Here is a 57,671-nt window from a genome sequence, read left to right on the forward strand (position 1 = left end):
CCATGGGAGGTTCGTAGTCCATCGGCTGACCCATCCCGATCAGGTAGCGGACAGAATCCGGCTGTTCGTAGGTCGTGTAGTCGAAGATTTCCTGACACCGGATCTGGTCGATTGTCCCCGCGAGCCCGCTGACGAGAATCGGCAGGATGTCGTTGCCCCAGCCTGGGTCGATACCGGAGACGAACAGAGCGCCGCCGCCCGCCTTGGCAGCAGCTTCGACGGGATCACGAAGTTCGGGAGGCGCAGATTTCGGGTCGTACAGCGCATATACGGACGGCGTGACCACCACAGCTCCGGCGGCCAGTACCCGCGTGATGTCGGCAACCGCGTCGTCGGGCCGAATGTCGCCGGACGCCGCGTAGACCACCGCGCCGGGAGACGCTGCGAGCACGGCATCGGCGTCGTCGGTAGCCGCGACGCCCAGGTGCACTCCCAGATCAGCGAGGTCACCGGCGTCTCGCCCGACCTTCTCGGGGTTCGCAACGATGACGCCGACAAGTTCGAGGGCCGGATTGGCTGTCACAGCGCGAATCGATGCACGCCCGACGTTGCCGGTACCCCACACGACAGTCGGAATCTTGGACTCGGCTTCATTCGAAACTGCACCCATCAATCGGACATTACCCAGCTCAGCGCGTCAGGTCAGCAGAACTGCAAGAATTCGTTTCACTTCATCCGGTCAAAAATGCCATTGCCTGCGCAGTCAGTGCGCCGTCACCCCGCCTCCGGTACGTCTCGGCGGGTCGGCCGTTACCTGGTCTGCTCATCTCGCCGGTACTTTCGAGCGCGTCGAACACCTGCCGGCGGAAGCTGTCCTTCTGGAACGGACGATCGAAGATCACCTCGTAGAGTCCCCGAAGTTCGGCGACGGTGAACGTCCCGCCCGACAATCCGTCCGGATCCACGTACGACGCATACCTCGTGCGTAGGTCCGTGACCGCGAGTCGCACCATGTCGGCGTGATCGAATGCGAGTCCGCTCACTGCCTCGTCGTCGTACACATCGACGAGAAGCGCCGAATCGGGCAGTGCCGATTCCGGTAGGCAAGCCGTGTGTGCGACCGACAAAACCCATCCACGGTCGTCGCGGTCCGGTCGGTCGAAGATCGCCAACTGGTGGAAGCTCGTCTGGGCCAACTCTGCCTTGACCGACAGGGCACGATCGGCTGCGGCCGTGAGCAATTCGCGTTCGTGCAGAAATGTTCCCGGTAGCGCCAGCGCACCGAGACGGTGCAGAACCACCAGAACTTTCAGAGATCCACCGCTGTACGTCAGCACCGCGACGTCCACTGCCACAGACGGACGCGGATAGTCCGTCAATCCCTTGCCGCTCGTGTCTGTCCATTTATTCACCCTTGCATGTTATCTCAAACATGATCTATGGTTAGCGCAAAGTTGATCAAACGATCATCGCGAACCGAAGAGGTGGCTATGAAACTCACCGCACAGCAGTCCGATCGAGCGGCCGGCGTTCTGCTCGGCACCGCAGCAGGAGACGCACTCGGCGCCGGCTACGAATTCACCTACCCGAAGGCCGAGGTCACGATCGACATGATCGGTGGCGGCCCGTTCGACTGGGCGCCGGGAGAATGGACCGACGACACCTCGATGGCAGTTGCGATCGCCGAGGTGGCCGCTACCGGAATCGACATCGGAAGCGCTGACGGTCTCGATGCCATTGCAGCACAGTTCATCCGGTGGTACGACTCGAAGCCCGCGGACATCGGCAACCAGACGCGAGCAGTGTTGTCCGTCCGCTCCGAAAGCGCAGCGGCGATGGCGGATCGTGCGCGGGCGATCAGCGGCCGCAAAGCCGGCAACGGCTCGCTCATGCGGACTGCTCCCGTCGCCCTCTCCTACTTGGACGATGCAGAAGGTGCCAGGTCGGCAGCGCACCGGATCAGTTCACTCACGCACGACGACCCGCGTGCCGGACAGGCGTGCGAGTTGTGGACCCATGCCATCCGCCATGCCGTTGTCTCCGGCAACTTCGACGGTGTTCGCGGCTTCCTCTCCGTTGCCGATCAGGACGTCGCCGAATACTGGGGCCCGCTGCTCGATCAGGCCGAAACCGGGAACCCGCAGGACTTCTCCAAGAACGGCTGGGTGGTGCATGCACTTCAGACTGCTTGGTGGGCAATCACTTCCACGGACAATGGCGATGCTCGCCACCTCCAGTACGCATTGGAAGCAGCAGTAAGAGCCGGCGGGGACACCGACACGACGGCGGCCATCGCGGGTGGCCTCCTCGGCGCCCGCTGGGGAGCGTCGGCGGTTCCCGCCCGTTGGCGCCGAATCATGCATGGCTGGCCGGGATACCGTTCCTCCGATCTGATTCGCCTGGCAATAAAGACTGCTCGCGGCGGTACCGACGACAAGAACGGATGGCCGTCGACGGCAGAACTCGACTACTCGAGGTTTCGCGGAACCCACCACCTGACGACGCACCCGCACGACGACGGCGTCATGCTCGGCGGCGTCGATGCGGTGTCCACTGCAGACTACGACGCCGTGGTCAGCCTGTGCCGCATGGGAACACGACAGGTCGCCCCTGATCACGTCGAGTTCTGGTTGGTCGACGACGGTCACGATTCCAACGCCAACCTCGAGTTCGTTCTCGACGACGCAGCGCGCACCGTCCAGGCGTTGCGGGCCGAGGGAAAGCGCGTACTCCTCCATTGCGTTCAGGCGCACAGTCGCACGCCGTCGGTTGCAGCGCGATACTCGATGTTGATCGGACGTGATCCCTACGACGTACGCTCGGCTATGCCGTGGGCTCGCCCGAAGCGTGAACTCTGGAACACGGCAGTCGGAAACGCGTCCGTCGGACACACAGCCGTCGGATACACAGGAGGATCCATGCCCGCTATTACAGTCGTCGAAGGTGACATCACGACGCTGACCGTCGACGCCATCGTCAATGCGGCCAACTCCAGGCTCCTCGGCGGCGGCGGTGTCGACGGCGCGATCCACCGTGCCGGGGGACCGGAGATCCTGAAGGCTTGCGAGGTATTGCGCAACACCAGCCTTCCCGACGGCCTGCCGGTGGGTGCGGCCGTAGCCACCACCGCCGGAAAGCTGCACGCCAAGGCCGTGATTCACACCGTCGGCCCGAGGTATTCGCGCTCCGAGGACCGTTCCGGTCTGCTTCGGTCGGCGTACACCCGCAGCCTCGCCGTGGCCGACTCGATCGGCGCCCGTACCGTCGCCTTTCCGTTGATCTCAGCAGGGGTCTACGGCTGGCCGAAGGAAGATGCCGTCCGACAGGCCGTTTCAGCGATTCGCGCGGCGAAGACCGAGGTCGAGACGGTCACACTGGTCGCATTCAACAAGGAGACGGCAGACCTGATGCGCCGCGCGATCGCCTGACCGTTTACCGGGCCCACTTCACGCCACGTTAAAGCACTGCAGAGCGGTCGGAGAAGTGGAGAAATTTCACCGGTTGGACGTTTGTCCAACAATTTGTCCGAATCGCATATTCTGCGGCTCGCTCTGTGTTCTACTCCTCTCCAGGGTTTGAGCTGGTGGTGAGCAAACGACGAGACGTATTCGATTCTCTGTCAGCTCGAGGCTGGTTCCCGGACCCGGCTTCAAGCCGAGAGCTCGATTTTGTCGAGCGCTACTCAAGGAGAATGTGAATGGTGTCGACGTTGATGCGCCGAGGAGTGGGGGTGGCCGCGTCGTTGACCGGATGCGTTGCCCTCGTGATCGGCGGAGCCGGAGTCTCGTCCGCCGCTGATGTGGACCTTCCGTTCACGGCATCGTGCCACGGGTGGCAGTTCCCCGGACCGATCACGCACAACGAGACGCGTGATTCCGGCGTCACGATCAGTGCGCCGGCCGTGGTCCCGCCGAACTCCACCTTCACATACCGCCTCGCGCCCAATCCGATGACGGTCCCCAAGGACGGTTACGACCTCAGGTCCGTCGTGAACTGGACGCGTCTCAAGTTCGATTTCGACATCCCCGCAGGCACCTCCTACGTGGGGGCGCAGATCGTGGCCGGCACCAGCTCGAATCTGGGTGGGGTCGCCCCGACGATCACGCGGGTGAACGATGCCGGTTCACCCGATCCGAATGGGACGCATCTTCGTATCTCCGGCAACAACATCACGGCGGGCAACGGACCCAACACCGACGACAACGGCGGCGGCGGAATCGAGGTCGGTGGAGGAAAGACGTTCCAGCTCCCGGCAGTCGACGTCACCGTCACGTCAGGGGCTGTCGGCACCCAGATCAAGCCCATGCTGCGCGTGTCCGACTCCAACTCGGGTTCCTACGACAGTGCCGCCAACTACCTGACCTTCCTGCAGCAGGAGACCCTGCTCGGCGGCGTCAAATACTGGCTGACCACCAATTGCTCACCACGCGACAATCGTTCGGCCGGATTGAACGCCGGCGGCCGGCCGCTCGCCGTGATCAACGTCGACTCCAGCCTCGCTCAGACACAGACGCGAATCGACGCACCCGGTAAGGCCGTCGTCGGTGACTCCGTTGAACTGACGGCAACGGTCACTCCGTGGCCGTCGGGAGGAACAGTGCAGTTCCGTGACGGAGGGGTCGACCTCGGCGCTCCGGTGGCCGTCGTCAACGGCGTCGCGAAGGCCAACCGCACGATGACAACAGCGGGCGACCACAACATCACGGCGTACTACACGGGATCGGCCGGTTTCATGGAGTCGATGTCGGGCGCCGTGACGATCAACGTCGTCGAACCGTCCGAGCCCGAGCCTGGCACCGGTAGCCTCGGCAGCCTTGGTACCCCCGGATTCGGGTCGTGAAAACTGTGAACAGAAACCAGGATTCGACGATGAACTCGAAACTCCTACGCGGCTCTGCGATTGCAACCGTCTCGGTACTGGCCGGCGGCTTGTTCTCCATCGTCGGCGGCGGGATCGCCTCGGCTGCCCCCGAGACCAAGAGCGTGGCCTTCACAACTGCATGCCATGTGCGCGAGATGGACGGTGTGGCAAGCCCGATCACGTTCAACGAGACACTCGGCTCGGGAGTCACCATCACCGCGCCGACCACCGCGGCACCAGGTGAGACCGTCACCTACCGCGTGCAGCCGAACGAGATGAAGACAAACAGCGGCGGCCATGCCAGCCGTGGAGTCGTGCATTGGGCCCGGATCAAGTACGACTTCGACATCCCGTCCGGCGTCGAATTCGTGAGTTCCCAGCTTGTGGCGGACAGTGCGTACGGCCTCGGATCCGACAGTGCCACTCCGACAGTCACACGGATCGACGACGGCGGTAATCCATCGGCATCCGGTACGCACCTGCGTATCTCCGGATCGAATCGAACCACCGGAAACGGTCCGTCCTCCGCAGTTCGATCGAGTGACGGCATCATCGTCGGTGCCAACACCAAGTTCCGACTCCCCGCAGTCGACGTCACGGTCAAAGCTGGTGCGGCCGGTACCGAGATCAAGCCTTCGCTGAGGGTTTCCGATCCCGGTTCCGCCAACTACGACGACGACCGAAATGCGCTCACATTCGTCCAGCGCGAAAAGGATGTCTTCACAGTCAACTACTGGGAGCGCTACAACTGCTCCCCGCGGGACAACAGGAACTCCGGCCTCAACGCCGGTGGGCAGGCCCTGACCACCATCTACGTCAGCCAACCGACAACCACCACAATCCAGATGCCCGGCTCGATCCAAGCCAGCACACCGACCGAGCTTGTCGCAAAGGTGGATCCGGCCCCGGTCAACGGAAACGTGCAGTTCAGGGTGGACGGCGCCGACGTCGGTACACCGGTCACGCCCGGTGCCGACGGCACTGCCCGGCTACCGCATACCTTCTTCACCGCCGGAACCGCGCGGGTCTCCGCAACGTTCCAGGGCGTCAACGGATTCCAGAGTTCCAACTCGACCGAGGCGATGGTGACGGTGACTGCCGCACCTGTCGTCAAGCAGACCGACACGGCCGTGAACGTTCCCACCGATGCTAAGACGGGCGTTTCGGTGTCGCTGAGGGCGCAGGTCACGCCGACACCCACCGGTGGCACTCTCCAGTTCAAGGACGGCGCTGCAGATATCGGCGCTCCGGTCCCGGTGGGCACTGACGGCAAAGCCACTCTGGAACATGCCTTCACCTCGGCTGGATCTCATGCCGTCTCGGCCTACTACTCCGGCGCAACAGGATTCATGCCGTCGATGGCACCCGCTCAAACGGTCACCGTGTCTGATCCCGCACCGTCCGATGTCACCACCTCGACCTCACTGGCAGCTCCCGCGACGACCAAGCAGAATGTCGCGGCAGAACTGTCCGCGACGGTCACCCCCAACCCCGGCGGGGGCTCGGTTCAGTTCTACGACGGCGACCAACCCATCGGACAGCCCGTTGTCGTCGGAGTCGATGGAGTGGCGCGACTGACGCACACTTTCGCATCGACGGGCGATCATCGGATCAAGGCGTCATACGCCGGGCGAAGTGGATTCACACAGTCCGCGTCGGACGAATCCGTCGTCAAGGTTTCTGCTGCGCCTGACGACGGCGGGAACGGCGGTTCGGGCAGCCTCGGTTCACTGGGCGGTCTCTTCGGTTCCTGATCGAATTCTTCTCGACACTGTTGCCGCTGCACCGATTCGGAGCAGCGGCAGCAGCCTGTTGCGGCCGTGGTCATAGAACTGATTGATTTAGCGATGGAGCACAAGTGTCCAGGAATTCTCTTTCTCGACGGTCGTTTCTCGCCGCCGGGGTCGGTGCAACTGCAGTCGCCGCTACTTCCCTTCTGCCGCCGTCGCTTCAACGTGTACTGGCGACACCCGCAAACTCCGGCGGGCTCGATTCGATCGAGCATGTAGTCCTCGTCATGCAGGAGAACCGATCTTTCGATCACTACTACGGCGCACTGAGGGGTGTTCGCGGATTCGGGGATCCGAATGCGCTGCGTCTGCGCGGCGGCCACAGCGTCTTCGAACAACCCGGGCCTACCGGTCCTGTGCTCCCCTTCCCTATCCGCGATTCGGCTGCGGCGCAACGCATGGACACCCAGAACGTGACCGGACTCGACCACAGCTGGGCGGGCGGACATGCCGCACTCGCCGACGGCTGGCACGACGGTTGGATCGCGGCAAAAACCGGCACGACGATGGCCTACTACGACCGGCAAGACATTCCCTTTCACTACGAACTGGCGGACGCGTTCACGATCTGCGACGCCTACCACTGCTCCGTTCCGACGTCCACGAGCCCCAACCGGAACTATTGGGTCTCTGGATACACGGGATACGAGCCACTTTCGCCTAATCCGACCGAGTCGGTCCTGCCTTCGGATCCACCCGGTCCCGGGGGACGAGCTGTAACCAATGCGGCCTACAACCCCTGGCACGCCGGCTACGGATGGACGACGGTTCCCGAGCGGTTGCAGTCCGCCGGCATTTCCTGGAAGACCTACCAGGAGTGGGACAACTTCGGAGACAACAACCTCGAATACTTCACTGCCTTCAAGAAAGTGGCGGCAGGGCTGCTTGGTCGGCCAAGCCTGCTCCCCTACGAAATCCAGACCTTGGCCGGGTTCTATCTCGCCCTGCCGTCGATGCCGGCGCCGGTCCAGGACGCAGCGGTACTGGCCCTCGCGAATGCCGCAGACCAACTGTCGCCTGCTGATCGCCAACTCTACGATCGCGCGCTGTACCGATCCCGGCCCGGCACACTGGCTGCCGAGTTCAAGAAAGACGTCGAGTCCGGTCGACTGCCGCAAGTCAGTTATCTCGTTCCGTCCGAGGTGGATTCGGAGCACCCATCGGGTTCGTCACCGGCAGCGAGCGCAACACTGCTCTATCAAGTACTCGACGCCATCGCGTCCGATCCGGATCTGTGGGCGAAGACGGCCGTGATCGTCAACTTCGACGAGAACGACGGGTACTTCGACCATGTACCGCCACCTCGACCACCGCGCTCGGTCGAAACCGAATGGGTCGGCAATCAGCCGCTCGGCCTCGGCCCGAGGGTGCCGATGACGATCATCTCGCCGTGGACTGTTGGCGGTTTCGTTTGTTCACAAGTGTTCGACCACACGTCCGTCACGCAATTCCTGGAAAAGCGGTTCGGAATCACGCAACCGGAAATCGACCCGTGGCGACGCACGGTGAGTGGCGACCTGACGTCGGCGTTCGACTTCGCCAACCCGCGCAGCCGGCCGACGTTGGCGCGCCCGCAACCCACACCACCGCTGGAACCGCGATGGACGCCAACACCTCCCACCGAACAGAGAATGCCCCTGCAGGAAAGCGGCACTCGACCAGCACGGGCCCTTCCCTATCAGCCCGACGCCTACACGACGGTGAACCCGGAAACCGGCTCGTTGGCGGTCCATCTGGCCAATACCGGCGCCGCATCAACGCACCTGGCCTTGTACCCGTACGCAGGTGAGTTCGACGAGCCACGGCATTACGACCTCCTGGGTGAGGTCGATGACACCGTTGCGCTCAGTGATCGCGTCTACAGCCTGACCCTGTTGGGTCCCAACGGTTTCAGGCGCGAGTTCAGCGGAGCTACAGACAGTGCGGCAGCCTCGCTCGACGTCTCGACAACTGTCGACGCAGGGACGCGCACGCTTGTACTGACGGCGACCAATTCCGGAAGTCGTGCACTGACGGTCAATGTGGACGGAAACCGACGCAAACTCGCTGCCGGTGCACACTCTCGGTGGACGGTGCGTTCGGTGGACGGCTGGTATCAGGCCGCCGTGACGGTCGACGAAGATCCCGAATTCAAGCGCGTGCTCGTCGGACACATCGAAAACGGGCGGACCAGCGTAAGCCAACCGACGTGAATCGACACCGAGCGTTCAAGCCCAGGGCCGAATCCCCATTCGGACAAGTCAATCCATCCACACACCCAGAAGGAGTTTCCGTGCGTCGTATCCCGCTCTCAGCACTGATAGTCGCGGGCTCACTGATACTGGGCGGCGGAATTGCCGCGGCTCAGGGCAGCCTGCCCACGTCGGGGAGCGCCGATGGCACGTCGGTGCCACCGTCGTACCTGACCGACGACGCCGGGCGCTCCCTGATCCTGCGAGGCTTCAACACGGCGTCGAGCGCAAAGAGCGCACCCGACGGCATGCCGAAGTTCACCGAAGCCGATCTCGAGCGCGAACATGCCGACATGGGAACAAATTTCGTGCGTTTCTTGATCTCCTGGCGTTCGGTGGAGCCAGCGCCGGGACAGTACGACCAGGAATATCTGGACCGCGTCGAGGACCGGGTCAGCTGGTACGCCGAGCGCGGCTACAAGGTCATGCTCGACATGCATCAGGACGTCTACTCCGGCGCGATCACACCAGAGGGCAACAGCGGCAACGGCGCCGGCAACATCGGCAACGGCGCGCCGGCCTGGGCGACCTACATGGACGGCCTTCCGGTCACCCCTCAAGACCGCTGGGAGCTGTACTACGTCCAACCCGGTGTGATGCGTGCATTCGACAACTTCTGGAACACCACCGGCCAACATCCCGAACTGGTCGAGCACTACGCGAACGCCTGGCAGGCGGTGGCCGAACGTTTTGCAGGCAATGACACCGTCGTGGCATACGACCTGATGAACGAGCCGTGGGGCGGTTCCCTCCAAGGCCCCGCCTTCGAAGGTGGGCCCCTCGCTGCCCTGTATCAGCGAACCACCAACGCCATCAGGGAAGTTGATCAGGACAGCTGGGTGTGTGTGGCCCCGCAGGCCGTCGGCGTCAACCAAGGTGTCCCCAGCGGGCTCACGAAGATCAACGACCCACGAGCCGGCGAACAGCGAATCGCCTACTGCCCACACCTGTACCCGCTGCCCCTCGACCTCGGTGACGGATACTCCGGCCTCTCACGCACACTCACCGACGCGACCATCGACACCTGGCGCGACAGCGTCGAACACATCGCAGGCAACGTACTCGGCGGCGTTCCGATCATTCTCGGCGAATTCGGGCTCGACACAACACTGCCCGGCGCAACCGACTACATCGACCGCGTCTACACGACCGCCCGAGAACTCGGTGCGGGTGTCTCCTACTGGTCCAGTGATCCAGGTCCTTGGGGCCCGTACCTGCCGGACGGATCGCAGACACTCCTCGTCGACACCCTGAACAAGCCATATCCGCGAGCCGTCGCGGGCACACCCACCGAATGGTCCTCGACCGTTGACCGCCTTCAGCTGACGTTCACCCCGAACCCCGCAGTGACGGCACCGACCGAGATCTACCTACCCGAAAGCGGCTTTCCCGGCGGCGTCGACGTCGCGGGCGCCGACATCGTGAACTGGAACCCCCAAAGCCGTCTTCTCACAGTGGAAACCGCGGACGACGCGGGCCCCGTCACAGTCACGGTGACGCCGGCAAGCTGATCGCGAGCGTCGAGATTCCTGGATATTTGTCCAGTTCTTTCGTAACGTTACAAGCGACGGGTGATCGGCCGACGGAAGGCGAGTATGTCCACGGAGAAGATGTCTGTCCAAGATCGTTTTGCGCGGGTGGTGCTCGATGTCGTCGGCGCCTTACCGACCGGGGCGCAGCGCATTCTCGGTGGCAAGCCGAAGGAGATCGACGGGCAGACTCTGCACCCCGAGATCCAGCTTGCGCTGAGATTGCTCTCAGCGGTCGAAGGTACGAGCTTCGAGCATCTTCCGGTCGAAGAGGGACGGGCTCAGATCGACGCCGAATCGCGACTGTTCGGCGGTACGCCCATCGACATCGAGACGGTACGTGACCTCGAGATCCCGGCCGGGGATCACGCGATTCCGGCTCGGCTGTATCGCCCGGCCGGAGTCTCAACGCCCGCTCCACTTTTGGTGTACTTCCACGGCGGCGGGTTCGTCCTCGGCAGCCTCGAGAGCGGCGACAGTGTGTGCCGCTTCCTGGCCCGCCACGGCGAGGTCAGTGTGTTGTCGGTGGACTACCGGTTAGCACCGGAGTTCCCGTTCCCCGCCGGGGTCGATGACGCCGTCGCCGCATTCCGGTACTGCGTCGAGCATGCCACAGAGCTGGGTGCAGATCCGAAATCCATTGCGGTAGGCGGAGACAGCGCGGGTGGGAACTTGGCTGCCGTCGTCGCGCAGTCCACGACCGAAGACGACGTCAAACCAGTATTCCAACTGCTCTTCTTCCCCTGGGTGGACCTTTCGTCGAAGCGCCCTTCGCACAAGATGTTCGGCACCGACTTCTTTCTCACCGACGCCCAACTCGACTGGTATGCAGCCCATTACCTGTCGGGCGGCGCTTCGGCTCTCGACCCGCGAGTCTCACCGCTGCTCACTCCGGACCTGGCCGGCCTACCGTCCGCGTACGTTGCCGTCGCCGGTTTCGACCCACTACGCGACGAGGGTGAGGAATACGCGAACCGGCTGCGAGAGGCCAGAGTCCCGGTTGCACTCAGGCGTCACAGTGGATTGATCCATGCCTTCGTCAACACCACCGGTGTCGGCCATACCGGTCAAGATGCGATGTTCGAGGCCTGCGGCGCTCTGCGGGTTGGACTTTCGGGCCCGCACTGAGGGCAGGGTCACGAAACGGGGAGTGCCAGATCCGCCCACTCGACCATCGCTTCGAGCACGGAGCGCAGTTCCATCCCCGTCGCGGTGAGTTCGTACTCCACTCGCGGCGGCACCTCGGCGTAGGCAGTCCGGGTCACCAGATCGAACTCCTCGAATCGCTTGAGTCTGGCGGACAGTGTCCTGGGACTGATGCCGGGCAATGCGCGTCGTAGTTCCGTGAAGCGCATCGGGCCGTGCGTGAGCTCACGAACGATCAGCGTTGCCCACGGTCCGTCCAGAACCAGCAGAAAGCGCGCGACGCCGCACTCCGGAAGCTCGTGACCTGATTCACTCATCGATTCCCCATTAGTTCACTTGAAGTAACTGGTTCCCAATCTGAACTATAGGCGTCATGACTTACACAGTGCATGGCGCCACCGGCGCACAGGGTTCTCCCGTTCTCGCGGGATTGGTCGCGGCTCTCGCCGGATCGACAGGTGCCGAAGTCCGAGCAATCACCCGCAACCCCGACCAGACGTTCGAGGGTGCGAACACCGTCGTCGCGGACAATGCGTCAGTCGACTCTCTCGCCGACGCTTATCGCGGGGTAGACGGGGTGTTCTTCCACCTGCCACTCGCCGGTGACACCGAGACGCTAGCTGGTTACGCCCACAACGTTCTGGCAGCAGCAAGAGTGACAGGTCCTTCGCGGTTCGTGATCTCTACCAGCGGCACGGTGACCCGCGACGCTACTTCGCCGCTTGCCGGTCCCAACACACCCGTTCTCTCCGAGCTCGTCGACGGACTCCGCGCCGAAGGTATCGCGGTGACCGTCCTGACCCCGCGTTTGTTCCTCGAGAATCTTCTTCTGCCCACCGTGCTGTCGGGGGTGAAAGACGAAGGGGTCCTGCGTTACCCACTGCGTGCCGATCTCGCGGTCGCATGGAGTTCACATCTCGACGTCGCTGATGCAGCCGTTGCGGCCCTGACTCTCGACGTAGCACCGGACGCGGTCGACATCGGACAGATTCCGGCGATCACCGGCATCGAACTGGCCGTAGCATTCGCCGAACACTTCTCGCGCGCGGTAACTTTCGAAGCCGTGACGCCCGATGCCTTCGGTGCGTCGATTGCGCCGATCATCGGAGGGGGCGCAGCAGCCGGGGTTTCCCAGCTCTACACGGGACTCAAATCTGCCGACAGCGTCGCGTTCGACTCCGCGACGGGTTCTGCCGTTGCCTTGGGCATCGTCGCCCGCAGCACCCGGGCCTGGCTGGCAGATCTCGGAGTGAACTGACCGGAACGACGCAAACGGCCGGCTCCGCGAAGTATCGCGTGGAGCCGGCCGATTTCCGGGGTTACCGGTGCGTGCGGGTCTTCAACTGGCGGTTCAGCTGCCGACTCCCGAAGTCCAGACCGGCACCGTCACTGGTGGCCAGCACGGTGAGTCCAGCGGCGACCAGCAACGAAATAAGCACAACGCTCATGGTGAGTCACCTTTCTTCCTGTCGTGAAACGGTTTTGCGCCTCCGGGAAATGTCGACATATCCGGCACCCCACTTCAGCTGACCTCAAAGTATCTGTAACTATGGGTTACGCGCAATGTGTGGTCCCTCACCTGAAAGCGCAGGGTGATGCGCAGATCACGCTGCGTTCGACGGCGGACTTACCTGGCCAGAACCATGTTCACGAACTCGTCGGCGAGCGCCTGAGCGTCCGCACCGCTGCCAGGAACCACATCGGGCGCACTGTGTACCAATTGCATCTGCCCCAGGTACATCGAATAGGCAAGTACGCCACGATGTTCCGCTTTCTGCCTGTCCATCCCCAGATCGACCAACAACGTCACGATGTAGGTAACTCGACGCTCGGTGACACGTCGAACCGCCGCCGAAACCAAAGGATGGCCGATCCCGGCAAGCAGTTCCAACTCCGCACGGCGACCGGCCAATCCGGTCGTGACCGAATCCACCAGACGACGCAACCTCACCTCCGCCGGTTCACCAGAGGACTCGACGGAGGAGATCAGTCTCTCGGTTGCCAAAACTTCCCACCGGCCGAGCGCAGCTTGCAGCAATTCGTCGCGGTTGGCGAAGTGCCAATAAAAGGAACCCTTGGTCGATCCGAGCGTGCGCGCCACCTTTTCCACTGCAACTGCATCAGGCCCATGGCTTGTCAGAGCCTGGAAAGCTGCATCGATCCACTGGTCGCGAGAGAGTCGGGCGCGGGCATTCGGCACCTCCGTACGGTACCGTATGGGTAAGTTCCATACGGCACCGTACGGAGGACGAAATGACACTCGCTTTCAAGGCAATGCCTGCACCGGACTGGGCAGAAGCCACCACGATCACCATCCCGTCTGTTCCGACCCATACATCCGAGGAGTGGGCGCAGGCAGTCTTCGACGTCAGGAATGTCCCCGCACCCGTCCTCGCGATGTTCTGGCTCAGGGAGCGGATAGTCGGACTGCTCGGCATCGCCAAGGGACGCCCCGACACCTTTGCCGTCGACAAGATCGCCGACGGCGAGGCCCTCATCGAAGCGGACGAGAAACACCTACGATTCGTCGCCTCGGTTCAGGCCGACAACGACGCCGGCCTCCTGCACGTCGTCACCGCCGTGGAGCTGAAGAACCGCGCGGGCCGAATCTACTTCGCACCCGTTCAGGTACTGCACGGCGTGATCACGCGGGCAATGATGACGTCCGCTCGAAAGAGACTGTGCACGTGATCAACCGTCCGGACCGCCCTTGAGTTCGAGGCTGATCTGATCGGCATCCAGCGCGGCAAGTGCCGATCCGAGCATCCGTGCGTCGAACACGCCATCGTCACGTGCGTCGATCAGTGCCTGACGCTGCGCGTCGATCACGTCGAGGCGGATCCTCTTCTTCGACCGACCCTCTGGCGGAACGACACTCGCAGCAGCATCTTCGAGGAGGTCGAGCAACCTGCGATGCTCGTCTAGTCCGGATTCGGTGAGGTCCTGCGCTGCCGGACCGGTCGCCACTACGACGCGCTTCAACGTTCCTCCCTGAAGGATCAACGAGCCTGCTGCCACCAGGAACGCAACCAAGATCAGGAGCGATCGACTCGGGGTGTCTTCCGGCAGAGTCTGCGCTGCAGCCAGAGTGACCGCCCCGCGCATGCCGGCCCAGATGACGATCGTGCCTTCACGCCATCCCAACGGCGCAGCAAGGTAGTAGTCGATATCGGCAACCGTCCGCCGAACCCGAACCTTGAACCTTTCCATCTGATTCGCCGAAGGTGCCCGGCGCCTGCTGCGTCGTTCGTCTGGCGGGTAATCCTCGGGATTGTCGAGGCGATTCGCGATGTCGGAGAGTCTGGGTTTCATGCGTTCACGAAAATTCGCCCGCGCTTGGAGCGCTCGCAGGAGCGGGGCCACGTACAGAGCCCGCACCAAGATCGTGAGGAACAGTGCACCCGCCGCCACGAAGACCGCCGTGGATATGCCCTCGTGGTCGACCCGGACATCGTCGACTATCGACGAGAGTTCAAGGCCCATCACCAGGAAGATCGCACCTTCGAGGACCAATTCGACTGTGCGCCAGTTCTGGGAGTCGGACAACCGGTGTCGCGGTGACAGCTTCCGAGGAGCGTCGTAGCCGGTGACGAGCCCGGCCACGACTGCAGCAACCAACCCTGACGCACCCAACTCTTCGGCGGGGATCGCCGCCAGAAACGGCACCGTGAACGAGATGACCGTGTTGACCGTCGAATCGGTGACACGGGCGCGAACCATCAGGTTGACCTTGCCGACGACAACTCCGATGACCGCGGCCACGACGACGGCAAAAGCGAACTTGCCCAACACACTCCACAGCGACACCGATGCGGCGGCCCCGGCGATGGCAGTACGCAACAGAACCAGAGCGGTGGCGTCGTTGAGCAGGCTTTCGCCTTCGAGGATCGACACCACCCGCGGCGAGACCGGGAGTTTCTTGACGATGGACGTCGCGACGGCATCCGTCGGGCTCACGATCGCACCGAGTGCAATGCCCCACCAGATACCGAGTCCTGGTATCACCCAGGAGAAGAACACACCGAGAACAAGCGCACTCACGACCACGAGCAGAACGGAAAGCCCACCGATGGCACCGAACTCACGCCGAAACTCCATCGACGGCATCGAGACCGAGGCGGAGTACAGCAGTGGCGGAAGCACGCCTGCCAGAATCCATTCCGGGTCGATGTCCACTGCTGGGACAAATGGTAAGAGGCTGACAACGATCCCGGCCATCACCAGAATCAACGGTGCTGCGACTCCGATCCGCGCTCCGAGCGTCGAGGCCGCGACGATTCCGAGCAGTCCGAGCACCACAATGATCAGAGCATCCACTGCTTCCCCCTGTACCCCCGGATTTGTGTCTGGCTCTTTCTACACCTTTGCCGGAGACGGGGGCGAGACCCGCCACGCGACGGCGATCAGAACAACCGTGAACGCCGATGCGGGCCACAGAGCGTGAAGACCGATCCACCGATGAACGAGCGCACCGACCACCGCGCCCGCGATCAACCCCGCGCACATCCCGAAGTGCTGCAGCCACGCCCACTTCGGGCCACCCAGAAAGGCTCCGGTCAGACGCTGGCCCATCTTGACCAGCGCACCGGTCATGTACGTGACACCGATCGTCACCTCGCCGTCGCGCTGGAACACCGAGTTGACGGCTCCCATCGCCAAGGCCATCGCCGAGATCGCGCCGGGGGTGACGTCGAGGCTGCTCATCACCGAACCGATGGACAGCAGCCCGGCTACAACCGCGAGCACCGTGACCTTGCGAGCCCGGACCGAATAGCGCTCCGTGAAGTGGGTGACGACGGTTCCCAGCGCGATTCCCAGGAGGAAGAGCACGATGATTCCGCCGGCAACTCTCGCGGTCGACCACACCCCGTCGGCAAATGCGACGCTCGCCTGCGTCATGTTGCCGCTCATGAACGAAACGAAAGGCCCACCGAGCGTGATGAATCCGAGCGCGTCGACGTAACCGGCCAACCCGGCGAGCGCTGTCGCCAGGCCGATCAGCGACCTGCTGTATCCCGTCACCCGACGAGCTCGGTTCAGCTCAGCTTGCTGGTGCGCAGCTCGTGGCCCTTGGACGTCTTGCAGCGGCCGGTCTCGAGATCCCACTGCCAGCCGTGCAGATCGCAGGTGAGGTTGGTGCCGTCGACGACACCGAACTTCGACAGGTCCGCCTTGAGGTGGGGGCAACGACGCTGAATCTCGTACCCGCCCAACTCGATAGACGCGCTGTCGTCGTGGGCCTCGGCGAACCAGCCGTCGGCGTACGCGATGCGCTCGTCGGTGAGGCACTTGAAGAACGTGTAGAGGAATTCGTTGTACCCACCGATGCGCCACGCCGTGAAGCGTGTCGACAGGAAGATGGTGTTGACCCAGTCGGGCTCGTCGTCGCGCAGAACGGTGCGAACCAGTTCGGGAGCGATGCGGAAGCCGTAGCGGTACTTACCTTCTCCGTCGATGGGCTCACGAACGATCCGCTTCGGGAAGTCGAGAACGACCGTCTCCTCTCCCATCACGAGTCCGACGGGGTAGCCGATTCCGTCGCAGATCAGATCGGACTGAGCCATGATCGGCTCGAACTTGGCCTTGAGACCGTCGAGCAGCGGCTCGCCTTCGGCCGGAGCCCACGTGGCCTTCTGCGCGGCGATGACCGGTGCCATCTTCTGCGCCATCTTCTCGATGTACTCGGCCTTGTTGGAGAAGATCTTGTCGACGTCTGCGTCCGGGATGGGATGCGTCAGCGCGACCTTCTCGCTTCCGCGAAGTTCGACGGCCGAGCCGGGGATCATCAGCAGACCACGATCGTTGCCGTTGATGCGCATCTGCTCGAGGAACGTGATCTGGTCGGGGAAGATGTTTCCCTCGTCGCCGTGATCGTCGTTGAGGTAACGCAGGTCGTCGTCGAGGAAGACCGGCGGGCCGGCCGACGGAACAACCCAGGCAGCGTCGACCTGGGAGATGTAGTTGCGGCAGCGGTCCATGCCGCGCTGACGCTTCTGCTTGCCGAAGTTGCGCTTGGTGCCCTTCGGGATGTCGTAGACCATCGGGTACCAGATCGCGCCCGAGTACTGCAGCAGATGGATGTCGACCTTCCCGAAGGCGTCGGTCAGCGGGTCCAGGTCGACGGGCCTGGCGTCGTTCATGTTGAAACAGGTGGTTTCCCCGTCCGAGACGACGAGGCCCGAGTCACCGATCGGACCGTCCGCGGGAGCGCGCAGAGCGATGATCATGATGTCGAGATCGCCCTTGGGACCGCTGACGGTGTGCTTGACGGAGTCTTCCGTCTCGAAGAACTTGTGGAAGCCGAGCTTCTCGAGTTCACGCTTGAGGTCCGGCACCGGGTAATCGGGGAGCAGGACTGTGGCGTCCTTGTTGACGTGCGCGATCAGATTCTTCGGATCGAAGTGGTCCTTGTGCAGGTGCGAGACGTAGAGGTAGTCGCAATTGCCCAGCGCGTCCCAGTCCAACTCTGTGTTGTCGGGGAACGGCACCCAGGACGCAAAATACGTCGGGGTCACCCATGGATCACACAGGATGGATCCGGCCTCGGTCTGGATGTGAAATCCTGCGTGGCCGACGCTGGTGATCTGCATTGCAACCTCCGAAATCGTACTGCTGGTCAACTCAGCATAGTCGGCGCGATCAGGGCCAAATCGCGATCGAGGAGGCGGCCGGTTGTGACGTCATGCACGTCAGAGGTCGAAAGTGGGTTGTGAATCAGACCTGCCGGTGACGCGGACAACACTCTCTGTGCTGGCGTGTTCGCCGTATTTCTTGGCGTTCGCGGGAGCTGTTTCAGCATTCCCGAAGACAGCCCCTAAGGCTAACCTAACAAGCATGACTCGACTCCTTTCTCCCTCCACGACCGATCGCGACTACTGGGCGATCGTGGACAACCTGACGCGACGCGGTTTCTTCGGCGTCGGCGCGGGCGTCGCTGCGGCCGCGTTTCTCGCCGCCTGCGGCAGCACGGAAAGTTCGACGCCCGAGAACGCGGAGACCTTCGAGTTCACGCGCGGCGACGAGAAGCTGATCATTCCGACGGACCCGCAGAACGTCGTTGCCCTCGATCCGCGGGACGGCCTCGAATTGTCGATCCTCGCCGGATACCCGGTGACCGCCTACCCGACCGGCGCAGCCGAACACCTGCGCCGTGAGGTCCCGGATGCCACGGGTGTCGAGATCTTCGCCGAAGGTGCTTCCGATCCCAACTTCGAATACATCTCGACTCTCGGCGCCGACCTTCTCGTCCTCAGCGCCGGCTGGTGGGACACCGGGTCGTACGGCAACGACCGGATGCAGCAGATCGCACCGGTCCTGCCCGTCGGCAAGGACTTCACCCCGGAGTGGCGGAAGGTCATGTCGGACTTCCTCACCGGCATCGGGCGCAGCGATCGCGCCGAAGAAGTACTCGCCGAGTACGACGCCCATGTAGCTCAGGTCCGCCCGACCGTCGAACCGCTGATGGCCGGCAAGAAGGTTGCCTTCGTCGCCGCCGCGGAGGATCAGATCGCGTGGTTCCAGAACGATTTCCGCACCGCCGTCGCCGAGGACCTGGGATTCGAGGTGCTCCGTGAAGGCCCCGACCTTCGCGTGATGCTCGGATCGGAGCAGTTCAACCGTCTCGAAGAAGCCGACGTCATCTTCGCTTTGGATCGCAGCGCCTCCGGCAGCGTGTACACCTCGCCGACGTGGCAGCGTCTGCCCGCCGCGCAGGCTGGTCGAGTGATTCCCTTCGACTACTACAAGGCCGCGGGATACGCCTTGACCGCCAAGGTTCTCGTCGACGACTTGGCGGCCGGGGTCAAGCGGTAGAAACCCGACCTTCGTCAACCCGACGGGGCCCCGATCATTCGGCACCGGCGGCTCGTCCTGTCACGCGGTCCCGAAACTCGCGGAACGCTTGGAAACCACCGGTGAGCGCCCGCGCCAGTTCCTCGGCGCTGTCGACCCAGACGACGTCCTCCAACTCGGAAACGTCGTCGGGCTCGTGATTGCGCTGGGGAACGAGAAACGTCGGGTCACCCTGAGGGTTGACGATCAGGAACCCAGCCGCCGCGCAGAGGTCGTAGACGAACGCGCACTCGGCAGGCGACAGCGTCGCGTGGAAGATTCCACCACTGAGTGGATCGCTCTGCTCGAGCGAGTCGAGATGATGGTCGGAGAAGGCCCCGTCGATCGTCAATGCCCTGTCGTCACGGTCGACGATCTCGCCTCCGTACGGGCTCTCGACCACGCGCAGCCCGTGCTGATCGAGGAAAGCGGCGACCGCCGCCCGATCAACATCGAGTTGCACGTCCTTCGTCACCCGCATGAAGTGCAGCGAGAAACCCATCGATCCCCCTCGTCCATTCGCGACGCACGTGATGCGCTCGCCAGTACCTCGACAGCCGAGAAGCGTCAAAACTACCTCTCGAGTAGGGTCCGGATCGCCTCGACCACTTCGGCAGGCGCCTCTTCTGCCATGAAGTGACCTGCGGACAGCGTGCGGTGCTCGAGATCGGGCGCCCACGCTTTCCACAGGGCCTCGGCGTCGTAGCCGAGCATCGAGCCCCAGTCCTGCTGAATGACCGTGACCGGCATGTGCAGTTGGTTGCCCGCCTCCCGATCGGACTGATCGTGTTCGATGTCGATGCCTGCCGACGCCCGGTAATCGGCAACGATCGACGGCACCGCCTCCCGTGAGGCGCGCAGGTATTCCGCCCGCACGTCTACCGGAATCGCTTCGCGGTTCTGCGTCCACACGTCGAGAAAGTACTCGAAGAACGCATCGGCGCTGGCGCTGATCATCTGCTCGGGAAGACCAGGTGGCTGAGCCATGAGATAGAGATGGAACGCCACAGCAGCATTCGATCCATGCAGGATGTCCCACATATCCAGGGTGGGGAGCACGTCCAGCGAGCCGAGTTGCGTGATCACATCCGGATGATCCAGCCCCGCTCTGACGGCAACCAGTGCGCCACGATCGTGGCCGACGAGGGCAAACTTCTCGTGTCCCAATTTCCTGGCCACCTCGACGATGTCGGCAGCCATTGTTCGTTTGGAGTAGGTGTCCGGGTTTTCCTCGACCGGTTTGTCGCTGGCTCCGTATCCGCGTAGATCCGGGCAGATGACGGTGTGATCCGACGCCAAGGCAGTGGCTACGTGACGCCACATGAGGTGAGTCTGAGGGAAGCCGTGCAGAAGGACGAGTGGTGTTCCGCTTCCGCCGACCGCGACGTTGAGCCGCACTCCGTCTGCTGTGGAAATCTGCTGGTAGTCGAAGCCTGGAATGGTGATAGTCATCGATCGCTCTCGTTAGTCGGGGTGATGGCAGGTCGGGGTGATGGCAATCAGCTTCGCCGCAGTCGATGAGCGTTCGATGAGCGCGATAGCGTGGGGAAATGCGAGACCACACATTTGAAGCCCCGGCTTTCGGAGTGCTCGGACCCGTGGTCGCGTGGAACGAGTCTTCACACCAGATCGATCTGAAGGGTCCACGACACCGAGCGGTCCTCGCTCGTCTCGTCGTCGCCCGCGGACGTGTTGTTCCCGTGGACGTGATTGTCGACGACCTCTGGGTCGATCCTCCGTCCGGCGCTACCAGCGCAATACGTACGTTCGTTTCCGCATTGAGGCGTGCGCTCGAACCGGATCGCGCGCCGCGAAAGAAGCCGAAAGTCATTGTCACCGAAGGGCCCGGTTACGCCTTTCATGCAGCACCCGACGCGGTCGACGCTTGGGAATTCGAAAGACTGGTGCGAGAAGCCGCAGATTCGACGCCGGCGCAATCACTCGAACTGCTCCGAACCGCGCTGCAGCTGTGGAGAGGGCCGGCCTACGCGGAGTTCGCCGACGAGCCTTGGGCCCGAACGGAGCGATCACGCTTGGAGGAACTGCGTCTGACTGCCGTCGAACGCTTGGCATCCGCGCAGCTCGATCTCGGGCGAGCTGCCGAAGCGATTCCCGATCTGGATGCCCACGTGACGGAACACCCTTGGCGCGAGGAGGGTTGGCGACTACTCGCTCTGGCGCTGTACCGGTCCGATCGTCAAGGCGATGCTCTGGCAGTCCTACGTCGCGCACGGAAGTTACTCGCCGAAGAGTTGGGCATCGACCCTGGTCCACGACTGAACGACCTCGAGTCCGACATTCTCCGCCGGGAAACCCGCCTGGATCCTGTAGGGGCAGAACAGATCTTCAGTCAGGTTTCGGCAGCGTACGACCGGACCGTAGCGGCAGGATCGAAATCGAGATTGGAGTCAACCGTCGGCCTCCTCCGAAGTTTGGCAGTTGCGGGCGGAAGCGGACTCGAGACTGCCCGAAACCAACGACTGACAATCATCGGCGCCGCTGAACAATTGGACGACGTCGAACTCACCGCGCGGATCATCGGCAATTACGACGTGCCCGGGATCTGGACGCGATCCGACGATCCTCGGCAGGCTACGCAGATCGTCGAGGCCGCTCAGCGCACTCTCGATCGACTTCCGGCCGGCAACGAACCCGCTCGGGCGAGACTGTTGGCGACAATCGCACTCGAATCGCGCGGACTGCCCGGTCATCACGGTCTCGAATGTGCCCGTGCCGCAGTACAGATCGGTCGCGCTCTCGACGATCCAGGGCTCCTGGCCTTCGCTCTGAACGGATTGTTCATGCAGACGTTCTGGACTAACGGTCTGGCCTCCGAGCGCGACGACATCGGCCGTGAACTGGTCGACCTCGCCATTCGACACGGCCTGGCTACCTTCGAGATCCTCGGCCATCTGATCCGCATGCAAGCCCTCAGCGCCCTTGGGCAATTCGATGCAGCCGAGCTACATTCCGAGACGGTTGATCGATTGGCCGGACGTCACGAACGCCCGTTGGCAGCGGTGTTCACCACCTGGTTTCGCGCTATGCGTACTGCCGCTGCCGGCGCGGCGGCCGCGCACTGCGAGAAGCTGTACGAAGCTGCGGCGGTCAATCTTTCCGATGCCGGCATGCCGGGTCTCGCGGACGGCATACTCCCTCTCGCAATTCTCGCCCTCCGCGTATGGCGGGGACTGCCGGCGATTTTCGACCCGACCACGCAGTGGGGCCCCTACGAACCCTGGGCCCGGCCACACCTGCTCATCGCACAGGGGCAGACGAACGAAGCAGCGAAGGCCGTCGAGGCATTGCCGGACCCGCCCGAAGACCTACTCTCCGAGGCACTGTGGTGCTTGACTGCCGCAGCGGCGACTGCAGTCGGCGACCGTCGAGTCAAGGAGCGTGCGCGAGCGGCGCTCCTACCTGCCGCCGCCGAAATAGCCGGCGCCGGAAGCGGAATGCTCACCGTGGGACCCGTCTCGCACTACCTGGCCGAATTGGAGCAGGGCTGAACCGTCAGGTGAATGCAATCACCGTCTCACCCCACGCCTCCCGGATCTCGCGGTCGAGATCAGCGACGAGGGCATCGCGTTTGTCGATCAACAGTGTCGAGCGTGTGTCGGTGTCGTAAGTGGGCCACCCCGGGTCCGCACCCAGTTCGCGATCGTCCCCGGCGTCGTAATCGCCTGCAGCTCTGGCAAAGTCCAACCACCTCGCCTGCATGCGCTCAGAGACATGACGCGCCGCGCTCAAGCCACCCAACTTGTAGGTGATGTCTCGTGCCCCGTGGTTGATATTGCCGAAGACGTAGGCAAGTTCGGTGCCGTGGGTCGCACCGATCTTCAGCGCCTTGAGCATCGGCGGCGCGTAGTCGAAGCGATACAACCACGTCGGCGCAACCTTGCTGTGCGCCTCGGCGATCCACAACGTAGGCAGCCGGAATCCGAAATCACGGGTCAAACCGAGACCGGCGCCCAGCTTGGACAGTCCCGAATACGCGCCTTCGATTTGAGAATGATCCGGTAGCTCGAGTCCTGGATGCTCGTCGGCGATCTCCGCGAACATCGACGTGATCACGACGGGATCGATCGGCATCAACGGCGACTTCATCATCCGGAAGAGCGAAGATTCGTCCTTGTTGGTTCCGATGATCAGCGGAATCGGGTGTGCATTGCCGTGACGGAACGCGCGCACCGGGTAGTCAGGGAGCAGATCACCGTCGACGATCGGCGCGAACGCCAAAGTGCCAGGCGTCTCCTGGGGGACGCGAGCAAACAGTTCGTCTGACGGCCCGATCAAGTCTTCGGCAGACGTGGACCGCAACAGACCCAGATCGCTTCCGCCGCTGAAGATCTCGAGAAACAGCTTCGCGACGATCTCACCACGTTCACTACCGTACACCGAGGTGGCGGGCGAACTTTCGGCGATAGCGCGATGAAACAGGCCGCGAGCGGACGGGACGGTCATCAGCGTCGTCACCGCGCCGCCACCTGCCGACTCGCCGAACAACGTCACTTTGTCGGGATCGCCACCGAAAGCCGCGATGTTGCCTTGAACCCATTGCAGCGCTGCAATCATGTCGCGGAGAGCGACATTGGGCTCGAAGGTATGTTCACTCGAATTGAAGGACGAGAAATCGACGAAGCCGAACACACCGATGCGGTAGTTGATCGAGACGACGACAACGTCGCCGTTCTCAGCCAATGTGGTTGCGTCGAAAAGTGGTTGGCTGGACGCTCCGCGGAAATACGCTCCGCCGTGAATCCAGACCATCACCGGTTTACCCGGCGCATCAGAACCGACGGCGCCGGGTGCCCACACGTTGAGGAACAGGCAGTCTTCGTCCATCGGAACGTTCTCACCGAGCGGGATCATCGCGAGTCGACTTTGCGGCTCACACGGCCCGAATTCTGTTGCGTCCTGGACCTCGGTCCATGGCTGCGGCGGAACCGGCGCGCGAAATCGCAGCGGACCGACCGGAGGTGCCGCGTAACGAATCCCCTTCCAACTCGACACCGAGCCTTCCGTCGATCCTCGAACCGGCCCGTACGTTGTCTCGACTACCGGCGCTTCGCTGGGTGTGATCGTCATTCGATTTCTCCTCGAAAACAAGTTGCTACTTCGACAGGGCTTCGACAACGTGCGAGAGTTCCAATGCTGCCAGCATCAGGAACAAAACGGTCATGATTGCTGCATTGTGGCGGATCAGAGTGCTTTTGGTGGCGCTCAGTGCATCGGTCACCTTCGCCGAGGGCACGGCAGCCAATGCTGACAGCACGATCAAAGCGATGGACGCCCCTACCGCGAACAGGACGGAGTACGCGATCACTGATACCCAGCCGAGGTGCCCGCCACCGATGATCGAACCTGCCTTGAGTTCGAGCGGCAGGTTCTTCGCGTTGGGTACGGTCAACAACAGTCCCAGGACCGCGGCTTTGGCCGGTTGCATCGAGTCGATCTGCGCCAGCCACGACGGCATCGCCGGCTCGGCATCGTCTTTCGGACGGCTACGCCAACTCGAGTATGCGAGCGCCAGAAAACCGACAGTGAACACGACGGCGAACACCGTCTGGACGGTATGCGCGCTGCCGCTGGACTTCGATTCCACTCCGGTGGTCGAAAGTGCCGTCGCTGCTGTGATCGCTGTCGCGGCCAGCACGATGCTCGCGGTGTACGCGAATGCATTTGCCTTCGCCCGAGTCGACAGTAGGATCGCGATGATCGCAACCAGAGGAATCGGGCTGATGACGACGCCGGTGGCGAGTGGGATGAGCTGCGCAGTAATCGATTCCATTTCTGCGACCGTACAAGCGGCCAATCCGGCCATTGGCGAAACGTTCGGCCTCCACGACATCGCCACTCACGGTGTCACAGAAGCACGGCTGTGAGGACCACCCGGTCTTCCTCTTCGACAAGTTCGAGGGACGTTACCGTACCGGCGAGCGATTCAAGCCCGATCCCTGAGTCCCGTGCCACCGGCAGCCGACCCGGCGAACTGATCCGCACTACTACCGCCCGAGCATCGGAGAGTGTCACCTCGAGGAAGACGGGCCCTCCTGCACCGTGTTTCACGGCGTTGGTCAGTCCCTCCGACAGGATCTCCACCACGCTGTCGAGCCGAGCGGAGCCGGAACCGATCACCGCCCAGACTTCGTCGTCGACGTGACTGACGACCGGAATTGCGTAGCGCCACACCGTGACAAGATCATCGATACGCTTTCGGGCATCGGAGTCAGCCGGCTGATCGGATGACGCAGACAGGTCGCTTTCCAAGCCGTCGAGAATGTGGGCAATGGTTGCCGCAACATCGACTGGGCGACCGGCAACGGCGCCCGAAGACCATGCGGCCGCTACGAGTTCGCCCTGCACCGACGAGTGCAACAACCTGGCCAGTCCACGTCGGGTGTGCATGAGCTCGGCATGGATACGAGCTGCATCGAGCGCTTGCCGGCTCAGGGCACTGCGGAGTTGACGCTCCTCGTCCTGACGCTGCGTATCCGCAGCCCTGATCAGGCAGACGGACAGCGCAACCAACGGGTAGACGGCCATCGACGAGAAATAGAAAGTCGGGGTACGGCCGAACACCGTCAGGAGCAGCCACGTCGCGGTACTGCTGATCAGCGCACTCGAGCAGTACACCGCAGAAAGAGTCGCGATCCGTCTCAGAGGGCCGTCTCCGCTGCTGACAACTCGGCGAGCGCACGCATTGCCACCGACGAAGAGCCAGAAACCGACGCCGAGCTGGACCGCCGTGAACGTCACGCCGTAAGTCGTGAGCAGGTAGACGGTCACCAGTGCCGTGTACGCGAACACCGGTACGTACAGTGGCGCCGGTTCAACGCTGCGTACGACGCCGATCAGTCGATCTCTCGCCGTCAGCCGCACAATCGGCGTCGGTGATTCGATCGGGGGAATCTCCCGGAACAGTCGATGACTCATCGGGCGAACCACGTCGTCGGAGATTCGCTTCAAGAGAGCTGCTCCTCGCACTCCCTCGAGTTCCGTTTCAGCAACCGCGTGCATGACCGTCTCGATACTGCGCTCGAGCTCTCGCCGACACTGCGCACGGGTTTGGCCGAGGCGGAATCGATCCCGGGTCTGTTGGAGTTGGACGGCGGCCCCGGCAACCTTCAAACTCCGTTGCAGCGCGAGGCGGTCACGGAGAGCGCTTACCAGTACGGCGGTCAACGACAAGAAGACAACGCTGCACACGACGTTGAGTGCCACCCGGACGAGCATCGGTCTGGGGTCGACGGGGAGTTCGAGCGCGCGGGTGATCGCGTCGAGGACGAACGGGCGGATCGCGCCGATCATTGCGAACAGGGCCAGGGCTGCGAGCTGCGATCGGTGTGCTGCAAGAACAGCCCTCGCCATCAGCAGCATCACCCCGACAACGCAGTGGGTCGCGAAGGCGCCGACTGCCATCAAGCCTACTTCGCGCACCCCGGTACACAGGTAGTAGTTGGCCATCACGGTCACCGCGAACGGCAGCGTCAGAATCCAGGACCACTTGGTGACGATGTTCCGATCACCGAGACGAAGCCACCACTCGCGCGGGTTCACACCGAGTCGGTCACTTCGGGCACACCGAAATGGCGGATGAAGATACTCGCAGCAAGCACTCGCGGATTGGTGGACGAATCGTGCGTCAATCCCAGGCTCTCGAGAGTGCGCGCGATGAGCTTCTCCACACCTCGGATCGAGGACCCACGATGCGCTGCGATTGCGCTGTTCGACCACCCGAGCGAGATGTAACGCAGAAGATCGAGCTGTGATCTGGTGAGGCTCGACAAGGCGGAGTCCGGATCACTCCCGAGCGTCGGTGGCTCGGTTTCCGTCAACGCGGCCTCCACTACGCCGATCAACTGATCCGCCGACTGGACAGCCGCCTTGTCCACGAACAGCGATTTCGGCGGCACACCCGCAGAACCTGGCGCTGTCGATGCGTTGGGGTAGTTCGTCAGGAACACGATCGCGCAATGCGGAGCCTTCACGGTGACGATGTTCGCGAGATCGACGCCGTTCGGCCGCACGCCAAGGTCGATGTCCGTGACCAAGAGGTCAGGATCGAATCCGTCGAACTCCGTGAGCGCTTCGACCGCCGATCCGGCCGTACGGACCACGAACCCGGAGTGTGTGAGTGTGTCACCGACGAGCGCACGCATCAGTGGTTGGTCTTCCACCACCAACACCCGTCGCACCCACTGGCTGGTCTCCATGACCAGAGATTAACCGTTGGGAGAGTGCGTATTCGACCGAGCAGGTGGTGACGGATTCCGAGTAACACGGCAGTTATCAACCAGGCGGGTTCCAAGCATTTCGCCCGATATGTCCCAAGCGTCGGAGCGCAGGGTGTTCCGAGTACACACCCCTTCGACCATCAGGACGGGCCATGACCGCACCGATCACCCCGAAGAACACCGCAGTACGACGAGCCACTTTGCTGGCAGTATGCGTGAGCACCGCAATGCTCATGCTCGACATCGCCGTCGTCAACACCGCCCTGCCGTCGATCGCATCCGATCTCGATACCGGAGTCAGCGCCCTGCAATGGGTGATCGACGCGTACACGCTGGCATTGGCGACGGTGGTTCTCAGCGCCGGATCGTGGGCAGACCGACGGGGTCGACGCCATGTTTTCATCATCGGCATTCTGTGGTTCACCACGGCATCTCTGTTCTGCGCTCTGGCGCCGAACATCTGGGTGCTCGACCTCGCGCGGGCCGCTCAGGGTATCGGCGGTGCCGTACTCTTCGCCTGCTCACTTGCCTTGCTGGCGGACGTGTTCGAGAAGGGTCCCCAGCGCGCGACTGCTCTGGCTGCATACGGCGCCACGATCGGGGGCGCGTTTGCCGTCGGCCCACTGGTGGGCGGGTTGCTCACCGAGTTGTTGGATTGGCGCGCAATCTTTTTGATCAACGTTCCGATCGGGTTGATCACACTGGCGATGACGGTGCGGTGGGTTCCCGAGTCACGCGATCCTCGGCCTCGCCGCGCGGACGTGCCCGGGCAGATTCTGGTGTCCACCGGCCTGGCAGCTCTGGTGTTCGGTTTGTTACGCGGTAACGAGGATGGGTGGTTCGAGCCGCAGCCGATGATCGCCGCGGTGATCGCCGCGGCCGCCATGATCGGTTTCTCCCTGCACGAGCTTCGTACCACCGAGCCCATGCTGCCCCCGCATCTGCTCGCCAATCGGGCCTTCGCCGGAGCGCAGATCGCAGCGTTCTCGATCTCCGCCTCCCTGTTCGCGGTGTTCGTCTACACGACCATCTACCTGCAGAACGTGCTGCATCTGTCTCCCGTGGACGCCGGCCTGGTGTATCTACCGGCGACGATAGCGATGTTCGTCGTCGCGGGCGCCACCGCGAAATTGGACGGGCGCATCCCCGTCTCGGTCTCGTTGACGTGCTCGCTTCTACTCGTCTCGGTGGGGCTGGTCATGATGACCGTCGTCGACGTGACCAGTTCGCCGTACGCGATACTTCCCGGATTTGTTGTCGCGTGCGTGGGGGCCGGGGTGTTCAACCCCGTCATGAGTGGGTTGGTTCTGGGCGAAAGCACTTCGAACCATTCCGGATTGGCCGCAGGGATCAACGACGCGTTCCGGCAGACCGGCATCGCAGTCGGGGTTGCCGTGCTCGGCGCCTTCCTTCCGGCGCAGTCGATGCTGCCCGGCGGACCACCGGACGACTTTGTCGGTGGACTTCGGTTGGCACTGTTTGTCGCAGCCTTCATCGCAGCTCTCGGTGCGTTGGTCTGTGCGGCGACGCTGCGCACTACCAGCGTCAACCAGACTCTTTCCGAGGAATCCGAGCAGATGTTGACGAGAACTAGTTGACCGTTTTGTCCTGCATGTATGAATTTCGCTCCTTAGAATCGAACCGTCCTGCGTCCGCAGGTACGAGGGGAAACGGATGATCTATCGACTGCTCGGGCCGTTGGAGGTCGCACGGGGTCCGGCGACGAGCGACGTGATCGATCTGGGCCCTCGAAAACAACGAACGGTCCTTGCCGTTCTACTGCTCAACCGTGGTCGCGTCGTCTCCACCGACCGGCTGATCGATGCTCTCTGGCACGACGACGCACCGGCGAGTGCGATGGCAAGCATCCAGGCGTATATCTCCAACCTGCGCCGAGCGCTACGCGTCGAAACCGGTACGGCGTCACCGATAGTGCGTCAATCGCCGGGCTATGTCCTCGAGGTCGCTCCGGCAGACGTCGATCTGTCGGTGTTTCTCGACGACGCCGAAACGGCGCGACAACACGCTGAGAACGAACGGTGGCAGCAGGCTTTGACGACCGCTGACCGTGCCCTCGCCTCGGTCCGGGGGCAGCTTCTGGACGACCTGAACGACGCGCACTGGGTGGAGGTGGAAGCCGCAGCCTTCGAGGAAGTGCGGACCGAGTGCCGGGAGACCCGGATAACGGCGCTTCTGGCTCTGGGGCGCCTGGCACCCGCGCTGGTCGAAGCTGCTCAACTCTGTAGCGAGTACCCGTTCCGCGACCGGACCTGCTGGCTGCGAATGGTTGCCCTGCATCGGGCGGGCAGGTCACCGGAAGCCTTGGAACAGTTTCGATTACACGCGTCTCGGCTCGACGCCGAGCTGGGACTGGAGCCCGGCGGGGAGCTGACAGCATTGCAAGGCGCGATCCTGCGCCACGAACCCGGCCTGGCCGCCTGGCCGCGCACTCCGGGATGGACGGGGGCCGAACAAGTGTCGGTCCCGGCTTCTCCCCCAGCCGTAGCAGCGATGCCCGAGACGGATTCCTCACGCTTGTTCGTCGGGCGCGACGCTCAGACGATTGTCGCCGACAAGATGCTCGACGACGTTCGCCGTGGCTCACCTCGCTGGTTGATCTTGACCGGCCCCGCCGGCATCGGCAAGACACGATTCGCCGAGGAGTGTTCGTCGAGAACAACGTCCATTCGAGGAGCCACCGTCTGGGCACGTTGCCCGGAGGACGACGGAACGCCGCCGTGGTGGCCGATCCGCCGACTGGTTCGGGAACTCGGAGCCGACGCCGATTTCGTACTGACGCCGCCGACGGACATCGATCCGGACGAAGCGAGATTTGCCGTCTACGAACGGGTTCGCACCACCATCGAAGCTGCGGCGAAAGATGCACTGTTGACCGTCGTCATCGACGACATTCAATGGGCCGATCCCACGTCCCTTCGTTGCCTGACCTACCTGGTCGGCGCAATGACCAGTGCCAGAGTCTGGTTCGTGTCGACGCTCCGAGACTCGGAAGTCGGGCCGGCAGTGCGCAAGTTCGAAGAAGCCGTACTCCACGGCGAAGGAAACCGAACCATGATTGTGCCGGCGCTCGCGCAGGGCGAGGTTGCAACACTCGCAAGGTGCGTCTCCGGGGACTGGCTCGACGACGCGGAGGCGCGAACCCTGGCGGAACGAACCGGCGGCAACCCGCTGTTCGTCTCGGAGTACGCCAGGCTTCCCCGGAACGAGCGACTGGGCGACGGCATCCCCGTCGCCGTTCGATCTGTCCTCGGTCGACGGCTTGCCGCAGTGGAACCGGCAGTGTTGCACGCTCTTCGGGTTGCCGCAGTTATCGGCGACGCCATCGAGGTGTACACACTGGCCGCAGCCACCCGTCTCGATGTCGACACTCTCGCCGACCATCTCGACGCGGCTGCTGATGAACGAATCATCGTCGCGGACTCGGCAAACGGCGGTTACGTCTTTGCTCACGGCCTTCTCCGAGACGAAGTCCTCGAAGCGATACCCACGCTTCGTCGCCAGCGGATACATGCCCGAGTTGCCGAAGTGCTCGAAAATTCCTCCGATCCGGACCGGCTGAGCCGCCGCGCGCAACATCTGATGTCGGCACTTCCCCTGGTCGATCCACTCGTCGTTCTGGAGGCATGCACGGCTGCAGCTCAGGATGCGACCGATCGGTGGAGTTCGGAGACCGCGGCCGAGTGGTGGGAGGCAGCTGTCCGCGCGTTCGACTTACTTCCGGTGTCCCAGCAATCCGCTGACGATCGGGACGACCTGCTGGTGGCCAGAGTCGAGGCCCTCGCCCGCGCAGGTCGAGGGCAGACAGTTCTCGACGTCGTCAATGCCGGTCTCCTCGAGGCTGTTCGGGAGGGGCGAACCTCCGCCGTCGGACGATTGGCAGGCGCATTACTTCGGGCCGCCGGTGCGTGGCCGTGGGTTTCCTACGGTACCGATCCGGGACCACTGCTCGAACGGCTCGCGGCGGTCGAGCCCTTGGTCGAGAACGACAGTTCAGCTCACGCACGGGTTCTTGCTGCGCTGGCGGTGGGAAGTTGCTACCACCCCGAAGCCGAGATCCCGAATCGATGGAGCGCCCGTGCTCTCGACATCGCCCGCGAACTCGACGATCCGGATGTGATCGCGGACGCGCTGCTCGGACGGATTCTGCTTTTCTCCGGAGTCGCGGTGCACAGCGCGGAGTCCATGCGCCTACTGCGCGAGCTTTTCGAACTGCCGCACCAACAATCGCGTGTCGACAGCGTCGTCGCACACGCCGTCGCGAGCATGACGGAGATGAATCTGGCCAATGTCGATGCTGCCGTCAAACACGTCAGGCAGGGGATCATCGGCTGCGAGCTACTGAGACTCCCGGTGGTTCGGGTCCAATTACGCTGGATGGAAGCAACTCTCGCCGAATGGTACGGAGACTTCGCGCAAGCCCGCCGGCAGTACGAGACGGCCAGGCAGATCCATCTGCAAACGGAGTTGTACACGGCTGGCAGCGCAGATCTGGCGTTCAACACTCTGGAATGGGAGCGAGGTGCGTTGGCAGAATCTGATCCCGGTGTCGTGGAACCTGATTCGTGGACCATCGCCATCGACGCCGCCCGAGGCGAGCGCGAGGCCACTTCCGAAGGCATCAAGAAGTGGCTGATCAATCGCGGGCCACAGACGTGGACGACATTGGGACACCAGACACTACTTGCACGCGTCGTGGCAGATCTGGAACTGGTCGAATACGCCGACACGTTCATCGACCTACTCTCGCCACACACCGGCTGCATCGCAACGGTGGGCCATGTCGGTGAACTGGGCTCGGTCGCCGAAGCCTCCGCGCGTCTGCACGCGCTTCTCGGTCACGTCGAGCAGGCATCGACTCTCCTGGATCAGGCCGAGAAGATCGCAACTGGCTCCGGCGGAGCACCAACACTGCTGCGCTGTCGACTGCTTCGGGCGCAGCTCCGAGAGCCGTCCGCCGAACGTGAACGGGAGCTGACGGAAGTGGCGGCCGAATCGGAGACACTCGGTATGCGGGGCGTAGCTGAACGAGCGCGATCGACATGGCCCTGAACTGCGAGAATGCGCTTGGATAAAACTTGGATCCGCTCGGGATACATACGTCAAGAACCACCCAAGCCTGTTCGGACATCCTTCCCTTGACCGAAAGACGGATGAGGAAAGGAAGACCATGAACCTTCAAACCCCCACGCTCGACGCCGCGGTCGAATCACTGCGCGCAGAGGTGACCGGCTCCGTTTCCCTGCCTGGCGAAACGGGATACGAGTTGGCGATTCCGTGGAATGCAGCGGTTCCCGTCGCGCCTGGCGCTGTGGTGGCAGTCGAGAGCGCGCAAGACATTGCCGCAACTGTGCGATTCGCGGCGAAGTTGGGTCTGCGCGTCGGTGTTCAGCGCACCGGCCACGGCGCGGTCCCTCTCGGCAGTGACGTTCTCCTCGTCCACACCGGCAGGCTCACGGAGTGCGTCGTCGACCCCGAAAACCGCACTGCCCGAATCGGCGCGGGCTTGATCTGGCAGGACGTCATCGACGCTGCCGCACCCCACGGCTTGGCGCCACTGGCAGGTTCTTCACCCACTGTCGGAGTCGCCGGCTTCCTCACCGGCGCCGGCATCGGCCCGTTGGTGCGCACGTACGGGCTGTCGTCGGATCACGTTCGTTCGTTCGACATCGTCACCGGCAGTGGCGAACTCATTCATGTCACCCCCGACGAACATGCCGAATTGTTCTGGGGGCTACGCGGCGGCAAGGCCACACTGGGCATTGTCACAGCCATCGAGATCGACCTACTACCTGTCACCCACTTCTATGGCGGTGCACTCTATTTCGACGGCGCAGATGCAAGCGCGGTCGCGCACGCCTGGCTGGACTGGGGCGCCGACCTGCCTGAGCACAGCTCGACCTCTCTTGCCTTTCTGCAACTTCCACCCCTTCCACAGGTTCCGCCGCCGCTGGCCGGCAGGCTCACCGTCGCGGTCAGATTCGCAAGTCTTGCCGAGGAATCCGATGCCAAGTCACTGATCGACCGAATCCGTTCAATCGCAACACCCTTGATCGACGCAGTCGGTGTGCTGCCTTATGCCGCCCTCGGGGCAGTGCACGCCGATCCCGTCGACCCGATGCCGACGCACGAATCCACGGCATTGACCAACGAGCTGTCACACGAGGCCGTCGACGCATTGCTGGCCGCTGCCGGCCCCGGATCCGGTTCACCCCAAACCGTCGTCGAATTACGTCTCCTCGGGGGCGCACTCGCACGGGAACCTGAGCACCGCAGCGCCTTCTGCCATCGTGACGCTGCCTTCTCGCTGTTCACCGTCGGAGTTCTTGCCCCACCGATGGTCGACGCAGTAGTCCCGCACGCCGAGACTCTCGGACGAACGATGGCGCCATGGACGAACGGGCATGCACTGCCCAACTTCGCGCCGAGCGTCGACCCGGAGAAGATCGCCCGCACCTACGACGAGGACACCGCTCACTGGCTGAGCGCTTTGGCGGACACGCATGATCCACAGGGAGTTCTGGCCGTCGGTCAGGTCATGCGCCGGATCGCCTGAACTTCGCCAACTCTCGCAACCGGACCAGATCCCAGGCGTGCCGGGGGCGACGGATGCCCGGTCGATCTCGGGGGACTCTGACCCTCAGCGCCTGCGGACTGACCGTGCATCTGACCGGAGTTGGCATCACCAGCGCCTCGCCGTCGACGCCGACCGGAATCTCGTCGGTGTCGGCGTCGACGATCACCTCGAATCCGGTGCCCTGAGCCAGACCGTGTTGATGCGCCCGATGGAGCAACCCGATGGCCTGACGTGCACTGCTGACGGAGATCGCGACGATTCCGAGAGTGCCCCGGTCCAATCGCGGCCGATGACCGAGCCCCGCCAGGTCGTTCATCTCGTACGGGCCGTTGCTGACCAGCACAGCCTGTGGACCCACCGCGGACACGCTCGGGGAGCGCGCGGTCAGCACCGCTCCGGCACGTCCGGCGAGGAGATCCGGGAGCATCTGCAAGAAGGTGCTGGTCTTGGCGTCGCGGTACTCCGGACTCTGGACTACCTCGGCGTACGCCCCGAACGATGCGTTGTTGACGAAAGTTCGACCGCCGACATTTCCCAGATCCACCGTGACCTCGACGCCGTCGACGAGCGCGTCGAGGCACCGAGACGGATCCTCGAGATCGAGCCCCAGATCCGCGGCGAAGTGGTTGCGCGTTCCCGCGCTGACGACGAGGAAGGGCAGGTCGTGTTCGGCCGCGACAGCAGCAACCAGTGCCTGTGTTCCGTCGCCACCGGCCACACCGAGTAGGTCGGCGCCGTCCGCGACCGCCTGCCTGGCCAAGGCCGTCACGTCGATCTTCTCGGGCCCCTCGAGCAGTGCGACCGTGGCCCCCCGTTCCTCGGCCTTGCGTTTCAAGTCGAACTTCTCGACCTTTCCACCGCCGGAGTTCGGGTTCATCACGAAGAACGGTTTGACGGGCGGCGGTGCAGTTCGCTCGACAACCGGCAATTCCTTCTCCTCCCCCTCCAAGGCGGTGCGAGCGAAGATACCGGCTACGACGAACAACCCGATCGCAAGGAGCACCACCCACAGGAGGCGTTCTCGGACCAGGAAGGTGAGCACCACGATCGGCGTCAGAACCGCCACGGCCAACGAGAGCCAGCGGAGGAATCCGCGGGTGGTCAGAAACCAGTACACGGCTACGACGCACACGACCACCCCACCGATCCCCAGGATCAGCATGGTCAAGGTTTTCAGTCCGGCGAAGATCAGGAGCACCGCGACTGCAAGAACCAGGGCCGCAAAGGCTGCGCGCGCCAACCAACTCTGTTTCGACGAGGGCCGATCCGTGTGGGCAGAGGTCGTCATCGAGCCACCTCCCCGCGATTGTCATTTCGGCCGGTACTTCGACGCTATCCCTTCGAAGCAGGCCAGTCACCTACCGGCAAGAATCTCGCGATCGCGCACTGCTACTTTATGACGACACCTCGTCATAAAAAGGAGTAGCCGTGACAACACCGACGTCCGAAGCGTGGGAATCCGCCGAAGGAACCCTGACCGGCATTCGGAAAGCCGGACTCCACGGACTACGTTGGACGGCCTGGTTGGCCGGCGCGACAGGTCTCGCACAATTGGTGTCGATCGGGCTGAACTTCACCGACACTGTCAGCGGAATCGTTCCGGCCACGTACCCGCCTGTAGATGTGGCGTGCAGCGTCGTCGCGCTCGTTCTTCTGGTCAGCCTGCTTGTCGGCCGCCCCAACGGTCCCGCGATGTTGTCGAGTCTCGCCCTCCTCATGGCCATGCTGATGGCGCCCACCCTTCACAAACATGCACCCGAGTCGCTCTGGCTGGCGGCGGCACACGCCGTCTCGGTCGTCGCCGTCATCACGCTGTCCGTGATGACTTCGCGGTTCTCCAGTGCCGAGTTGGATCGGTCGTGACACCGGATTCACCCCTCTCGCTTGCAGCTGAGGAATGGATCACTGATCTCACTACCGCGGAGATGGAGCGATTGCGCAAACGCACGACGCTCACACTCGCCGAAGAACAAGAGGTCTGCCGATCCGTACGCTCGATCGCGCAGCAGATGATGCTCGCACCCGTCTCGATGTGGCAAGGTGATCCGCGCCTTGTTGCGGACCTGTTCGACCTCCCCGTGACCGTCAATCAGACCCAGGAGGATCGACCATGCCGAAGTTGACCGGTGGTGCGACGACCGCAGAGCACAAAATCGCCACCCGAGAAGCCATGTTGGACGCATTCATTCGCGAACTTCACGAGCAGGGTTGGCAAAACGTGAAGCTGCAGACCGTGGCCCAGGCGGCCGGCGTCTCGCGGACAGCGGTGTACAACTACTTCCCCGACAAATCCGCGTTGCTGCTCGCCTGGTCCACCCGCGAGATGGACAGATTCCTACTCCTGGCCGAGCGTGAACTCGCGGACCGCGAGAATCCTGTGGACCGACTCGAAATCCTCGTCAAACTGACACTCGTCGAATTCTCACTGCAACGATTCACAGGAATCGCGTTGGTCGAATTGTTGTCAGCGCAGGATCGCGAAATTTTCCTCGAACATATTGTCCCGCTGTCGGTTCTGGTCGAACAGCTCGTTCAGGAAGGTGTCGACGCCGGTGTCTTTGTCGATTCCGATGCTGCCGCATCCGCGCAACTCATCCTCGCCTGCGTGGAAAGCCGACGCCCGATGCTCATGGCCGGCGACCGAGTGGACGCCGTCGTAGCGACCACCGTCCCGTTCATCATGCGCGCGTTGGGCGTTGCGTGGCCGACTTCCCTCGCGGCCGAACCCTCCGATCGCTCTGCTCACGATCGGTAGGATCGCAGATATGCATTTCGACCTCCCGCCCATCGATCAGCAGGCCGAGCGATTGATCGAACTCGGTGTTCACGAGATGGCTGGACTTTCTGCCGGCGATGTCAGGGAGGCCGCAACCGGGCACGGTGATGTCGGACTACTCACCGTGCACGAAAAACTGGCTCCGGCTTCAGTTCTGACTCCGCTGCTCGAGCTCGAGAACAAGCGCGGATTCATAGTTGTCGACATGGCGGACGTCGATCTGTTCGCCCCCACCGAGCAGGCAACGCTGCCCGAAAGCCCATTACATCTGCTCAGTGGAGTCGACCGCGGGGATCACCTGGCCAACTGGAGCCCGGACGAAGCATTGCCCGCAATCGTCGACGCAGACCGTACGCCGCTGACGCTTACCGAAGGCATCCACTGGCTGTTGCAGCGCCCCGACATTCTCGAACGCGGAAAGTGTTTCATGACCATCGGCTCCCGACTGCGCAAACCTGACGGATCCTTCGACACCAGAACTCCCGCCGTGTGGATCAGCAACGGAACCGGTCGCGACGGCAAAGACAACCGCAACGCCCCGAAAGTCGGGTGGTGCTGGTGGGGTAACCGCCACACGTGGTTGGGGTTCGCATCGGCGAGCGACCGGGTACCGCTCCCGAACTAGAGCACGGTTGCGCGGTCGAATCGGTATCGATCCTTCCACGGCATCTCGGCCTCGAGCATTGCAGCGGCAGAAAGTAATTCCGCGTCGCAACCCCATTTCGCCGAGATCATCACGCCGAGTGGAACGCCGTCTTCCGTCCAACCGAGTGGCAGACTGATCGACGGGAAACCGGTTGCATTGGCGACGACGGTGTTTCCGGTGAAAGCGACCATGTCGATCAGTTCGGTCGCGGGATCTTCGTCGTTGCGCAACTCCCCGATCGCAAGCGGCGGCTTCGTCACAGTCGGAGTGACAACAAGGTCGGCGTCGGCGTAGTCGAGACTCCATCGTCGCGCCCAGGCCTGAACAATTCCGATTGCCGCGGCCAGCTCGCCCGAAGGCACCTCGTTTGCTTGAACTCGCAAGTGTTGCACTATCGGACGCAGAAGGTGTTCGTACTCCTCCGGGATCGGCTTGGTTCCCGCCAAAGACGAGAACATCTTGACGAAAGCATCGATGAAAATGTCATCGCGAGCCTGCGGTCGCTCGAACACGTTGTGGCCCAAACCCTCCAGCACAGACCCAACCTTCGATACAGCAGCCGAGAGCTGCGCATCCACAGCTCCGCCGGAGACCGATCCGTGAGCAAGAGCGACGGTCAAGGGGCGGGCCTGAACTCCCCCAGCCTGTACGACGAACTCTTCGAACGACTTCGGCCGAGGCGGGTGGATAGTTCCGGCGCCGGGTCGCGTCGCCAGAACGTCCAGCAGCGCAGCGGTATCGCGAACTGTCCGGGCGATCGGCCCCTTGCTCGCAAATCCGAAGTTGTCATGCCCCGCCACGCCCATCGTGATCAAACCGCGGCTCGGCTTGAGGCCAACGACTCCGCACGTACTTGCCGGCGAACGCAACGAACCGGCGGTGTCACTTCCCTGTGCAAACGGCACCAGACCAGCGCCGACGGCGGCAGCAGCGCCGCCACTGCTGCCGGCGGCACTCCGCGTGCGATCGAACGGGCTGCGAGCAGGCGGAGCGACTTCCGGCTCGGTGTAACAGGCTGCCCCGAACTCGGGCACCGTCGTCTTACCGATGTCGATCAACCCACCTTCTCGGATCGCCTCGACGATCTCGTCGTCAGCGTCCGGCACGAAGTCGCGAAAGAGCGCCGATCCGAAGGTCGTGCGAATGCCGCGCGTTGCGTCGAGGTCTTTGATTGCCGTCGGAACGCCGAACAGACGCGGAAGGGGCCCGGCGTCCCGCTCGTCCAACCTGCGCTGCGCTTGTTCGGCGAGGGCGACAGCGTGCTCCCCGGCGATCGTCGTGAAGGCGCCGACGTCATCGGCAGTGGTCGCACGGTCGACGAAGTACCTGGTGACTTCGGGAATCGAGACCTGCTTGGCGGCGATCACACCGGCAAGTTCGACGGCAGACAGTTGATGGAGATCGGTCATCGGGCAGCGCTCCTTGGAGGTCGATGGACACTTGTAATTTCGATACGCGTATCGCTATTGTTGTCAGCATGGTATCCGAATCCACCAGCTCTGCAAGGGCTGGTCGACCAAAAGCATTGAGTCACAGACAGATTCTTGATGCCGCGGCAGAGATCGCCGATACGGACGGCCTGGATGCGGTGTCATTTCGAGTGCTCGCCGAACGACTCGGCATATCGCCGATGTCCGTCCACCGCACAACCGGCGGTATCGACGCCTTGAGGCGAGATCTGATCTCGACTCTCGTAGGCGAAGCCGTCTCGTCGATCGACTGGCCGACCGACTGGCGCGGGGTTGCCCGCACGTTCGCCTACGGCCTCCACGATCTCCTGATGCGCCATCCCCTGGTCCTGGAAGCCCATCGGCAGGCATCACTGGAAGCACCCGGGGCCGACGATACCGCCCACCGAGTCGTGAGCGCCCTTTCCTTGGCCGGCCTCGAGGACGAGCAGGCCACGTACGCATACGGCGCGCTGCATGATTTCGTCACCGGACACGTCGCAATTCAATTGGGACGCGACGCTTTCGACACCGCACCTGCCGATCGACGCGAGGCATCGGTGTTCGCACTTCATCACGATCCCACCCGAAGGTTCGAGTTCGGAGTCGCCCTCATCCTGGACGGTGTAGCGTCGATCGCGCAGCAAGGAACCACATCATGACGAGCAGCGTGACCACAACCGAAATTCGCGACGCGTCGGGGCGTCGTATCGCATTCTGCGAGTACGGCGATCCGACTGGCCACCCGGTAGTCGTGGCCCACGGATCACCTGGCAGCCGATACGAAGGGCTCTCACTCCACAACGCGTCTTCGACGGCAGGCATGCGGCTGATAGTCCCCGATCGACCCGGCTTCGGACGCACGGATCCGTACACGGACAAGGGATTTCATTCCTGGGACGACGACTACGTCACCCTGGTCGATCACCTAGAGTTGGACTCGACCACACTGATGGGTTTCTCCGGAGGCGGCGGTTACGCGCTCGCAGTCGCTGCAGCCGTTCCCGAACGAGTCTCGAAACTGGTGCTGGCGTGCGCCATGATCCCCGGGGCACCGCGAGATACTTTGCGACGCAGAATAAAACTGGTATCTGCGTTGTACTTTGCCGCCACCTGGGCTCCCCGTGTGGCCGGCGCAATGCTCGCAGGAACCGGAGTGTTCTCCAAGCTACGCAGCGACTCAGTCTCGATCTGGCCGGCCGCCGATCAGGCCGTCATGACCGACGAGGTACATCGCCCCGCTCTCCAGTTGGATTCATCCGAAGGGATCGCACAGGGTGGATCCGCAGGGGTTGTCGACTTGGCTCGGTATCGCCACGAGGTGCCTGGACTCTTCCAATCGATCTCGGTACCAACGGTTTTCCTACACGGAACCGACGACGGAAACGTACCCATCGAAGTAGCCCGCTGGGCACACTCGTTGATTCCCGACTCTCGCTTCGAAGAGATCAACGGAGGCGGCCATCTGTTCGTCGTCGCCGACCCCACTCCACTCCTTCGCGCCCTCGCCTAATTCCCTCTTGACTCGAACGCGTGTTCGAGTATCCTTTTGGGAGGGGATCGGGGGATTCAATGAGTGTCTTGTTGTCGGACGTGGTGTCGGGTTCTGCGGTGGGGTTACGCGGACGGTTGTGGCAGTTGTCTGCTGCAGAGTTGCGCGCTGCTGCGGTGTCGGCGAGTGCGGAGATTCTGCGCCTCGAGGCTGTGCGTGTGGCGGTGGTGGACGAGTTGTCGTTGCGCCCGGATGATCAGGTGATTGCCAGCCGCGGAGTGGGGTCCTGGTTGGCGGCCAACACGATGCTGCAGGTTCGGGACGGGAAGAAGATCGCCGCGTTGGGTACTGCTTTGCGGCCGTTTCCGGCGGTGGCGGCTCGGTTCGATGGCGGGGATTGCTCGTTCGAGCATGCTGTGTTGATCGTGGCGTTCTGTGAATCACCACCTAAAGGCATGCCGGAGGAGGCGCTACCGAAGTGCATCGATTTGTTGCTCGCTGCCGCGTCGGGGGTGGAGGCGACAACGACGAAGGTGCGGAACGTGATCGCGACCTTGGAGCGGTTGTTCGAATCGGATGAGATCCCGCCCGCCGAAGATGTCGATCTCAACGAGTTGCGGATCGCGTCGACGCTCAATGGTCGGGTGGTGGTGCGTGGGGATTTCGATGCCCTCACCGGGGAAATGCTGCTCTCCGCGTTGTCGAATCTGACGATGCCGACCCCGGCACCGGACGGGACTCCCGATGCTCGGTCGGCGGCGAAACGGACCGCGGATGGGTTCACCGAACTGATCCGGCGTTATCTCGATTGCGCCAAGACTGGTACCGATGGTGGTCAGCGTCCGCATGTGAACGTGCACATCAATGCTCGTGATTTGGCTGAGCATCGGGATTGTGCCGCACAGTCTTCGGATTCGGGTGATGACGGCTCACTGGAGCCGGCCGATCTTGATGTCGGGCACATGCCCTGGCTCGGACCACTGTCCGTGTCACAGACCCGACTCCTCGGGTGTGACTGTTTCCTCTCCACTGTTCTGCTCGACGATCACGGCGCACCGCTCGATGCGAAACCAGGAAAGAGGTTGGTCAACGCCGAACAACGCGTCGCGTTGATCGCCCGAGACAGGGGCTGCGCGTTCCCGGGCTGCACATGTGTACCGGCGTGGACTGATGCGCACCATATCCGGCACTGGGCGAACGGTGGCCCGACGGTGATGAACAACCTGGTCCTGCTGTGCCGTTCACATCACCGATTGATGCACCGAAAATCCGGGTTCGTCGGGAAATGGGAAATCCGCATCGGTGTCGACAACAAACCCTGGTTCGTCCCGCCGCCCTCGATCGACCCCGGACAGCAACCCAGGCCGGCGAACACCACCTTCAAAACCTGAGGGGTCAAACCTCTTTGGCGACAACAGAACACGGACCAGCGCCGCATCGAGGAGACCTCGATGCGGCGCCAAAAGACATGCTCAGCCCAAGTCGGCGACAATCCGCTCGGCGAGAGGCCGTGACGACGCCGGATTCTGACCGGTGTAGAGCTTGCGGTCCACCACGACATAAGGCGACCACGCCTCGGCCTTCGAGAATTTGCCGCCCAGTTCGCGTAGGCGAGTTTCGAGCAGCCACGGAGCCTTGTCCGCCAGACCAGCCTGCGTCTCCTCCTCGTTGGTGAACGCGGTCAGCTGATAGCCGTCGAACAGCCAGCTTCCATCGGGTCTCTGGGCCGGCAGGAGTGCCGCCGGCGCGTGACACACCGCCGAGACCACCTTGTCCGCGTCCAAGAAGTTCACGAGAAGCTCACCGAAGGATGCCGACACCGCAAGATCCTCCATCGGTCCGTGCCCACCCGGTACAAAGACCACGTCGTAATCGGCAGCATCGGCGTTCTCCAGAATCTCCGGCGAATCGAGCACCGGCTGCAGATCGGCGATGTACTTGCGCATACGGTCGGCGCCTTCTTGCCCGCCGTTCACCTCGGGCGCCAGGCTTCCCTCGTCCACAACGGGAGCTTTACCGCCAGGCGTCGCGATCACGATCTCGTAGCCGGCGTCGACGAAAACGCGATGCGCCTCGACCAGTTCTTCCGCCCAGTACCCGGTCGGGTGGGGTGTTCCGTCCTTCAGCGTCCAGTGATCTGCAGAAGTGACCGCAAACAACAGCTTTGTCATCGCGCAACCTTTCGTCGGTAAAAGGAACCCCTTGGTGACAAGACACCATCTTCAAGGCCCGATCAATGAAATAACGTCCAGTCAGTGCAACACGCTGCCCTTGTGAGAATTCCTCACCACCGCAGAATCACGTCACCCGTCAGGTCCCGATCGGCTTGCCGAACAGTCCCGCGACGAGTTCACCAACCGCATCCACCCAGACTGGCCAGGTCCTCTGATCAAGCGCCATGGATCCAGCGTCGAAGGTGCTGCATCCCTGCTGAGCAGGCACACCAGCGAACCGATCACGAAGCCACAGTAGAGCACTCGGCAATGCGACGACTTCCATGCTGACGTGCTCACTGAAGTGGTCTCTGGTGTAAACGACACTCGCAGAAGGATCTTGGCAATAGGTATCGACAAGTTTGTTCACCGGGCCAACAGGCACCAACCAGTCGGGATTCGACTGATAGATGTACATCGGCACGTCAGGAACCGACTTACCCATGGCAGCTCGGGAGAGCGCAGCTCTCACCGTGGGGTGTTGGACGGGATCTCCCGGGACATCGAGGAAGCCCTTGATGTTGAGGAAGGGCACTGCAGCTGACGTCCAGAGCATGCACAGGTTGTCCTTGGCAGCGAAAAGCGCTCGGCCGACAGGGTTTATGTGCTGATCGATGAAGCCTGCAAGTTCAGGATCTTCTCGGCTCACTCCGATTACACCGGCAGCGACGATCCCGGCCCCTAGAGCGTTGTTGGCATTGTCGAGCAAAGCGCCGAGATCCGCGGCAACACCACCTTCGGCGACTCCGACGATATTCAGTTCCGGCGCGTACGCCTGCCGTATTTCAGCTGCGTGACCGGTAGGAATCGATCCACCCGAGTAGCCGAGCAGCCCTACGCGAGTTGACCGCCCTTGCAGCTCCATGGGTTCGAAGTTCTCAGCAGCACGAATACCGTCGAGCGTGATCCGGGCCGCGACGGGGCCGGAGGCGAAGGAAGAATTGGGTCCCTGATGATCGGGCACCGACAATGCCCAACCCTGCGCCAGTGCCGCCTGCACTTCGAGGAATTGAGCCCCACCGGTCGCAGCGCCCGTCACCAGCCACGGCAACGCGCCTTGCTGCATGACATACGAAGGTGCGCAGTAGTTTCCGAGTGAATCCTCTGCCATCTGAAAGGACAGCAGCGGGCGCGGGCCCCCATCGCGAGTGTCGCCACGCGGCTTGATAACTGTGGTGACAGCAGGAATCGCCTCGCCCGCAGCATTATTGGATCGATACGAGATCTGCCACGCATCCACGTTGGTCGGAATCAGGTTGAGAGTACCGAGATTCACCGCACGAGCGGCGATGATCTCACCCGGTTCCCTGGATTCGACGACCTCGACAGGCGGTTCATAGAAGGCCTGGTCCAGTTCAGGCAAAGGCGGTGCAACCGCAGGCGGCAGGGCAGGCTGGACCTGAATTTGGGCGGGAACACCTTCGTCCGGTGCCGCTGAGGCAGGTGCCGAAAGTCCGATCTGCCCGATTACTGCAATCACGGCAATTGCGAGGCCCCCGCGTTGTCGGTCAGTTGTCCAGCGTCGTCCCATACCAATTCCTCCCCGGAAAAGCACAGATTGCCTTGTGTTGCCGCAGTTCTCATCACGAGCACACAAGTTAGATGCGAGTGTCTAACACATTGAGGACGAGAGTAGAGCGTTGTGGGCCGGATTACAATCCCCTGGTCTTCGTGACCTATTCGTCGGTGTGAAGGGGCGCGTCGTCGATCAACGCATTCAAGAGCACCGTCATCAGATCGACCAGTACCGACACGGGAGGACGAGGCTCCGCAGTGCTCCACTGGTGCACCAGCGCGGTAAGCGCGCCGATGAAGGCGGTGGACGCCCACCGGTAACCACCTGGCGGTTCGTAATCTTCGCCCACGATCCCTTTGATGATCGACTCGAAAAATGTTGCCCAGACCGAACGTTGGTCCACACGATGCTTTTCCACCCGGGGACTGACACCTACGACGTCGATGAAGGCAACGTGTGCGCGTCGTGGGTCACTTCCGACCGACTCGACGAAGGCGGCCATGGCCGTCGCTGCCTTGTCACGGAGATTGACCGAAGGCTCTGCATCGAGTGCGTCGACCATTGCAATTCTGGCGTCGAGTTGAATCTGGTCATACAGCGCGAGGAGTAGATCCTCGCGACTACCGAACTCGTCGTAGAACTGCCTTCTGGCCAGACTCGCGGACGCGCAGATATCCGCCACCGAACTTCCGGCATACCCCTGGTCCGCAAACACGCTGAGAGCAGCATTCAAAAAGAGAGAACGGCGTTCGGCCTTGCGAGCCGCGACCGACCTTCCGCCGTAGTTTCTGTCTGTTTCAGCAATTGCCACGTCTGCCAGAGTATGCGGCATCGCGCCGCACACAAAACGCATCTGACCTGCTGCAAAGTTCCTTCACCACCACTACCGGCGCACCGGCACTGCAGCACGATCAGGCCAATACGAAGGCCACGGCAAAAAGTGTCCAGGCGGCAGCGAGAACCGTTGACGCCGCAGTAACTGCCCCGGTCACGGCAGGTCGAGTGCTGCGGTTGCGCGCGGCGATGATCCCGACCGTCATCAAAGTCAACGCCACCAGGAACGACAAAACCACGATTTTCACCAGCAACCCCTTCGACGACGGTCAACAGAACCGGAGACTATTTAGATAGTACACAAATAAATCGTGCATTAATTAAACTCAAAGTCCGTCAGGGAACTCTTGACAGAATTCAAGAGCGCCTGTCAGGCTGGCCCTGACGAAAGGAGAACTTCTCATGGAAGACCTGATCGAACGCGCCCTGACTGCGAAGATCGAGACCGCCGCGATCACCACGGTCAACGCCGCGATCACCGAGGCCGGCACTCAGGCAGACAAGATTGTCGGAACAGATCCTTTACCTGGCAGCCCTGAGTGGGAGGCAGAACAGGACACCGACATCCCGGCGCAGCGTCAGATGGCGTGGCAGTTGGCCTGTTTCCGGATTCAGCTCGCCGCGGGTATCGATTCGACGGCAAGCGTCATGAGCCTGCGTAGATTCGGCGCAACATGGTCAACCATCGGCCGCGCAGCGGGAATGACCCGTCAGTCCGCGCATGAACGGTGGGGTCGACGTGTATCGGACATGCTCGATCCCTACGGAGTCGGGATGCCGCCCATGGTGCCCAATGATGATCCGACTCAGCCCTGACTATCAATCGCACGACTAACAATCGCGTCACTACCGATCCGGCAGCAGCGCATCTGCTTTCGCGACCAGCACAGCGCGCTCACGCTCGTTCCCGGTCAGCCGAGCCGCTTCGAGGAGTTCGGTTCTAGCCTCCTCGGATCGGCCGAGCTGACTGAGCAACTCCCCCCGAACGCTGGGAAGCAGGTGGTAGTCGGCCAGTTCACCTGAAGCGACAAGCTTGTCGACGAATTCGAGCGCAGGGCCAGGACCGTATGCCATGGATACCGCCGCCGCATGATTGAGGTCGACCACGGGCGATGGCGCCAGTTGCGCCAGAGCCTCATAGAGGATGACTATTTTCTTCCAATCGGTGTCTTCGAAAGTTGCTGCTCGCGCATGACATTCGGCAATCGCCGCCTGCAGGCCGTACGGGCCTCGTCCACGCCCGACGGCGTCAGCTCGTTCCAGCGCGGCAAGCCCACGCGAGATCTGTAGGCGATCCCACCTCGTCCGATCCTGGTCAGCCAGCAGGATGGGCTCACCGGTCGAGGTTGTCCGAGCGCCGAATCTCGAGGCTGTCAGCTCCATCAAAGCGACAAGGCCGTGTACCTCGGACTCCCTGGGGACCAATTCGGCGAGTATTCGCGCGAGCCGCAGAGCCTCAGCACTGAGCTCCGCCCGCATCCACTCGTCCCCGGAACTGGCTGCATAGCCTTCGTTGAACACCAGGTACAGCACTCCGAGGACGGCGCTCAATCTGCGCGAAAACTCTTCTCGCCCTGGAACTTCGAAAACCGCTTTCGAGGCAGTCAGCGCCTTCTTCGCGCGGACTATCCGCTGCTGCACCGTCGCCGTCGGCGTGAGGAACGCTTTCGCAATCTCTTCCGTGGTCAAACCGCCCACCACCCGAAGCGTCAACGCCACCTGCGCTTTTCGATTCAACACGGGATGGCAGGCGATGAACATCAGGCGAAGGACATCGTCGTCGATGCGGTCCGGATCCCAGCTGACGTCGTCGAAATGTGAAGCGTCGTTCTCGAGTTCACGCGCAAAGTGGGCGTAGCGCTCGTCCAACCTCTCACGTCGTCGCCACCCGTCGATCGCTCGTCGTGTCGCCACAGATGTCAGCCAGGCAGCGGGGTTTCTCGGAACCCCCGTCGCGGGCCACTGCTCGACGGCTTCGAGCAGAGCCTGCGCGGCCAGATCCTCGGCGAGATCAAGATCTCCGACGGTGCGAGTCAACGTGGCGACAATCTTCGCGGATTCGATACGCCAGACCGCGTCGACAGCCTTTCTCGTTTCTTCTCGCACCGCCTCGTCGGTCATGGTCAGCCTGCGACCGGACGATCGGTACCGAGCTCTTCACGCCAGCCTGCCTCTTTCTGGATGTACTCGTTGTCCTGATCGAAGTCCGACATCTCGCTCACGCGGCGTACCTCGAGCTTGCTTCCCGGCCCGAGCGGGCAGCGCTTCGCCCATTCCAAGGCTTCGTCTTTGGTCGACGTCTGAATGATCCAGAATCCCGAGAACAACTCCTTCGTCTCCCCGTACGGGCCGTCGGAGACCAGCGGAGGGTCGGACTCGAAATCGACGATGAATCCCTCCTCCATCGCCAGTCCCTCACCGGCCAGCAAGACACCTGCCTTGATCAGGGACTCGTTGTACTGCCCCATCGCGGCGATGATCTCGTCGAAGTCCATGTCTTTGGATGCTTCGATGGCCTCATCGGTGGAACGCATGATCAGCATGTACTTCATGAGAATCTCCTTCGTTCGTGGACCGCTCTGTTCGGTCCCTCTGCTTACACGTCGAACGGCGCACTCACCGATCGACAAACTTCCGCAACAATTTTTCCGAGTACATAACCGCCGGTCGCGATACGCTGCCCACGGTATCGGCGGACGGGCCGTCGGGCCGGTCAGAAGTCGAGAAATCCCGGCACAACTTCGCGAACGAGCCCGGTCGCGTCAGAGCTCCCGTAGAAATACACCGACCCGTAACCGAATAGATACTCCTCTACGAAATCGGGGTGGGACTCGGCAACCACCGGCCACCCCTCTTCGTTGATCTGAAACAGGAAGCTGTGTCCATCCGCCTCAACGGCATCGGCGTAGGACGGTTCGTTCTGAATGAGCGCCGGTTGCGGAGCTATCAACACCAACGGCATCACCTCGTCGTCCGATGGAATCCTGATCAACGCCGCGCAGCCAAGGCCCGCATGGCTGCCCGCCGATTCCGCACTTCGTGACGACGAGGGGTGCAGGACTGCCCTAACCCCGATGTCCGGGTATTCGAGGTCGTCGTCGCCGATGGAGAAACCTCGACGGATGAAGACCGAAAGCTCTCGCGCGCCGAGCCACGGCGCCGTGTGTGCCTCGAGCGTCAGAAGGTACTCGTGCGAATGCAGAATCGCCTGACCAGCGAAAACCTGCGGAGGTCGTCCACCAATCCGTGCCCCACTATTCGAATCGCTCGAACCCACCCCGAGATGTACCCTGTCCACCGGCGTCATCCTAGGGAGATCCGACGGGTGTCGGAGGGAGACTCTCCGATTTCCTACAAGCCGCTGGTGACGTAGGCCACATTCAGGCTCGATGATGGGTGCATGACAACATTCCCGACTCTCGACCCCGAACTCGCCGCGGCACTCACCATGCTCCCGAAGGTGGACTTCGCTGACCTCCCCAACGCACGGGCCACCTACGACGCTCTGGTCGGCACCATGTTGGCCGACCTGTCATTCGACGGAGTCTCGCTTCGTGAACTGTCGGCACCCGGCCTGGACGGCGATCCGGAGGTCACGATTCGTTTCTTCACCCCGGACAACACTGCCGGCCCTGTCCCCGTTCTGCTCTGGATCCATGGCGGCGGATTCGCAATCGGCACCGCAGAATCCAGCGATCCATTTTGCGTCGAGGTGGCGCGGGAACTCGGATTCGCCGTTGCGAACGTGGAGTACCGCCTCGCCCCCGAAACCCCCTTCCCCGGCCCCGTCGACGACTGCTACGCCGCACTCCTCTACATCCACGCCCATGCCGAGGAGCTGGGGGTCGATACACGCCGCATCGCAGTGGGAGGGCAGAGCGCAGGCGGTGGACTGGCCGCAGGCACTGTCCTCAAAGCCCGTGACGAGGGCGTTGTGCCCGTGGCCTTCCAATTCCTCGAAATCCCTGAACTCGACGACCGCCTGGCGACGGTCTCGATGACGAACTTCGTCGACACCCCCTTGTGGCACCGCCCTAACGCCATCCTGTCGTGGAAGTACTATCTCGGCGGGTCGTATTCCGGTCCCGAAGATCCTGACGTGTCCATTTACGCTGCGCCGTCCCGGGCTACCGACCTCACCGGTCTGCCGCCGACCTACCTGTCCACCATGGAACTCGACCCGCTCCGCGACGAAGGAATCGAATACGCCCTTCGGCTGCTGCAAGCGGGAGTCAGCGTCGAATTGCATTCCTTCCCCGGAACCTTTCACGGGTCGGCACTGGTCGCGACCGCCGCGGTCAGCGAAAGAGGTGCCGCCGAAGCCCTCACTGCGCTCAGGAGAGGGTTGCGTTCGCTCTCGCCGGTCTCGTAGCGTTGCGAGATGCAAGGACTGATGTACCGGCTTGCCGAGCTCGATGCAGACTCGGCAGGCCTGGTACGTGTCATCGATTACTTCGACGCCCTCGTGCGGCACGGCTCCGACACCGCGTCTTTGCTTCGTGCGAGCGCGCAGTTGGCGGACTGCGTCGTGGGTATCGAGATCGTCGAGCGCGGCAGAAGCAAGAAGAATTTGCGCCGTTGCGATCCGCGCGGCCGCTGGTCACCCGATCCTCAGCTCCCACCGAGCATGACCAGAAACATTGCCGTAGACGACGAGGTTCTCGGAACGGTATGGATCGAACGACCCGGGGCCAGCTTGCCACTCGACGAAATGCTCGTCGACCGGATGGCCCTGACCGCAGCGATAATTCTGCAACCGCGACGCCTGCCTACCGAAGCCGAGCACACTCGAAATCTGTTGTTCCCGATGGATGAACTCGCGGTGCTCACCTCCTGCGCCGGTCTCGGTATCGAACCCCATACCCCAGTCCGTGTAATGGCAACCAAGGCAGTCTCAGGCACGGCCGAAGGTGCTGCACACCTTGTCATTTCGCCAGATTACAAACCTGGCAAAGCCACTGGGATAGACGCTGACGGCGAGTATCTGAATCTCGTGACGGGTTCGTTCGCGGCGACACCCGAGCTGTCCGAGGCCGCGCTGTCGTCATTCATTCGCGCCGGAATATCTTTGACTGCTCCCGCTTCCGAAGTGAGCACAATACTGAGCACTGCACGATTCGCTCGTACACAGGCGTCGGCAACAACACCGATCGTGAACGCCGACAATCTCGGCGCCCTCAACCTCCTGGCGCCGGGACCACACATCGATCACTCGCGAATACCGGATCTGGTTCGTGCCGAAGAGATCGGCGACACCAAACAGGGGTTAGAACTACTCGAAACCTTGAGGTCATACCTGCAGTCCGGAACCTTGAGGGCCGCAGCAGATTCCATGCATCTTCACCACAGCAGCGTCGCGCACCGATTGGCGAAACTGTCCCAGCACGTCGATTCCATCGAGAACCGAGCACGCGCAACGGCCATGATGCTGGTCCTCGATGGCGGATAGGACCCACCGCGCATCACAGGTACTACGCAGTGGTTGACGATCTTTCGCGTTCAGCGAGCGCAACAAACGGCGCAAGCGCCGGATTCGGATTATCCGGCCGGTAGGTCACTGCCACGTCGAGAGTTGGTTGCTCACCGGCGATCTCACATAGATGGACACCCGGGATGCGGAGCATCCGCGCTCTGCCCTGGGGGATCGGCGCAATACCCACCCCGTCCGAGACGGCATGCAGCACCTGCTCGTCGTCGGCCTCGAATCGAACGATGCTGGGCGCCCCGTTTGGCCAAAGTTGTTCGAGCGTACGCAAATACATCCCCGGGGCGTTGGCCTCCGGCCAGAACACAACGGGGACGTCCACCAGATCTCCGAGTTCGAGCGTCGCTCGATCTCCGAACGGATGATCCACGGGAACAGCGACCAGGATAGGTTCGGTATCGAGGACGATCAGGGGAAGTTCTCGATCGTCTTCATCGAGCGGCGGGCGAACAACCGCGATGTCGACGGCTCCGGTTCGGACGAGGTCGACAGTCTGCGCCGAAGTGCCACGATGAACGACAACTTCGACGCCCGGGTAGAGCCTTCGATAGGTGCTGACCAGATCCGCGACTGCGCCGCCCGCCCACGAACGGGTGTACGCGATGCGCAGTTCTCCGTCCACACCGCGCGCGGCCAACCGAATTCGTTCGACAGCCCGGTCCGCACACCCGATCAAAAAGCGCGCCTCTCGTACCGCCACCTTGCCGGCTTCCGTGAAGGTGAACTGCGGACCCCGACGATCCACCAGCGGAACTCCGAGTTCGCGCTCGAGAACCTTGATCTGTTGACTGAGGGCCGATTGCGCGACGTGGACGTTCGCAGCGGCTCGAGTGAAGCTCCCATGATCCGACAGAGCGATCAGATAACGGGCACGCTGCAGGTTCATACGGCGATTATAAGAAAAACAGATGGTGGTGTCACTACTTGGTCTTGGACACGGCATCACCTGAGGTCGGAGGATCGAGTTCACGTTGATCCACCGTCTGTCTCCCGAAAATTGTCACCCGAACGATCACAAGGTTGCACATGAATCCCCGAGCACTCACTGAACCTGCAACAGACGCGAGGCTTATCGACGCCCTCGCAGAGATCGTCGGCCACACGCATGTGCTTACCGATCCCGAACTGATCGAGGGCTACACACGTGACTGGACGGGACGTTGGATCGGCGACGCGATCGCGGTCATCCGCCCCGGCAACACCTCCGAAGTGTCTGCGGTTCTTCGAGCATGCTTCGACGCGGGGGTTCCCGTCACACCGCAAGGCGGCAACACCGGACTGGTCGGTGGTGGAATCGCCTCGACTGGGTCCGTGGTGCTGAGTACCAGACGTCTGGAGACGATCGAAGCCGTCGACCCCATCGGTCGGACAATCGCAGCCGGCGCCGGCGTGACCGTTGCTCGCGCCGACCTGGCCGCATCTGCACACGGTCTCCGCTTCGGAATCGATTTGGCATCAAAGGAATCCGCAACACTCGGCGGCATCGTCGCAACCAACGCCGGTGGGACGCGCATGGTCCGATACGGAAATACACGCGCACAGATACTCGGTATCGAAGCCGTGCTCGCGGACGGTTCGGTACTGAGTAGATGGACTCCACTCGTCAAAGACAATGTCGGATACGATATTCCAGGACTTCTTGCCGGCAGCGAGGGAACGCTCGCAGTCATCACCAAGGTCCTGATGAAGCTGGTCACCCCGGCGACCGACACCCAGGTCGTGCTCGCGGGTGTGCGCGACGTCGATCAAGCGCTTCATTTGTGTAATCGCGTGCGTCAGAGCGGATTGACCGTCGAAGCCGCCGAAATCATGACTGACGACGGCATCTCCCTCGTCTGCGCACACACCGATGCCCGTCGCCCGTTCGGCACCCCTTCACCGATGTACACACTCATCGAGGTGTCATCACCGCGCGAAACGGAAGAGTCGCTCCTCGAAGTACTCTCCGACTCTGCCGACCTCATCGAGGACGCGACGGTCGAGCCTGGGCCGGCTCGAAAACTGTGGACTCTGCGGGAAAGCCATACCGAAAGCATCAGCGCGTCGTCGACGACGCCGGTAGTCAAGCTCGACATCTCCGTCCCCTTGTCCGTGATGGGAATGTTCATCGACAACCTCCGAGAAAGCCTGGCACAACGATTCCCCCTCGTGCGGCCAATCCTGTTCGGGCACTTCGCCGACGGAAACATTCATGTGAACCTTCTGGATGCCGAGCCGAGGGTCGCACACGAACTGACCGATATGGTGTTCCGACTCGTCGCCGCCCACCATGGAAGCATCAGCGCCGAGCACGGGATAGGCCGCGCGAAGTCGCCGTGGATATCGCTGGGGCGCACTGAAACCGACATTGCCGCAATGCAGCTGATCAAATCCTCCTGGGATCCCCGTGGAATCCTCAACCCTGGAATACTGTTGCCGGAAAAAGTCGGGTAAGCAAAAGGGGTCTCGTGCAGGATCTTTACGTCGTCACTCATCCTCATGCCGAACACACAGCGCAGGACGTAGTCGGCGGTTGGCACAATTCGGTTCTCACCCCCGCTGGTCGGCGCGATGCAGGTTTGATCGCCGAAGCGCTGAAACGACGACGCACAGGAACTTCGCGCCCGGTCCGCATCACCTCGTCCGACCTCAATCGTTGCACCGAGACATCCACGATCATCGCCCGGACACTCGATGCTCCGGCGACAACGGATTCACGATTGCGCGAAATCAGCTTCGGCGAAGCCGAAGGACGCCCGAACTCGTGGCTGGCCCAGCGGCAGGTCCCGGCCCCTGACAACAACCGCCTCGATCACCGTGGCCCCGTTGCCGGTGCCGAGACCCGCCGCGACATCGCATCAAGGGTTCACGAATGCGTTCACGAACTGATGGACGATCTCGATCACGATCACATCGTCGTAACCCACGGCTTTGCACACACATTCGTCGTCTCCGCCTGGCTACAGATTCCCGTCGAAGCCGCAGGATTTGCGACCTTCGCGACCACCCCGGGTGCAATCACACATCTCCGACACGACGACTACTGGCGCAACCGAACCCTCGTGCAACTAGCTGATACGACGCACCTGGACTGTGGCACGATGGCCTGATGCGCCATGTCTCCGACGACGAACGCCGTGCTCGCATAGGAGTACGTCATGCGCTGGAGCCAATGTTTCACGTCGATTCGCCGGAAGCTGCCACGCGGGCGATGACGGTACTGCACGCCACCGAGTCAGCGACGGTCTATCTGTCTTGCTGGGCGAGGGTTCGGTCCGTGGACGCCGCCGACGTCGACCGCGCCCTGTACGACCAACGCAGTCTCGTGAAGCAATTGGCAATGCGCCGCACACTCTTCACCTTTCCCTGCGACTTGCTGCCGGCCGCGTGGTCGAGTGCGTCCGCCCGCGTCGCGAACACCGAGCGGGCACGAATGGCCAAGGATGTCGTCAAGGCCGGACTCGCCGTCGACGGCAACGACGGGCTCGATCGCGCACGGACGGAAGTGCTGAAGTTGCTCACCGATAGGCCTGAAGGGCTTTCAGCGGTAGAGATTCGTCAGGCCGTGCCGATGATAGACGTCAAGGTCGAGGGTTCGGCAGGTGAAATCTGGTCGGCACCCAGGGTTCTCACGCATCTCGGGGCGACCGCAGACATCATGCGCGGCACCAACACCGCACGCTTCCCCGTCTCACGCCCACTGTGGACTCTCACTCGACACTGGCTCGACGACGCCCCCGTCGATCTCGAATCTGCAGACGGCTATCGAGAAATAGTCCGCCGTTGGCTCTACACCTTCGGACCGGGCACGGTAGACGACATCGTCTGGTGGCTGGGCTCGACGAAGACGGTCGTCCGGGCCGCCCTCGCCGAACTCGACGCCGTTGCAGTCTCACTCGACGGAGGCGACACCGGCTGGTTGCTACCCGATGACGTCGCCACGGTGCCTGATCCAGGTCCTTGGGTGGCACTCCTACCGGTGCTCGACCCGACGATCATGGGGTGGAAGAACCGTGACTTCTACCTCGGCCCGCACCGCAACCAACTCTTCGACACCCGCGGTAATGCCGGCACCACCGCTTGGGTCGACGGTCGCGTCGTTGGGTGCTGGATCCAAGACGAAACCGGTGTGGTGCACGTTCGATTGCTCGAGACCGTGTCAGCGTCTGCGCGACGTTCTCTCGATGCCGAGGCGGCGCGCCTCACCGAGTGGCTGGGCGGCGTCAGAATCGGCACGGGGTACGTCTCACAGGCGATGAGGCACGACGTTCCCGAACCTCCCGCCGGCACTAGTGCCCGGTGATAGCGTCAGATACCGATTGCCAGATCGTCGATGTCTGCGAGCGTGCCGCCGTTTTCGAGGATGCTCGTGTAGTTCCGAAGTCGGTTCTGATCTATCTCGGTAGTGCTGACCCCTCGCTTCCAGTACCCGAAGACAACTACATCGTCCTTCGCCAGGCCGACTGTCTTGCGGAAATGCGCTCGAATGGCTCGCATCTCGTCCCGTTCCCCGGCACCCCACACCGCGTAGTCTCCTGGGTTTTCGAGTTCGACGGCGTACCCGGCGAGGCCATCTTCGACATGGTGCAGCTCGAGGCCGGGGATCACGGGTAGTTCCGCGAAAGCCTCGGCGTCACCGGTGGCGACCCAGCCGACGCCGGTCAGTCCCTCGGGCCACTGAAGCAGAATCGAATAGGGGGCAGGTATCGCGGTGTCGTCGGCGAACAGTGCGACGCGGCGCCCGGCGATCTCGGGAACGAGGAAGTGCGGGCGAGGACCGGTGAGTGAGAACGTGTCACCCACACGCAGGTCGGCGGCCCACCTCATCATCGGGCTGGTGTGGCCGTGCAGCACTACGTCGAAGGTCATCGAACTGCTCGGCGCGTTGCAGGTGCGCACCGTGTAGACGCGAGAGACGTCGCCGTACTGCGGACCGAGCTGGATGCGAAATGCGACGTTGGGCCGCAACCAATTCGGGTCGTCCGCCGACGAAGTCAACTGGACGGCGATGCGCAAGATGCTCTCGGTCGGCCGTTCGACGCGTTCGACGACGGCAACCACGTCGTTGAGACCGCGGTCGTGGTCTTCTCCGCGTGGCGCCTTTGCCGACGCAGACGTTTCAGTTTCTTCAGGTCGAGATGCGGTAGTCATTGATATCTCCTGATCGGTGGTTCAGTTGTGGACGGGTAGCTGACTGACAGGTCTTCGATCACGCGGAACAACAAGTGGCCGTCCGGTTTCCGGGTCTTCGAGAACCAGCGCCTCGAGGTCGAAGACTTCGCGCAGTAACTCAGGGGTGAAGACGTCCGAGGCACTGCCTTGCATGACAATTTTTCCGGACCGCATGGCAACTACGTGCGTGGCATATCTGGCCGCGAGGTTCAGGTCGTGCAGGACCGCGACCAATGTTCGACCGGACTGGTGGAGTTGGGAACAGAGGTCGAGAACCTCGATCTGGTGGGCGATGTCGAGAAAGGTGGTCGGTTCGTCGAGCAACAACACCGGGGTGCGCTGCGCAAGCGTCATGGCGATCCATACCCGCTGACGTTGTCCCCCACTCAGCTCGTCCACCAATTGGTCTGCTGCATATCGCATTCCGACTTCATTCAGGGCCTCGGAGACAACATGCTCGTCTTCGGGTGACCACTGGCGCAGCATGCTCTGATACGGATATCGGCCGCGGGATACGAGGTCTGCGACACTGATCGCTCCAGGCGAGAGCGGGGACTGTGGCAACAGGGCGATTCGCCGGGCGACTTCTTTGGTTCGATAGGACCGAATATCGTTACCGTCGAGCACAACACGACCCGATCGAGGTGTCAGCATTCTGCCGAGCGCACGCAACAATGTCGACTTGCCGCACCCGTTCGGTCCGACGACGACGGTGAACCCTCCATCGGGGATCTCGAGACTCAACTCGTCCACGATGGTTCGATCGGCGTACCGTAGTTCGATCTTCTCGGCGCGCAGCCGCGATGTTGGGGTGGCAGTAGTCATGAATCTCTTTCGTAGCGAGTTTTTTTCAGGCCTGACGAGCGAGCAGCCAGATCAGATAGGCACCACCGAGCAGACTGGTGACAAGACCGACAGGAGTGCGGAGACCGACCTCGACCGCTTGCGCGATCAAGTCGGCGCCCGCCAGCAGAACTGCGCCTAGCAGGAAGGAAGTCGCGACAAGAACACCGCTGCGCCGTGCCAACCGTCGTGCGATCTGGGGAGCGGCGAGCGCCACAAATGCGATGGGGCCGGTGGCCGCGGTCGCCGCGCCGGTGAGCGCGACCGCAAGCAGAATGCCGGCAAATCGGTATCGCTCCACGGAGATCCCGAGCGAGGACGCTGCGTCGTCGCCCATCTCCATCATGGTGACGCGCCGGGACACCACGACGAGAGCAGGAACGAGAACACCGACGGCGATGGCAACACTGACCGCGTGTGGCCAACCGCGCCCGGTCAGCGAGCCGGCCGTCCACTGCTGCACAACGGTGGCGTCGTCGATATCCGCACGCACCACCAGGAACGACATCACGGCGCTCAGCATCGCGCCCACGCCGATACCGACCAGGACAAGTCGAAGACCGCCGCTGACGCCGTCTTTGCGTGCCAGCGCGTACACCAGAAGCGCCGTCAGCATGCCGCCGAGAACAGCGGCGCCCGCGGTCTGCAGTACCCCGCCTCCGAAGAAGACGATCTGAACCACGGCTGCAGTCGCAGCGCCGGTGGTGAAACCGATGATGTCCGGCGATCCGAGAACATTGCGCGAAAGCGTCTGGAAAACCGCGCCGGCCACACCGAGGCTTCCGCCCACGCCGATCGCCGTGATCAGCCGCGGCAGCCTGCGATTCTGGACGGACCGAACCGCCGCTGGGGCGCCTTCGCCGTGCAGGGCACGCCATACTTCGCCCAAGGACAGATCCAGGGTTCCATACATCAGCGTGGCAAACGAGAGCGCCGCCAATGCCGCACTGATTGTCACGGTTACGAACAGCACTCGCGGAACTATCCGCCACGAGTACGGCCCGATTCGAACCACCCAACCGCGGAACAGCGGTGGAACCGGCTGTGCTGCAATCGCGTTCACAGCGACGCCACCCGCCGCGAGCGCACGAGCGCAACAAACAAGGGG

Annotated in this window: 54 protein-coding genes (2 of these 54 running past the window's edge); 26 read left to right on the top strand and 28 right to left on the bottom strand. The window is 62.6% G+C overall.

The genetic code is table 11. From position 1 onward, the window contains the following. Window positions 1–610, bottom strand: partial view of a dihydrodipicolinate reductase gene (locus RHP72_RS27550; protein ID WP_054826742.1) — the 5' portion only. Its footprint begins 515 nt before the window's first position; 610 of the gene's 1,125 nt are visible here — the first part of the coding sequence; it begins with the start codon at window positions 608–610; its stop codon lies beyond the left edge, outside the window. 61 nt (window positions 611–671) lie between these two features. After that, entirely contained in the window at window positions 672–1,352 is a 681-nt protein-coding gene (locus RHP72_RS27555) for an NrtR DNA-binding winged helix domain-containing protein (protein ID WP_054826741.1), read from the bottom strand. Between the two features lie 78 nt (window positions 1,353–1,430). On the opposite strand from RHP72_RS27555, the gene RHP72_RS27560 reads away from it, so the two are divergent. From RHP72_RS27560 to RHP72_RS27585, 6 genes are all read left to right on the top strand, one after another. Beyond that, window positions 1,431–3,368, top strand: coding sequence for an O-acetyl-ADP-ribose deacetylase (locus tag RHP72_RS27560; RefSeq protein ID WP_054826740.1), 1,938 nt, complete (start codon window positions 1,431–1,433; stop codon window positions 3,366–3,368). A gap of 269 nt (window positions 3,369–3,637) precedes the next feature. Continuing rightward, window positions 3,638–4,780 (top strand): Ig-like domain-containing protein, encoded by a 1,143-nt coding sequence (locus RHP72_RS27565; RefSeq protein WP_311094080.1) that lies wholly within the window; start codon window positions 3,638–3,640, stop codon window positions 4,778–4,780. Window positions 4,781–4,809: 29 nt separating this feature from the next. Beyond that, window positions 4,810–6,555: an Ig-like domain-containing protein gene (locus tag RHP72_RS27570; RefSeq protein ID WP_225320180.1), complete on the top strand. Its 1,746-nt coding sequence runs from the start codon at window positions 4,810–4,812 to the stop codon at window positions 6,553–6,555. Window positions 6,556–6,659: 104 nt separating this feature from the next. Continuing rightward, window positions 6,660–8,783, top strand: a complete 2,124-nt coding sequence (locus tag RHP72_RS27575) for a phosphocholine-specific phospholipase C (protein ID WP_054826738.1) — start codon at window positions 6,660–6,662, stop codon at window positions 8,781–8,783. Between the two features lie 80 nt (window positions 8,784–8,863). After that, window positions 8,864–10,333, top strand: coding sequence for a cellulase family glycosylhydrolase (locus RHP72_RS27580; RefSeq protein WP_042451702.1), 1,470 nt, complete (start codon window positions 8,864–8,866; stop codon window positions 10,331–10,333). 84 nt (window positions 10,334–10,417) lie between these two features. Then, complete coding sequence (locus tag RHP72_RS27585) at window positions 10,418–11,479, top strand: alpha/beta hydrolase (protein ID WP_134929595.1); 1,062 nt, start codon at window positions 10,418–10,420, stop codon at window positions 11,477–11,479. 8 nt (window positions 11,480–11,487) lie between these two features. On the opposite strand, the gene RHP72_RS27590 is transcribed toward RHP72_RS27585, so the two are convergent. Continuing rightward, window positions 11,488–11,814, bottom strand: coding sequence for a helix-turn-helix domain-containing protein (locus RHP72_RS27590; RefSeq protein WP_007730275.1), 327 nt, complete (start codon window positions 11,812–11,814; stop codon window positions 11,488–11,490). Window positions 11,815–11,870: 56 nt separating this feature from the next. Here RHP72_RS27590 and RHP72_RS27595 point away from each other — a divergent pair, with 56 nt between their 5' ends. Further along, a complete protein-coding gene (locus tag RHP72_RS27595; protein WP_054826737.1) occupies window positions 11,871–12,755 on the top strand; it encodes an SDR family oxidoreductase in 885 nt (294 codons plus the stop codon). 61 nt (window positions 12,756–12,816) lie between these two features. Here the strand turns inward: RHP72_RS27595 and RHP72_RS27600 are convergent, their stop codons facing one another. Further along, window positions 12,817–12,945, bottom strand: a complete 129-nt coding sequence (locus RHP72_RS27600; protein ID WP_003943237.1) for a hypothetical protein — start codon at window positions 12,943–12,945, stop codon at window positions 12,817–12,819. A 179-nt stretch (window positions 12,946–13,124) separates the two neighbouring features. Next, window positions 13,125–13,697, bottom strand: coding sequence for a TetR/AcrR family transcriptional regulator (locus tag RHP72_RS27605; protein WP_039973149.1), 573 nt, complete (start codon window positions 13,695–13,697; stop codon window positions 13,125–13,127). A gap of 53 nt (window positions 13,698–13,750) precedes the next feature. Here RHP72_RS27605 and RHP72_RS27610 point away from each other — a divergent pair, with 53 nt between their 5' ends. After that, the gene (locus RHP72_RS27610) at window positions 13,751–14,188 is read left to right on the top strand and encodes a DUF2867 domain-containing protein (RefSeq protein ID WP_007730272.1); all 438 of its coding nucleotides are present in this window, start codon (window positions 13,751–13,753) and stop codon (window positions 14,186–14,188) included. Here RHP72_RS27610 and RHP72_RS27615 read toward each other — a convergent pair whose 3' ends face one another. From RHP72_RS27615 to RHP72_RS27625, 3 genes are read right to left on the bottom strand one after another with little or no spacing between them, the layout of a single operon-like run. Next, window positions 14,189–15,814 carry a cation:proton antiporter gene (locus tag RHP72_RS27615; RefSeq protein WP_311094081.1) on the bottom strand — a complete coding sequence of 542 codons (1,626 nt, stop codon included), beginning with the start codon at window positions 15,812–15,814 and terminating at the stop codon, window positions 14,189–14,191. A 39-nt stretch (window positions 15,815–15,853) separates the two neighbouring features. Continuing rightward, window positions 15,854–16,519, bottom strand: coding sequence for a YoaK family protein (locus RHP72_RS27620; RefSeq protein WP_047272319.1), 666 nt, complete (start codon window positions 16,517–16,519; stop codon window positions 15,854–15,856). 14 nt (window positions 16,520–16,533) lie between these two features. Continuing rightward, window positions 16,534–18,087, bottom strand: coding sequence for an MBL fold metallo-hydrolase (locus RHP72_RS27625; protein WP_003942885.1), 1,554 nt, complete (start codon window positions 18,085–18,087; stop codon window positions 16,534–16,536). A 244-nt stretch (window positions 18,088–18,331) separates the two neighbouring features. Between RHP72_RS27625 and RHP72_RS27630 the strand changes: the two genes are divergently transcribed. Beyond that, entirely contained in the window at window positions 18,332–19,309 is a 978-nt protein-coding gene (locus tag RHP72_RS27630) for an ABC transporter substrate-binding protein (RefSeq protein ID WP_003942949.1), read from the top strand. Window positions 19,310–19,343: 34 nt separating this feature from the next. On the opposite strand, the gene RHP72_RS27635 is transcribed toward RHP72_RS27630, so the two are convergent. Continuing rightward, window positions 19,344–19,829: a hypothetical protein gene (locus RHP72_RS27635; RefSeq protein WP_311094082.1), complete on the bottom strand. Its 486-nt coding sequence runs from the start codon at window positions 19,827–19,829 to the stop codon at window positions 19,344–19,346. 71 nt (window positions 19,830–19,900) lie between these two features. Continuing rightward, window positions 19,901–20,779 carry an alpha/beta fold hydrolase gene (locus tag RHP72_RS27640; protein WP_003942926.1) on the bottom strand — a complete coding sequence of 293 codons (879 nt, stop codon included), beginning with the start codon at window positions 20,777–20,779 and terminating at the stop codon, window positions 19,901–19,903. 98 nt (window positions 20,780–20,877) lie between these two features. On the opposite strand from RHP72_RS27640, the gene RHP72_RS27645 reads away from it, so the two are divergent. Then, complete coding sequence (locus RHP72_RS27645; RefSeq protein ID WP_058226811.1) at window positions 20,878–22,836, top strand: BTAD domain-containing putative transcriptional regulator; 1,959 nt, start codon at window positions 20,878–20,880, stop codon at window positions 22,834–22,836. Window positions 22,837–22,840: 4 nt separating this feature from the next. On the opposite strand, the gene RHP72_RS27650 is transcribed toward RHP72_RS27645, so the two are convergent. The 4 genes from RHP72_RS27650 to RHP72_RS27665 all read right to left on the bottom strand — a co-directional run bounded on the left by RHP72_RS27650 (window position 22,841) and on the right by RHP72_RS27665 (window position 27,543). Then, a complete protein-coding gene (locus tag RHP72_RS27650) occupies window positions 22,841–24,415 on the bottom strand; it encodes a carboxylesterase/lipase family protein (RefSeq protein ID WP_311094083.1) in 1,575 nt (524 codons plus the stop codon). Between the two features lie 25 nt (window positions 24,416–24,440). Beyond that, window positions 24,441–25,118 (bottom strand): GAP family protein, encoded by a 678-nt coding sequence (locus tag RHP72_RS27655; protein ID WP_064113576.1) that lies wholly within the window; start codon window positions 25,116–25,118, stop codon window positions 24,441–24,443. Between the two features lie 74 nt (window positions 25,119–25,192). Continuing rightward, window positions 25,193–26,887: a two-component system, sensor protein gene (locus RHP72_RS27660; protein WP_311094084.1), complete on the bottom strand. Its 1,695-nt coding sequence runs from the start codon at window positions 26,885–26,887 to the stop codon at window positions 25,193–25,195. Continuing rightward, window positions 26,884–27,543 (bottom strand): response regulator, encoded by a 660-nt coding sequence (locus tag RHP72_RS27665; RefSeq protein WP_052417016.1) that lies wholly within the window; start codon window positions 27,541–27,543, stop codon window positions 26,884–26,886. The genes RHP72_RS27660 and RHP72_RS27665 overlap by 4 nt, the downstream gene beginning before the upstream one ends. A 173-nt stretch (window positions 27,544–27,716) precedes the next feature. Between RHP72_RS27665 and RHP72_RS27670 the strand changes: the two genes are divergently transcribed. The 3 genes from RHP72_RS27670 to RHP72_RS27680 all read left to right on the top strand — a co-directional run bounded on the left by RHP72_RS27670 (window position 27,717) and on the right by RHP72_RS27680 (window position 34,138). Continuing rightward, window positions 27,717–29,162, top strand: a complete 1,446-nt coding sequence (locus RHP72_RS27670) for an MFS transporter (RefSeq protein ID WP_125052330.1) — start codon at window positions 27,717–27,719, stop codon at window positions 29,160–29,162. A 76-nt stretch (window positions 29,163–29,238) separates the two neighbouring features. Next, on the top strand, window positions 29,239–32,634 hold the full coding sequence (locus RHP72_RS27675) for a BTAD domain-containing putative transcriptional regulator (protein ID WP_311094085.1): 3,396 nt from the start codon (window positions 29,239–29,241) through the stop codon (window positions 32,632–32,634). Between the two features lie 118 nt (window positions 32,635–32,752). Next, a complete protein-coding gene (locus RHP72_RS27680) occupies window positions 32,753–34,138 on the top strand; it encodes an FAD-binding oxidoreductase (RefSeq protein WP_054188288.1) in 1,386 nt (461 codons plus the stop codon). On the opposite strand, the gene RHP72_RS27685 is transcribed toward RHP72_RS27680, so the two are convergent. Then, on the bottom strand, window positions 34,119–35,447 hold the full coding sequence (locus RHP72_RS27685) for a diacylglycerol kinase family protein (protein ID WP_064075088.1): 1,329 nt from the start codon (window positions 35,445–35,447) through the stop codon (window positions 34,119–34,121). The genes RHP72_RS27680 and RHP72_RS27685 overlap by 20 nt on opposite strands. Before the next feature lie 140 nt (window positions 35,448–35,587). On the opposite strand from RHP72_RS27685, the gene RHP72_RS27690 reads away from it, so the two are divergent. Genes RHP72_RS27690 through RHP72_RS27705 form a run of 4 tightly spaced genes read left to right on the top strand, consistent with a single transcriptional unit; the run spans window position 35,588 to window position 37,560 of the window. Beyond that, window positions 35,588–36,022 carry a hypothetical protein gene (locus tag RHP72_RS27690; protein ID WP_054826733.1) on the top strand — a complete coding sequence of 145 codons (435 nt, stop codon included), beginning with the start codon at window positions 35,588–35,590 and terminating at the stop codon, window positions 36,020–36,022. Then, a complete protein-coding gene (locus RHP72_RS27695; protein WP_007730221.1) occupies window positions 36,019–36,282 on the top strand; it encodes a hypothetical protein in 264 nt (87 codons plus the stop codon). The genes RHP72_RS27690 and RHP72_RS27695 overlap by 4 nt, the downstream gene beginning before the upstream one ends. After that, the gene (locus RHP72_RS27700; RefSeq protein ID WP_054826732.1) at window positions 36,270–36,914 is read left to right on the top strand and encodes a TetR/AcrR family transcriptional regulator; all 645 of its coding nucleotides are present in this window, start codon (window positions 36,270–36,272) and stop codon (window positions 36,912–36,914) included. Before RHP72_RS27695 ends, RHP72_RS27700 begins: the two co-directional genes overlap by 13 nt. Before the next feature lie 10 nt (window positions 36,915–36,924). Then, the gene (locus tag RHP72_RS27705) at window positions 36,925–37,560 is read left to right on the top strand and encodes a DUF5701 family protein (protein WP_007730217.1); all 636 of its coding nucleotides are present in this window, start codon (window positions 36,925–36,927) and stop codon (window positions 37,558–37,560) included. Here the strand turns inward: RHP72_RS27705 and RHP72_RS27710 are convergent. Then, a complete protein-coding gene (locus RHP72_RS27710; RefSeq protein ID WP_054826731.1) occupies window positions 37,557–38,990 on the bottom strand; it encodes an amidase in 1,434 nt (477 codons plus the stop codon). The two genes, RHP72_RS27705 and RHP72_RS27710, sit on opposite strands and share 4 nt — an antisense overlap. Window positions 38,991–39,106: 116 nt before the next feature. Between RHP72_RS27710 and RHP72_RS27715 the strand changes: the two genes are divergently transcribed. From RHP72_RS27715 to RHP72_RS27725, 3 genes are read left to right on the top strand one after another with little or no spacing between them, the layout of a single operon-like run. Beyond that, on the top strand, window positions 39,107–39,691 hold the full coding sequence (locus tag RHP72_RS27715; RefSeq protein WP_311094086.1) for a TetR/AcrR family transcriptional regulator C-terminal domain-containing protein: 585 nt from the start codon (window positions 39,107–39,109) through the stop codon (window positions 39,689–39,691). Continuing rightward, window positions 39,688–40,542 carry an alpha/beta fold hydrolase gene (locus tag RHP72_RS27720; RefSeq protein ID WP_054826730.1) on the top strand — a complete coding sequence of 285 codons (855 nt, stop codon included), beginning with the start codon at window positions 39,688–39,690 and terminating at the stop codon, window positions 40,540–40,542. Before RHP72_RS27715 ends, RHP72_RS27720 begins: the two co-directional genes overlap by 4 nt. 59 nt (window positions 40,543–40,601) lie before the next feature. After that, window positions 40,602–41,912, top strand: coding sequence for an HNH endonuclease signature motif containing protein (locus RHP72_RS27725; RefSeq protein ID WP_073512499.1), 1,311 nt, complete (start codon window positions 40,602–40,604; stop codon window positions 41,910–41,912). Window positions 41,913–41,993: 81 nt separating this feature from the next. Here RHP72_RS27725 and RHP72_RS27730 read toward each other — a convergent pair whose 3' ends face one another. The 4 genes from RHP72_RS27730 to RHP72_RS27745 form a co-directional block, all read right to left on the bottom strand. After that, the gene (locus RHP72_RS27730; protein WP_030537402.1) at window positions 41,994–42,692 is read right to left on the bottom strand and encodes a type 1 glutamine amidotransferase domain-containing protein; all 699 of its coding nucleotides are present in this window, start codon (window positions 42,690–42,692) and stop codon (window positions 41,994–41,996) included. A gap of 139 nt (window positions 42,693–42,831) precedes the next feature. After that, window positions 42,832–44,265 (bottom strand): lipase family protein, encoded by a 1,434-nt coding sequence (locus RHP72_RS27735; RefSeq protein WP_134929594.1) that lies wholly within the window; start codon window positions 44,263–44,265, stop codon window positions 42,832–42,834. Between the two features lie 145 nt (window positions 44,266–44,410). Then, window positions 44,411–45,103, bottom strand: a complete 693-nt coding sequence (locus tag RHP72_RS27740; RefSeq protein WP_081377511.1) for a TetR/AcrR family transcriptional regulator — start codon at window positions 45,101–45,103, stop codon at window positions 44,411–44,413. A 58-nt stretch (window positions 45,104–45,161) separates the two neighbouring features. Beyond that, entirely contained in the window at window positions 45,162–45,332 is a 171-nt protein-coding gene (locus tag RHP72_RS27745; RefSeq protein WP_007735738.1) for a hypothetical protein, read from the bottom strand. Between the two features lie 154 nt (window positions 45,333–45,486). On the opposite strand from RHP72_RS27745, the gene RHP72_RS27750 reads away from it, so the two are divergent. Next, window positions 45,487–45,900, top strand: coding sequence for a hypothetical protein (locus RHP72_RS27750; RefSeq protein ID WP_003942828.1), 414 nt, complete (start codon window positions 45,487–45,489; stop codon window positions 45,898–45,900). Between the two features lie 30 nt (window positions 45,901–45,930). Here the strand turns inward: RHP72_RS27750 and RHP72_RS27755 are convergent, their stop codons facing one another. The 3 genes from RHP72_RS27755 to RHP72_RS27765 all read right to left on the bottom strand — a co-directional run bounded on the left by RHP72_RS27755 (window position 45,931) and on the right by RHP72_RS27765 (window position 48,391). After that, entirely contained in the window at window positions 45,931–47,205 is a 1,275-nt protein-coding gene (locus RHP72_RS27755) for an RNA polymerase sigma factor (RefSeq protein WP_054826728.1), read from the bottom strand. Between the two features lie 2 nt (window positions 47,206–47,207). Further along, window positions 47,208–47,636 (bottom strand): YciI family protein, encoded by a 429-nt coding sequence (locus RHP72_RS27760; RefSeq protein WP_007735729.1) that lies wholly within the window; start codon window positions 47,634–47,636, stop codon window positions 47,208–47,210. Window positions 47,637–47,797: 161 nt separating this feature from the next. Beyond that, window positions 47,798–48,391, bottom strand: a complete 594-nt coding sequence (locus tag RHP72_RS27765) for a hypothetical protein (RefSeq protein WP_311094087.1) — start codon at window positions 48,389–48,391, stop codon at window positions 47,798–47,800. A 93-nt stretch (window positions 48,392–48,484) separates the two neighbouring features. Between RHP72_RS27765 and RHP72_RS27770 the strand changes: the two genes are divergently transcribed. Next, window positions 48,485–49,456, top strand: coding sequence for an alpha/beta hydrolase (locus RHP72_RS27770; RefSeq protein ID WP_054826727.1), 972 nt, complete (start codon window positions 48,485–48,487; stop codon window positions 49,454–49,456). Between the two features lie 9 nt (window positions 49,457–49,465). Next, complete coding sequence (locus RHP72_RS27775) at window positions 49,466–50,533, top strand: helix-turn-helix domain-containing protein (protein ID WP_311094088.1); 1,068 nt, start codon at window positions 49,466–49,468, stop codon at window positions 50,531–50,533. Window positions 50,534–50,555: 22 nt separating this feature from the next. Here RHP72_RS27775 and RHP72_RS27780 read toward each other — a convergent pair whose 3' ends face one another. Next, the gene (locus tag RHP72_RS27780; protein ID WP_003943243.1) at window positions 50,556–51,455 is read right to left on the bottom strand and encodes a LysR family transcriptional regulator; all 900 of its coding nucleotides are present in this window, start codon (window positions 51,453–51,455) and stop codon (window positions 50,556–50,558) included. Between the two features lie 140 nt (window positions 51,456–51,595). Here RHP72_RS27780 and RHP72_RS27785 point away from each other — a divergent pair, with 140 nt between their 5' ends. The 3 genes from RHP72_RS27785 (at window position 51,596) to RHP72_RS27795 (ending at window position 54,851) form a co-directional block, all read left to right on the top strand. Next, window positions 51,596–53,002: an FAD-binding oxidoreductase gene (locus tag RHP72_RS27785; protein WP_054826726.1), complete on the top strand. Its 1,407-nt coding sequence runs from the start codon at window positions 51,596–51,598 to the stop codon at window positions 53,000–53,002. A 14-nt stretch (window positions 53,003–53,016) separates the two neighbouring features. Then, the gene (locus tag RHP72_RS27790; RefSeq protein ID WP_007735718.1) at window positions 53,017–53,658 is read left to right on the top strand and encodes a histidine phosphatase family protein; all 642 of its coding nucleotides are present in this window, start codon (window positions 53,017–53,019) and stop codon (window positions 53,656–53,658) included. A 62-nt stretch (window positions 53,659–53,720) separates the two neighbouring features. After that, window positions 53,721–54,851 carry a winged helix DNA-binding domain-containing protein gene (locus RHP72_RS27795; protein ID WP_311094089.1) on the top strand — a complete coding sequence of 377 codons (1,131 nt, stop codon included), beginning with the start codon at window positions 53,721–53,723 and terminating at the stop codon, window positions 54,849–54,851. A 5-nt stretch (window positions 54,852–54,856) separates the two neighbouring features. On the opposite strand, the gene RHP72_RS27800 is transcribed toward RHP72_RS27795, so the two are convergent. The 4 genes in view from RHP72_RS27800 to RHP72_RS27815 are tightly spaced (at most 25 nt apart) and all read right to left on the bottom strand, a layout consistent with a single transcriptional unit that may run on beyond the window. Further along, window positions 54,857–55,699: a siderophore-interacting protein gene (locus RHP72_RS27800; RefSeq protein ID WP_311094090.1), complete on the bottom strand. Its 843-nt coding sequence runs from the start codon at window positions 55,697–55,699 to the stop codon at window positions 54,857–54,859. Between the two features lie 21 nt (window positions 55,700–55,720). Next, the gene (locus tag RHP72_RS27805) at window positions 55,721–56,545 is read right to left on the bottom strand and encodes an ABC transporter ATP-binding protein (RefSeq protein ID WP_003943123.1); all 825 of its coding nucleotides are present in this window, start codon (window positions 56,543–56,545) and stop codon (window positions 55,721–55,723) included. Between the two features lie 25 nt (window positions 56,546–56,570). Beyond that, window positions 56,571–57,626 (bottom strand): iron chelate uptake ABC transporter family permease subunit, encoded by a 1,056-nt coding sequence (locus RHP72_RS27810; protein WP_134929593.1) that lies wholly within the window; start codon window positions 57,624–57,626, stop codon window positions 56,571–56,573. Continuing rightward, window positions 57,623–57,671, bottom strand: the final stretch of a protein-coding gene (locus RHP72_RS27815) for an iron chelate uptake ABC transporter family permease subunit (RefSeq protein ID WP_311094091.1). 1,010 nt of this gene lie beyond the right edge of the window; the window shows 49 of its 1,059 coding nt (coding positions 1,011–1,059); its start codon lies off the right edge, out of view — the gene reads right to left on this strand; its stop codon occupies window positions 57,623–57,625. The genes RHP72_RS27810 and RHP72_RS27815 overlap by 4 nt, the downstream gene beginning before the upstream one ends.

The sequence above is a fragment of the Rhodococcus sp. SG20037 genome (genome assembly GCF_031763325.1).
Classification (GTDB): domain Bacteria; phylum Actinomycetota; class Actinomycetes; order Mycobacteriales; family Mycobacteriaceae; genus Rhodococcus_F; species Rhodococcus_F qingshengii.

Excerpts from the sequence above, each read along its gene's own strand:
- RHP72_RS27560 (WP_054826740.1), top strand. The coding sequence starts at position 1,431 with ATGAAACTCACCGCACAGCAGTCCGATCGAGCGGCCGGCGTTCTGCTC.
- RHP72_RS27565 (WP_311094080.1), top strand. The coding sequence starts at position 3,638 with ATGGTGTCGACGTTGATGCGCCGAGGAGTGGGGGTGGCCGCGTCGTTG.
- RHP72_RS27570 (WP_225320180.1), top strand. The coding sequence starts at position 4,810 with ATGAACTCGAAACTCCTACGCGGCTCTGCGATTGCAACCGTCTCGGTA.
- RHP72_RS27585 (WP_134929595.1), top strand. The coding sequence starts at position 10,418 with ATGTCCACGGAGAAGATGTCTGTCCAAGATCGTTTTGCGCGGGTGGTG.
- RHP72_RS27590 (WP_007730275.1), bottom strand. The coding sequence starts at position 11,814 with ATGAGTGAATCAGGTCACGAGCTTCCGGAGTGCGGCGTCGCGCGCTTT.
- RHP72_RS27595 (WP_054826737.1), top strand. The coding sequence starts at position 11,871 with ATGACTTACACAGTGCATGGCGCCACCGGCGCACAGGGTTCTCCCGTT.
- RHP72_RS27600 (WP_003943237.1), bottom strand. The coding sequence starts at position 12,945 with ATGAGCGTTGTGCTTATTTCGTTGCTGGTCGCCGCTGGACTCACCGTG.
- RHP72_RS27610 (WP_007730272.1), top strand. The coding sequence starts at position 13,751 with ATGACACTCGCTTTCAAGGCAATGCCTGCACCGGACTGGGCAGAAGCC.
- RHP72_RS27625 (WP_003942885.1), bottom strand. The coding sequence starts at position 18,087 with ATGCAGATCACCAGCGTCGGCCACGCAGGATTTCACATCCAGACCGAG.
- RHP72_RS27630 (WP_003942949.1), top strand. The coding sequence starts at position 18,332 with ATGACTCGACTCCTTTCTCCCTCCACGACCGATCGCGACTACTGGGCG.
- RHP72_RS27635 (WP_311094082.1), bottom strand. The coding sequence starts at position 19,829 with ATGGGTTTCTCGCTGCACTTCATGCGGGTGACGAAGGACGTGCAACTC.
- RHP72_RS27640 (WP_003942926.1), bottom strand. The coding sequence starts at position 20,779 with ATGACTATCACCATTCCAGGCTTCGACTACCAGCAGATTTCCACAGCA.
- RHP72_RS27645 (WP_058226811.1), top strand. The coding sequence starts at position 20,878 with ATGCGAGACCACACATTTGAAGCCCCGGCTTTCGGAGTGCTCGGACCC.
- RHP72_RS27650 (WP_311094083.1), bottom strand. The coding sequence starts at position 24,415 with ATGACGATCACACCCAGCGAAGCGCCGGTAGTCGAGACAACGTACGGG.
- RHP72_RS27655 (WP_064113576.1), bottom strand. The coding sequence starts at position 25,118 with ATGGAATCGATTACTGCGCAGCTCATCCCACTCGCCACCGGCGTCGTC.
- RHP72_RS27665 (WP_052417016.1), bottom strand. The coding sequence starts at position 27,543 with ATGGAGACCAGCCAGTGGGTGCGACGGGTGTTGGTGGTGGAAGACCAA.
- RHP72_RS27670 (WP_125052330.1), top strand. The coding sequence starts at position 27,717 with ATGACCGCACCGATCACCCCGAAGAACACCGCAGTACGACGAGCCACT.
- RHP72_RS27675 (WP_311094085.1), top strand. The coding sequence starts at position 29,239 with ATGATCTATCGACTGCTCGGGCCGTTGGAGGTCGCACGGGGTCCGGCG.
- RHP72_RS27680 (WP_054188288.1), top strand. The coding sequence starts at position 32,753 with ATGAACCTTCAAACCCCCACGCTCGACGCCGCGGTCGAATCACTGCGC.
- RHP72_RS27685 (WP_064075088.1), bottom strand. The coding sequence starts at position 35,447 with ATGACGACCTCTGCCCACACGGATCGGCCCTCGTCGAAACAGAGTTGG.
- RHP72_RS27700 (WP_054826732.1), top strand. The coding sequence starts at position 36,270 with ATGCCGAAGTTGACCGGTGGTGCGACGACCGCAGAGCACAAAATCGCC.
- RHP72_RS27705 (WP_007730217.1), top strand. The coding sequence starts at position 36,925 with ATGCATTTCGACCTCCCGCCCATCGATCAGCAGGCCGAGCGATTGATC.
- RHP72_RS27710 (WP_054826731.1), bottom strand. The coding sequence starts at position 38,990 with ATGACCGATCTCCATCAACTGTCTGCCGTCGAACTTGCCGGTGTGATC.
- RHP72_RS27720 (WP_054826730.1), top strand. The coding sequence starts at position 39,688 with ATGACGAGCAGCGTGACCACAACCGAAATTCGCGACGCGTCGGGGCGT.
- RHP72_RS27725 (WP_073512499.1), top strand. The coding sequence starts at position 40,602 with ATGAGTGTCTTGTTGTCGGACGTGGTGTCGGGTTCTGCGGTGGGGTTA.
- RHP72_RS27730 (WP_030537402.1), bottom strand. The coding sequence starts at position 42,692 with ATGACAAAGCTGTTGTTTGCGGTCACTTCTGCAGATCACTGGACGCTG.
- RHP72_RS27735 (WP_134929594.1), bottom strand. The coding sequence starts at position 44,265 with ATGGGACGACGCTGGACAACTGACCGACAACGCGGGGGCCTCGCAATT.
- RHP72_RS27740 (WP_081377511.1), bottom strand. The coding sequence starts at position 45,103 with ATGCGTTTTGTGTGCGGCGCGATGCCGCATACTCTGGCAGACGTGGCA.
- RHP72_RS27750 (WP_003942828.1), top strand. The coding sequence starts at position 45,487 with ATGGAAGACCTGATCGAACGCGCCCTGACTGCGAAGATCGAGACCGCC.
- RHP72_RS27755 (WP_054826728.1), bottom strand. The coding sequence starts at position 47,205 with ATGACCGACGAGGCGGTGCGAGAAGAAACGAGAAAGGCTGTCGACGCG.
- RHP72_RS27760 (WP_007735729.1), bottom strand. The coding sequence starts at position 47,636 with ATGAAGTACATGCTGATCATGCGTTCCACCGATGAGGCCATCGAAGCA.
- RHP72_RS27765 (WP_311094087.1), bottom strand. The coding sequence starts at position 48,391 with ATGACGCCGGTGGACAGGGTACATCTCGGGGTGGGTTCGAGCGATTCG.
- RHP72_RS27770 (WP_054826727.1), top strand. The coding sequence starts at position 48,485 with ATGACAACATTCCCGACTCTCGACCCCGAACTCGCCGCGGCACTCACC.
- RHP72_RS27775 (WP_311094088.1), top strand. The coding sequence starts at position 49,466 with ATGCAAGGACTGATGTACCGGCTTGCCGAGCTCGATGCAGACTCGGCA.
- RHP72_RS27780 (WP_003943243.1), bottom strand. The coding sequence starts at position 51,455 with ATGAACCTGCAGCGTGCCCGTTATCTGATCGCTCTGTCGGATCATGGG.
- RHP72_RS27785 (WP_054826726.1), top strand. The coding sequence starts at position 51,596 with ATGAATCCCCGAGCACTCACTGAACCTGCAACAGACGCGAGGCTTATC.
- RHP72_RS27795 (WP_311094089.1), top strand. The coding sequence starts at position 53,721 with ATGTTTCACGTCGATTCGCCGGAAGCTGCCACGCGGGCGATGACGGTA.
- RHP72_RS27800 (WP_311094090.1), bottom strand. The coding sequence starts at position 55,699 with ATGACTACCGCATCTCGACCTGAAGAAACTGAAACGTCTGCGTCGGCA.
- RHP72_RS27805 (WP_003943123.1), bottom strand. The coding sequence starts at position 56,545 with ATGACTACTGCCACCCCAACATCGCGGCTGCGCGCCGAGAAGATCGAA.